The sequence below is a fragment of the Haloferax sp. S2CR25 genome (genome assembly GCF_031624535.1).
GTDB lineage: Archaea > Halobacteriota > Halobacteria > Halobacteriales > Haloferacaceae > Haloferax > Haloferax massiliensis.
In genome coordinates this window covers 1-57,671 of the sequence record NZ_JAMQOO010000016.1, presented here as the reverse complement: position 1 = coordinate 57,671, position 57,671 = coordinate 1, and the positions used below count along the sequence as shown (strand labels likewise).

Here is a 57,671-nt window from a genome sequence, read left to right as displayed (position 1 = left end):
GAAGTTCTGTATTCAAGGTTTTATACGCGTTCGTCACCCTCGACCGCTCAACACGCGCTAATCCCGCAACGTCGGGTAGCGTTCGAAGTACGGCATTACATCGGCAGGCCCCATAGACACAACCTGCTGCAATTGCCTCGATTGACCGACCACGAAGTAGGTCCTCACTTTGAGCACTCCGGAAGAGTCGACAAGCCTGATCACGAGTCGATTCAGACAACTCAAGAGCGCCTGCAATCCGACGTACTTCACCCAATCCGTGAGCGAGATTCGCTTCAGCTTTCGATTGGAATCGTCCACGGGACTGCTCACGACGCATCCGGGCAACCTGCTGCTGTTTCTTCCCGGAAAGAGTCCGCCCTGTGGCATCTCGTTTATAGCCAATTTCTGATGAGAGGCCACGGTCATGGCGTGTTGGAGTCAGGGGAGCACCCGTTCTCTTTTGAGCCTCGTCGTCCGCTGAGAAGAGCCGCCACTCTGGCCCATGGTCTATCTGGTATTCTGAAAGAACCAACCCACAATCGTCACAAACCGTCTCAGCTGTGTTCGTTCTCACGTAGCCGCCACAATCTGGGCAGGCGTTGTTCGTGTTAGCCGGTACATCCTCATCGAAGCCACTCTCGTAGATATCTCTCGTTGCCATTGGTCATCTGCAAGGCACTCTTTGTGCGCCCCGCACCCCTTAGGGGCAAAAACAACTCAGAGAGATCTGTTGAACCCCCAGTCACTGATAGTTTGTTGAGAGCGTGCTGAATACAGAGCGCGTATGTTGTATTTCTCCTGCATCTATCAACAGCGGTTGAATCAAACAGAACTGATTTGTTTTCTTCATGAATTGCTTCCTATATGAGTAAAGACGAACCAAACTTGAAAGCCCTATTTGCGGGGACTCAGATGACGCTGGTCGCGATTTTCCTCACAGTTCTCGGGACGGTTGAAGCATTAGACTTTCTGCTAGGATTTGGAATCCTTCTTGCACTAGCTGGAACTGTGGTGGTGGGATTTGGAATCAAGCGGTGAAAGATACATCCTCTGTCTGTGTCACGCCACTTCTGTCAGACTTTGACAATTTCAACAGAGTCACTCAAGCAGGTCCAGACCCAGACAGGGAATTTCGACAGGCACCTCAGCAACGCGAACGGCGCGTATATTGACACCAACCGAATGGATAGGATTGTCGACGTCTAGGCTCTATGCCCGTAGGATTGTCTGTCTGGTCCTGCGGTGCCCCCCTACTCCCAACAGACAGAAACCAGCCAATCGCGTGCCATCAACAGCCCCAATCCCCTGCCCCCGGGGCTGTTGACGTGATCGGCGAACCCATAACTATCCCCCTTTCCACAGATCCGTACAGAGAGTCTACCAAAGCAGAGCAAGGAAACCACTCCTCTGTTCCTTAATCGATACGGACGGGCTGGGCTCGAAACAAGAATAGCAAGTCAACACGAGATGTTGACCGAGCCAGTGGTGTGCCTCTGACAACTGCAAGTGTCAGTAGTATCTATTTAATAAAAGGATTCTCATCAATTGACACAGGTTGACTCTAAGCCCGCTTAGTTCGGGAGTTCGCGCCTGCCACTATCTACACACGCCCAGCAAGGAAAGTCATCATCCAACATCTCGCAGTCGCAGTCTTCAGATTTTGAGTCATCTTCAGCCTCAGCTTCCGGTTGTTCGTTGCTCACTACACCTCCGTCTGCGACCATCTGCATTTGCTCGACGGCATCGAGGATCGGACGTCGAATTGCGACGGCGACCCGGTGTTTGCATGGTCCATTGTACTTTTCGTCCGCTGGGCACTCACACGCTTCCGGTACGCCGTCGACGATTCGTACGTTGTATTCGTGGTTCTCGGGGTCGGCATGGCTCGCATTGCGGACAAGCACATCGCCACCGAATAACGAGAATTCGAATGCCTCGTACTGGGCTCGTTTCAGGACACGCTTCGTTGGGTCGAGTCTTGCAAGTAGGGATTCAGACATGGTACTTTGAAGCGCCCAGGTGAGAGCGCCTCGCCCATCGAGGCGCTAAGAAAGTGAGGTCACTAGGTGCTCTGCCGAGTTAGCGTTTATCGAGGCTGCTGAAAATCCACAGTTTCTGTCAGAAGCCGGCGTGACACGGACAGAGGATGAGTACAGCATAGGTTCACTAGTTCGGGTTAGTGAAATGTCCAACAACTATCATATAGAACAGAAGAGTTCCAATTACACCGATTGCAGCACAGATAAATGGTATTGCTCGGATGACCACTCGATTTTCAAGACGGCCAACCACGTATAAATCCGCTAAAGTACCGAGTGAAATAACTGCCATAACCACTGCGAGGGGCATCGTATACCAGATGAGCCGATCGGGGTTCATATTAACCAACAAACATTAAGCACGGATAATGCTATAGCTCTGTCCTCTCAAACTCCGATTCTTGGAAGTCCTGATATCTCGTACGAATCGCTACGGAAGGTGAACCAGTTGCGGAATATACGCTCTTCAGCACGGCCGCAGAACCTCTCCGAGTGGTGTCAGAAGGTGCGTGCAACACTCAGAGGGTGTATTGGGCAAACCACTGTTTAACATTACCGAGACATTTTACAGTCTAATCATTAATAGAAGCACAATGAAACGGCGGACGTTGTTGGCTTCACTCGGTGTAGGTGGTGCCACACTTGCTGGGGTTGGCGCAATGAAAGTGACCAGCAAACCTCGACCCAAGTATCTAAAAAACGAACGTGTGGTCTACGAGCGTGATGACCTATATCTCGAAGTTCTACAAGACACCAATATCTCGAAGTTCTACAAGACACCATCAAACTTGGTGATGAAGTAGTGTTTCAGGTGACCAATACAGGCGATTCGAGGACAGTCCTCGGATGCAACAATCCGTGGGCCTTACAGAAACGCTCAGAGGGAGAGTGGCAAGAGGTCGCGTGGACTGGCGAAAGGTACTACCAAGCGTGCGCCACAGAACTTTCTCCCGGTAGCACTCTCGAAGAGAGCGTTGAACTCTCAAAAACGGGCCTCGAAAAGCAAGCAGGGAAGATTCACTCTGAGCTACGCCCCGGTACGTATCGGTTCTTGATTATCGGGTCATCGCCTGTCTTAGCTATCGACTTTGATGTGCTTGCTTCAGAATAGTTCAAATGGTGGGTTGACCGACTCGCGCTCTCTATTCAGCACGGCCACAGAAGCCTATCAACTACTGGGGGCTTCAACAGAGCCAGTATTACGAGTCAATGAGGTCGTGGCTGCGCGCACAGCGTCGCCGGCGCGAGCACGGAGCGGTGGGTGGGGAGGAGGGGTCGGGAGAGTGGAGTCACAAAAAGAAAACAGCCGCCTACGACGCCTACTCAGCCCACCACGCCTCGCGCTCTGGGAAACTTAGCTCGGACCATCCCGTCACAGCCACCGAGACGCGTCCACCGTACCAACTCTTCGCGACGTTCCGCATCGTCACACGCTCGCCTTCTCTCACAACCGGTTTTCTCGACTTGGACCAGACAGTGAACTTTGTTCTCCCAGTCTCGTCCTCGATGAGTCCCACCTGCTGAATCGCCGAATTCGACGACACCCACAACTGTGTCACAGTTCCAGAGATAGACACCTCACGACGACTCACCTCACTGACCGCCGCAATCGGAATCACCCGTCCCGGTGCCTGCTGCAACTCTTCGAAAGCACCCACCACCGTGCTCATCATCGACTTCCCATCTGCGACCTTCTCGGCCAACCGCCGACTAATCGCCGCTCTCGACCATCCTTCGAGCTTCGCTTGCATTCGAGCTGCCTCTCGGTTCACTTCGCCCAATTCTTCTCTCGAAAGTTGCTCACGCGGGTCTGCCTCATCGGGGTCGGCCCACCGATTCACACACCCGGCACGCTTCTTGAACTCTCTCGTTGCTTCGATGCTCATCTGTTCTGCCACAGTCGCCGTCCGCTTTTCACGATTCGACGTCTGTCTCCGGTCCCACCGGGTTTTCGTCTGCTCAATCTCCCACTCACACGCTTCCATCCGCTCTTCCTCTGCGAGGGTCAGTCCCCGTCCAACCGCTTCCGGATTGTTCAGGTCAACTTTAGCTTGAATTTCGAGTTCAACTGTGGGTCGGAACTCAGGCGTCTCACCAACTACGTCGTCGACGACTGCTCGGGGGTGTTCGGAGTGGGAAACTTCATTACCGATTTGCTTCTTAGTACTCATTGTAGTTCGGAGGCGCCTACTCAGCGTCTTCTTCCGATACCACGACTCTCCAGCCGTGGCTCTCTCACAACAGACCAACTCTTTCTGCGCACGCCTTTCGCGCCTTCACCGCGCCCTGCGGGCGCGGAAGGCGTGCGCTCGACGATGGGACAACAGCCAGCACCGCGCGCCTTGGCCTGCCCGGAGCGAGCGGCCAGCACACAAGCCGGTTTCGCGTCCGACGACCGAGTCTACGAGGGCGTCGTGACCGACAGCGCGCTTGGTGCTGGCGCACCGGGAAGGTGCGAGTGAAGCGAGACGCGACTAACAGGAGCGGCTCGTCGCGAACAGCGAGCAACGCGAGTCGTGAGCACGGAGGGTACAGGGCGGCGAGCGGGGCGTGCCGTTCGTACCACACCGGACTACCGACGTGCATTGTTGACTCCACAACAGACCACGGGTGGGATCGAAAGGGGCCGGACGCTCGGCGTGCCCCGACGACGCAAGCACCGCAGGGACGAGACGCGCAGCGAGTCGCGATCGTCGAGCGTCCGGGGGCTTTCAAAGAGTAACTATCTAACTCACTCCACCACTCCCGGAGCTTTGACTGCCCTCTTCTGTGCGACACAAAGCTTTTCCAGCATCTCTGACAGGTCTTGAGTATGCGCCGACGCGCCCTCCTCGCGGCCACCGCTTCGTCTCTCCCCGCAATAGTCGCTGGCTGTACCAGTCCCGGTGGGTTCAGTGGTAGCAACGCCGTCGCGGAAGCCCCAACAGCACGACTCAAACTGACAACGATCGCAGACGCGAAACTCCCGACGAAAGTACTCTATACAGTCCGTCCAGCGGAAGGCAACGACGCAACGGCCCAACTGTTCGACCGCATCCTCGATGGCGGCACGAAAACGAAGGCAACCCGGCCGCCACTCCCCAAGCAGCAACATATTGCCTACCAAGAGGGGGTATACGAGCTATCGTACGAAGTGGTCGAGGAAACGCTAGCCACCAGATATTCCGTGAAAGTGGATATCGTCACAGACTCAGTGATCGAGGCAGAAGCCATTCAGTTCGCAGATCTCCCCAAGGTTGATCAACAAGAATTTGCTGAACATGGGCTCGCTAATGGTGACCCGGTCGGTATCGGAACGACGTTCCTCTATACGGACACCGAGCGCGAGCAGTCTGTCCTCGTTCCCGAGTCCGAGTACTCGTACATAACCTGGGACGATGGGACTGAAGCCGAATGGGTCGTCGACGACGCCTACGACACGACGCTGAACACCTATCAATACACTGCTGAACAAGTAGCGACGGCCGCCGACTACGGCCAACAGATGCGCGAGCGGTTTACATTCGAACTTTCAAGGCTTCCAGAGGCCCAGCGAGAGATCGTCGAAAAGGCAATTGCAGACGGACAGTACACTGTCGGCCCCGACGAGACGCCGTCTGATGCACTTGTAGCACTCGCCGACCGGTTCCGAGGGCACGAACAGGCTCATGGACTCGACCAGGACGGCGAAGGTGACCTGAGCGGGTCATACCTTACACAATATCAAGACAATGTGTACTGGACCACGTTTGTCGTCCAGAGTGACGCGCTCCAAACGGCGAACTCAAACTGAACTAACTAATTAGAAACCCCGTTCTATGAACCGGTAGAACACTCGAAACGGGCACTCTCTGTTCTGAGTAGATGTCGATACCGGAACAGCAAGAGTGCCATCTCATGTGTTGGCAAGCAGTACTAGCTGTCGTGATGCTCAATAACTCGCTCTTCGAGCCAATCCAGAACGGCAAACAGAACCGATAGGTGGTGTTCTTCTTCAATCGGTGATGGCTCAACAATTTCAGTTGCATCCGGAGGAGGATGGAAGTGAGCAGTTGGAGCGTGTGGCTTTGGATGTCGGTCCCATCGACATTGCCACGTTTCACTCGACGTAGTCTCCAGATAGTGGAACGAATACGCTCCACCCTCGAACCATCGGATATCGAGTCGAACATCACTAATCGACTCTGGATACTGAGTGGGGTCAATTCGAAGTTCGAGGACACGTGGACTGAGCGAGTCTGGCCGAAACTGCCACTCGGTGATGAGTGGGTGCGTCGCTGCCCGCTGTGCCACCACATTGAGCGTCGGAATGTCGAGTGGGCCGCTTGGGCCTTCTGTCCGTTCCGTCACGGGTCAGACTCGCGCTCGGTCATCACGCATTGACTCTGCCCGGTGGACTGCTTGCTGAATGACCTGAATGTCACGACGGATGGTCCGCCACTCAGAGAGGTCCTCCCACTGCTGGTGAAGAACCTCGTGGTCATCTACCACATTTTCAGTCGTGACCACAGCGTCCGGCTCTGGAACGCCGTACTCTGCTTGGAAGCTCTGATCCTCTTCGATGAGTTCCTCAACCCGTGCACGAAGGTCACTCGGGCTGTGTCCACGGGCGAGCTGTTCGACTCGCTTCCATCGGAGGTACGAAGTGTTGCGTTTGTAGGTGGCAGGCCGTGTGTCGGTTTTTTCTGCAATGCCCATCTCGGTCAGTTGTTGGAGTGCTTGGCGGGCACCGTTCTCGGAGCAGTCTGCCCACTCTGCAAGCTGCTGTGCAGACGCCGGGTTATCCGTCCCAACGAGGATATCGTAGACACGTTGGAAGGTCGTTCGGTCCGTACGCCATTGCTCAGACGCGTCGAACGTCGGCGGACCATCGTCAGTCATACTCGTCCGTTCGCGGTCTTGGCACATATATCTTGTCTATAGCACACATTTGTGATTTTTCCCGGCCACTGGAGGAACGAAGCAGGTTGAGTGCTTCGCGGCGAATAATTGCGAAACAGCAAGTGCCCACACAGATGCCTATTCGGTTTCGGCGCTTGCACGTTGCTGGCAGGCGCGTTCATATCGCTCGCGCTCTTTGCGAGCAGTCGCCCAGTCACCAAGGTCACTGTACACGTCGTCGATGGTCCGGTCGCCGCTCTCTTCGGAAGCCCTAATGGCGTCGACAGGCGCTGGTGTAGCAGCATCGTACGTGTCTTCGTATTCGGCGATACGAGTGATCAGCTCTTTGACGCACTGCTGGAGTTCTTTGGAGGAGTGTTCAGCGGCAAGTTCGTTGATTCGACGCCACTCGAAGTAGGCGTCATTGCGCTCGTACGTCTCCGGGTGGCCGTCACGGCGCGTCACGATGCCGAGGTTGTTGAACCAGCCCAGGTACTTCCGAGCGGTTTTCGGATCACAGTCGGAGAGTTTGGCAATCGTACTCGTTGTTGTCGGCTCACGTGTCTGGTGGACCGTCCCGTAGACGCGCTGTTCGACGTCGTCACCGCGAAATGCATCCTCGAAGGGTGGTGGGTCGTCTGGTGACTCGCTGTTAGACATACCTGTTCTTGCGTGGATGAGGATACAACTCTTACTTCGAGGAATAGGTACTCAGAATAGCAGTCACGCGTCGTCGACGTCCTCGTCAACACCTTCGATATCCGCCAGTGACGCACCCGACACTTCGACGTCGAAATGTTCGAGGACCACGGGTCGGAGTGCCTGAAGGACGATTTCGGCCGCAAGTGGCGAGATGTCGAGATCACGGGCCATCAGGCGGTGCGTCACCTCCCCACGCTCACGGGCGACAGCGTAAGAGAGTGCCGTCGCGAGGCCAGCCACCCCGTGACGGTGGATGTACGTGTCGATGTCGCTGTTGGTCTCACGGCGGCCGACCGCATCGATCAGCGCCGGCGTAATCGTATACTCACGGTCACCATCAGCGGTCACGGTCAGATTAATCGGACGGGCAGCGTACATCCGGGGTTGCTCATCACGGACAACCTCGACAACACCAGCGTCAACGAGCCGATTGACGTAGGTGTAGGCTGTCCCCTGTGCGAGACCGAGGGCGTCCATCACGTCTTTGACTGGGGTCTCCTCATTGCGAGCGAGATATGCATATAACTGAGCCAGCTGTGGCTCTTCGAGGAGGTTCGCGACCGAGAGGAAGTCACGGACGATGTCACCTGTGTTCTGCTTTGAGGTACGTGACATGGGTTCTCTGTGTTGATTACAGTTTACAGCGAATCAGTAAAGAGTGTTTGGGGTAACAGTTGTTTGGCTTAACATGAGACTGTTAAAGAAGAACACGATGAGAACACGAGTCAATGCAGTCGTCATGTACTGTTCGTCCCTGAAAAACCGGGTTTTGGGCTCTGTTGAAGCCCCCAGTCGCTGATAGTTTGTCGAGACCGTGCTGAATACAGCGCGCAAGTCGGTCACTGGCCTATCGCAGTCTGGTGAGCAGGCAGAATGACAGATACAGACTATGCAAGTATCGCTTTGATTCGAGAGCCACCATAGATTCCGACAAGGATGGTAACTCGACTCAGCAGATATACAACCGCATAGATGAGACTCGTTGCGGGATGGTAGAAAAAGAGACCAACGTACGTCCCAAGCATGAGCAAAGTCCCGACTAATCTGGCCGGAAATGAATCATTTAGCCGATTAAAGTACTCACGACGCTGAACGAGATAGGGAAAACCTGCCCCGAATACTACCGCTGGAACAGCACCGAGTAGTATCGAGAGAATGGCTGACTCAGGAGCCGGGTCGAGAGTGGCAATTCGAGTCGCAGCCACGAGGAAGAAAATCAAGCCAAATAGAATAGCAGTCAAGACAGCTTGTACAGAGGCAAGAATGAACATCCTCGTTTCAGTTAAATCAACAGAGTCAACGGAAAACATCTGGAGGGTCATACTGGACAACATGGATAATGCAAGTAAAATTGTTAGGTTCGCACTCCCTTTCTAACGGATGAGTCAGGAGAAAGCAGGTGAAATGAACAAACTCGTCGTGCTGAACTCATCCTCTGTCTGTGTCACACAGTTCGTGTCACAGTATAGATGTTTTCGACAGAAGACAGTAGTACGGCTGTCTTAACCAACAGTTTCGGGGAGTCGTTACCTCCTGTTGGTTAAGATCGCCGATTGTAGAGTTGCCGCACCGGCCTCACACTGAACACGTCGCTCGCCTCAACAGGAACGCTGTGACTACGGTCGGTCGCAAGCGAATCCGTCTGCGAAAGCCGATTGACCAACTCGTTGCGCACGGACTCCCGGCTGACTGTCGTCTCATGCCACCCGAGACGCTCGTCGTAATGGCGCTTGCAGAACATCTCTGCAACGTCATCAGCTGCGATGAACTGCGTTCGCTTTGTTCCCCACACGTTCGATGAGATGTACTCTGCACCGACATCCTCGTGAGTGAGTTCGACGAGAACACACTCGACGAACGCGACAATCGAAGTGTGGTGGCGGTCGTTTGGGACAGTCAGCTTGAGGTTTGACCACGGGGAGTTGGATTGGTTCGAACTACTCAGTGGCCTCTCGTTGCTACGTGGGTGTTGCTGTTGCTCGGAATGCATGCGTTGTCTCCAGGGCACACAAGTTGCCCCGTCACCCCTGACGGGGCTATAAAACGGAGACAGCTATCTGATGCTACTCAGAGTTCCCGCTTAACAAGCGTCTCGTTCGTCCGAGTAGCGACGTCTTGTCTGATTTGTCTTCGGTGCCACCGGTTCGTTGTCCTTGTCCACGACCATCCTCGTCGCTCTGGCCCGAAGGCTCTGCACTGAGGTCCTCGACTTGCCTTTCGAGTGCTTCGATACGCTCGTTCTTCTGTTCAATCGTCACCTCAAGTTCGCTGACACGGGTAGACAACAATTGGTTCTTCTCGAGGAGATAGGCGTTCTGACGGTTGGGTTCGTCTGTATCCACGTCGGTGGTTTCTAGCTTCGACTGCGTCGATTCGTTTCTTGGACTGGGGTCGTAGTAATCTGACGTCGCCTCGGTCGCCCGCTCAATGGTCTTCTCGCCGTACGTCGACCCATCGGCATAGTGCACCTCGTCCCATTTCGCTCGAAGAAGTCCCGACTGTCGAAACAACGTGTCCATCTGTGCCGTGTCTCCCCCAGTCCAGAAGGCCAGCAGACAACACAGCGCCATGTCTGCCTCCGAGTTGCTGTCGTAGCCAGCGGTGTTCCCGTTCCACAGGCGTTCGAACTTCGCGCCGTTCGAGGCGTTCTTTGCTTTCTTCAGTAACTCGTCGTCTTCGAGGTCGACTTGGGGTGTGGTTTTGGCGTCGTCCCTGACGCTCGTATGTTCGTCACGTTCGGGGTCTTTGTTCTCTGAGTGTAGTTGGACGTATTCACGGTGAATCGCTTCGAGCGCGTCCTGTCGGCGTTTGACGTGTCCGGACGTGTCGTCGACGCGGTCGCCAGTGACGGTGAAGAAGCGAGCGGTGTCGTACAGCTCGATGTTCCCACGTCGGTTCCGTCCGTCGGGGAGGTCTCCTTTGATGAGCACGTGGTATCCTGTTCCTGATGGTGAGATTTCCGTGTAAGAGTCGAGTCGGTCGATGATGTCCTGCGCGTCCTCGTCAGTGTCGCCCGTCTCTGGGTCTCGGCAATCGTCCAAGTCGACGCCGACGATTGGGTCCTCGGCGGTGAACACAAAGCCGATTCCATCTGCCCGATTCGCTTCGACAAACGAACGTGCAGTTTCGAAATCTGACCATGTGTCTGGGTCCGTCGACGATGCGAATGAGCCATCTCCAGGGAACACCGGGATCTTCGTTTTCTTTCCGTCTCGTTTCTCACTTCGCCAACATACCCACTGGTCTCGCTCGACGAGTTCTGGTGGGGGTGTTTCCTGTGTCACAAATGTGGTAGTTTCTTTCGTCATTGGTTTACTTCCATGGTGGCCGCGCCCAGTTTGGCGCCAGAAAAAATCTCCCTGCGTTCGCTTCGCTCACTTGCACCGGCATACCCCCCATCTATACTAGTTGCTTTTTGCCGTAACAGAACCACTAAATGAGCAATAGAGGTTCTGAGATGCGGTCGTACGCCATGTACGGCATTTTCTTGAATAGGGGCCAGTGTTACGGCATTCTTGGCTTTGCCGTAACGCCACGCTGTCTTGCGTTTTTGCGGATTCTCGCGAATCGCAACTGCCAGTTGGCGTAACGCCATCTCGAAATGCGATAGAGTGGCGTTTGAAGGCGTAAACTCCCCGATTTCAGAATTCATTGTCGACACTCCGATTTGCGAGTGAAATCCCCTTGTAGCACCGAATCGCCTCCCCGTCATGGCGCTCAGTTGCCCGTTCAAATGCTATCTGATTACTGAGACGTCGACTGAACCAACTCGGTGAATCAGGAGAGATTTCGTGTTGCTTGGCCCACGTCTCATACGTCGAGTAGACGTCTGCAGCTGGGACCGAACTGCCCTCCTCTTCGACTAACCAATTGGAAACAAACTGCTGAACAACAGCATCGGAATCATCTTTCCAGTCTGCATTCTGAATCTCTTCAGAGGCTACATCTGACTGCTCGGTACTCGCAAGGAGCGTCTCGAGTGGCTTCGTTGAACCCTCATCATAGACGACCGGCTCATCATTCTCACTGAGAATGACGACTGCGTAGCTGTCCGTGTCGTACGTCGGGTTCAGTAACTCCTCTGCTGGGATGAACGGCTTATTTATTTTCACCCACTTTGCCTCAAACGCGTCCTTTGACTCATAGGCGTGAATCTCCCCACGCTCATAGACGAGATACTCTTCAACTGGACGATTGTAGCTGTAGGTTGCTGGCACGCGATCTTTCGTCACTTCGTCCCACGTAGAGACACGGAGATGCTCTGTCCCAGTTCCATCTCGGAAAACAATCTGGTCTCTCTCTTTCACCCATACAGAGCGCTTCGAGTCGTCACTCCCGGTTACTGGGCGAACAGCGGTTACGCCACCAAGTTCGGTTGCTCCCCCGTTGAACGTGAGTGGGACATCGTGGGTGTAGAATCGGGTCTCCCCGTTTGCAAGTTCACGAATCGGAGACGAGAGGACTCGGTCGAGCCGCTCGGCCCAGTAGGTCTCTGTCTCACCCGGTCGAACCACAAAGAGCGGAACTGCGTTCTCTTCTTGGGCCTTCTGGAGGTTCGTGAGTACCTTCGCTGGGTTCTTTGGGGTTGTCGTCTCGGCCTCAATTGCGAGCGGAGCTTCGAGGTCTGGATGCGTCGCTCTCGCGTCCGGTTTCTCACTCCCATCTTGGGTGAGAATCGAGACGGTGAATCCCAGCGGCGACAACGCCTGTTCGATTTCGAGGAGTGCATCGTCGTGGTCCTGTCCACCAGCAGATCGCACCTCGCCTGTATCTGGTTCTGCCTCTGTTTCACCCGCCTCTGTGAGTCGGACGATGAGTTCGTCCGCGTCGATATCGACTGTGGTGTCAAGCAGTCGCGACCGCTTGCGAATTTCGGTGAGTTCCTCGTAGGCGGGTGGCTCTGCGTCGACTCGCTCGTACAACTCTCGAAGTGTCTTGTCGACCGTCTCGACGCCGACCCACTCATTGTCATCGCGAACGCCATGGCGGAGTTGCACACTTCGGACGGTTTTCGCGATAGCGACGTCCAGATCATCGGTATGGACATCAAGGAGTTCACCAAGCTCGTCTGGTGTCCTCGCCGTTGGCTTGGGTGTCCCTCGCGGAACGCCGAACTCTTGTTGCGTCCGCTCGTGCACCCGAGAGAGCGCATCTTGTAATCGCTGTTCTTCGACGCCTGTGAGTGGTGACTCACTCTCGGGATGCCCCGCTGGAATCGGGAGTGGTTCGATGTTGAACGGATACGGACCCGTCTTGCCGAACGTCGGGCTTGGCAGCTGGGCAATCCACTCACCACGTGGGAGCGACCCAATCCGATTGGCGAATTCCTCGGGGGATAACTCCTCGAAGGCCATCGCACTCGCCAACTCGCGATCGACCTTGATCTTCCCGACGAGCAAGGTCCCGATGTTGTTGAGCAAGTTCAGATAGAGACGTCGGCCACCCTCGGCTCGCATCTGTTCGGGGAACTGCATCGCCAGTCCAACCGACAGCCGGAAGCTGCGGCCTTTCTCGAGGAGATTGTTGAGGACCGGAGAAGCGGCCACAGAGGCTGCTTCGTCGATCATGAGGTTGATTACGTAGTCGTCGGGGCGTTGGGTCAGGTCGTCCTCGTGGGTCCGCAGCGCGTCTTCTAACATCGTAAGGATGAGTCCGGTCAGGATTTTCGCCGACTCGTCGCTTAGCCCCCCAAGGTCGAACAGAATGACCTGGTTACTATCGAGGATATCTCTGAAGTCGAATTGCTGAGCGGTATTATCAAAAATCCGCCGAAGGTTGGGGTTCAGCGTGACGTACCCAAGACGATTGGTCAGCCCATCAAGGACGTTCGAGAATGTGGTCTGATCCATCGAGACTCTCCGACGGAGCTCACGCCGAGCGGCAACGTCGGTCGTCTTTGGGAGCGCGTCCTCGTTCGGATGTGGTGGGCCGGCCGCTCTGAGTTGGTCCGAGACATGTTCGAGTTGTTCGTGACCGAAGTAATCTGTATGTTCTCGGTACGTGCCATTCTCACGGCCGTATTCCTCGTCAAACAGTGCAGTGATGAGTGACTGGATGAGGATTGGAGTGGTAGTTGCACTCCGAACAACGTCTTTCCCCACGACGAGTTCGAGGATTTGCTGGTACTGGTCGGCCTTGCGCTTGACCGCGTCTATCCGTCGTACGCCACGCGAGAGCGCCGGTCGGAGGTCGAAAAACGAAAACCCAGGCAAGATCTCGGGGACTGGGAAATACAGCACGTTCTCCTCGAGATCGTCCATCCCGAAGCGCCTCCCATGGGCTCGCATGTAGTTTGCTGCCAACCCGTCGCCCTTGTGGTCGAGGACGATGACTGGGCCATCGGTGTTAGAATACGCCGAAAGGATGTCGTTGAGCAGGGCTTTTGATTTCCCGCCACCAGTGGTTGCGGCTCGAAGATAGTGTGTGACCAGCGAAGAGGGTGGAATGCACACTGGGTTGTCTTCGGGCGTGCCGTTTTCGTCGACGGGGTACCCAATCGTCATCCCCTCGCGCAACCTCGACATGTGGTCGTGGTGTGGCAAAGGCAGCGAACTCTGACTCTCCTGTTCAGAGCGCGTTCGTCGTGCGCCTTCTACGCTCAGCTCGTTTCCAGACGGGATGGTGATGAACTGCGCGAGTTCGTGGCCATTACAAATGAAATGTGGTGTGGTTTGCCCTCGACTCGTCTCAAGATCTCGATTGAGCAGTCGGTCGAACGTGTTGCGTGCGTGTTTCCGTTTCGTGCTTTCACGACGGCCATTATCTCGAAGGCGTTCACGCTCCACCTCGTAGAACTCCCCACCAATCGAGTCGAAAACCGTTTTCAGGTCATCGAGTTGGGCATCAACCACCGATTCATCTGTGTCGGTCGGCGGAACGGCGACTGCCCGGAGATTGACAGTGAATGTACGACGTGGGTTCTTGCCACCGAGTTCTTCGAGCCGTTGGGTTGTGGCATCGCTCAGGTGCTGTTGTTTCTCAGCCAACGTTCGCGTGTCGGTAAAGACGGTGCTGACGGCTTTGTCTATCCAGGTATCCGTCTGGTTCTGGAGGTTGAGCTTCCGATTCTCGGCTTTGGGTGACCAATCAGGCTTGCGCTGAAAGAGAACCTGGAAGGCGATTGGGGCTTCGACGTCTGCGAGTTCGTCGACGAGGGAAACGAGTGGGAGTGGTAGGGTATCGTCTACGAGCGGTGACTCGGAATCGTTCCGAGTGAGCAGCATCATCCAGTCATCCTTCCGCATGCTCGACCCCTTCCACCGCACACCACGTGGCGAAAGGTCATCACGAGTCAGCTCATCCGAGACGAGTTTCGACTCAACGTCGAAAGACTCCCGCGAGAGATCGAACGATGACGGGTAAATCCGCGTAAGTCGTTCTTCGAGTGTATCGAGATGAGTGTCGGCACCATAGTAGAACTCAACCGGCTCATCGGTCCCTTCGCTCAAAACGAGGAACTCAAACGTCGGTAGCGGACTCGAATGCAGCGGGTTTAGCCGCTGTGTAAACGAGGGCTGCTCGGCTGTGAGCTTGTGCAGACTCTCAAGCGCGGGGGGAATCCTGTTGGTCTGGAGTGTCTCAGAGGTTGGAGTGATTCGAATGTACTCACGGGTCATTCGAGGACACCTCTCTGAGTGGTGCCTGCGGCGGTGTGACTGTCTGGGCGGTACGGCTGGCTGACTGGATTAGTTGTCGTCATTGTCGCGAATACGAAAGATCTCAAGCAGGCGGTCCTGTGCGTCGATACATTTGTCTCGAAATACCCGGTCGTGGGGTAACCGTGCGATAATGTAGGCGGTACTCACGGTCGGTGTGAGTGCTGTGAGGAGTGATGTCGTGAGCGTCGGTAGTGAGGCTGGGGGACCGACGGCAACAGCTGTGAGTGCGAGGACGAATCCATAGCGAGCTGGGAACTCCCACAACTCACGTCGGGGTTCCCAGACCATCCGCACGAGGTCTAGTCTGAGTGCGTCTTTGATCTGGTAGGCGATGCCCAGCGACCCAACGAACCAGAGGATTCGTGCCCCGAATTGTCGCCCAGTAGGTGCGTCTTCGACCGCGACGAGGATGAGCACAACTGCACCGTACAGGCCGATAGCAGTGTAGACGGCGAGGGCGTACCACTTCGGTGGGTTCCACTCGCCAGCCCAGCCCGTGGGGTCGTTGCGCTCACGCTCAGCAATATGGGTGAAGTAGACTATTCCGAAGAGGCCGGTGAACGCCCACGCGAGTGTGGGTATGGACGTGTAGCGTACTGCAGTGATCGTTGTAATCGACTGGTCGAACCACTGCATACCCGTATCTGGGGAAACGAACAGAGTACCGATGACTGCAGCAATCAGGGGGATGAGGAGAAGTATCCCGACGAGAAGGAGTGCGAGAACCCCGAAGCGACGGGCGAAGAGGAAGCGTGCTGTTGGATCGGTGAGGTAGTCTTGGAGAATGTGGGGCAGGTTTTGGGCCTTGCCGCGAAGTGATGTGGGTGGCTGTGGTTGCTCTTCTGCACGCTTCTTTCGGACGGCTTCCTTCCAATCATCACGCTCTTCGCAGTCACGGCAGAGGACTACGTGATTCTCAACGGTGAAGACGTTACCATCCAATAGAAGGATGTTAAAATCTCCAATGTCGTTGCCATCGACAACCCTCCCGCAGGCTTCACAGTGAGAACTCTCTCTCCCCAGAGCCTGCTGAAATGATTCGAGCATTTCGTAGTCTGGCGGGGGATTATCGTCCGGCATAGCTACACCCCGTGACCGTCGTTTTGAGTGTGGTCGGGAGTCTCGATGAGTTGTGCCTCTTCCTCTAGAGCGGTTACTTTGACCGGGAACGTCCCCTCATCCTCAACCGAAACAAGTGCGTGGCTATACCCACGGTCTCGGTCGCCGGGTTTTGCGTTACGGATGAACTCTGCCTCACGAGACGTCAACCCGAGCTTCGCACGGTTCTCTTCGGACAGGCCGGGAAGCCGATAGAGAATCTTCATCGAACAGTTGTTGGCGATGGTCTCCGCTCGTGGGTGGACGAAGAAGTCCTTGAGTTCCTGGGTGATGAGGTGGATGCTCAAGTCATAGTGACGAGAGTGTCGCGTAGCACGGTCGAGCCACTGCAGACTCCCCTCGTGTTCCATGAGATAATGCGCCTCGTCGACGGCGAGGATGACGCGCTTGTCTGTCTCCTTAGCTCGCTGGTAGACGTTGTCGAAGAGCAACTGCATCATCAACGCAATTTCACGGTCCGCCTCACCTTGCTGGAGGTCAAGGTAGACAACCTTCTCACCGGAAATGTTGACCTCGGTCTCTCCGGCTAGGTTCGAGAACTCGCCATTGCCCATGAATGGGCGCATCGCCATTCGAAGGTCAGCGGCGCGTTCCTGCCACTTCTCGACTTCCAATTGGGTTGGGTCAGCCGCGTCTGTATCGACCGAGTCGAGGAACGCTGCTGCGTCCTCTGCAATCTCGGCGAGAATCGAAATCACATCGCGAATCGTCGGACTCGTATTGCCGTGTGTCGAGGGGTCTGACGTGATTCCATTGCGACGGTAGGCTTCTCGAACAGTAGTCCCGAGGACAGCGCGTTCTTTCTTGTCGAGGCCGTTGCCGACGTGAGCGAAGAACGTATCGAAGAACCCCATGACACTGCTGAAACGCTGGCTGAATGGGTCGATGTCGGGGACGTCACGCAGGACATGTGCTGGTGTCTTCCTGATTTCGAGTGGGTTCAATCCTCGGGACCCACCAACCACGATGTGTTCACCATCGAGGGCATCAGAGAGACTACGGAAGCCCTCCAGTGGGTCGATCATGATGAGAATTGTGTCGGGGTCCTTTGCGAGTTGGCGCAGGTTCAGGAGCTTCGTCCCGAACGATTTCCCCGACCCAATCTTCGCTGCAGTGAGGATATTGTAGCCGTTCTGCCTGTCGAATCGGTCCATGACGACCGGGGCGTCGGTCGTGGCGTGATAGCCGACGAGGACACCACTTTCTTCGATGAGGGTACTCGCAGAGAAGGGGAACAACGCACCAGCAGCTTTGCCTAACATCGGTGTCGTCTGTTGGAGCGTGTCCTTCGCAATCGGACTGTTACTCACAAGGCCCTCGTCCTGAGTGTAATCGACGGACTTCGTGACCAGACGCTTCTTCATCAACTCTGACTGAAGACGATTGGTCGTCTCTTTGACCTCTTTGTCCGTATCCCCACGAATAGTGAGGTAGACCGCGACCTCGAAAACCCGCTGTGAGCCATCGGTGAGTTGGGCAAGGACCTCTTTGTGCTCTTGGAGTCGGCGTTGGGTCGCCCCCAGTGAGGCACCGCCACGCTGCTCTTTCTCTCGCCTTGTTGCATCGAGATCCGTGATTGCTCGCTCGAATTGCCTGATTGCCTGCTCCGACTCACGAGGGCTGGCGTGAATGGAGATATCGATGTCAGCACTCGGGTGCGTCGTGAGCATATCGAGTAACCCGGGCGTTGCCGCTGCCGGGAAGTCCGCGAAGAACAGCGTCTTCGCCCAGCGTTCGCCCGTCTGTGTGATATCGGATTCGAGTTTGATACTAGAGGGCGCAACGTTTCGGGCGTGCACTCGAATCTGGTCGGCCTCGGTATCGTTGGCTTCGAGACTGGTGAACCGCTCGATAAGGGTTTTGAGCATCGTCAAAACCTCCCCGAATCGTCGCCAGTCACGACGGGAATCGAACGAACCCGTTCATTTCGTTGGCCTGCACTCGGTCCGTAGTGGGTGCGTTCGCCACTCCAGTACTCTTCGAGTAGTGCCGAGAGTTCGTCGGCTGAGACACGTTCAGCGTCACAGCCTTCGAGGTCACGGATACCGCTCTCGAGCGTACGGAGGCGTCGTCCCAGTTCTTCTTTCTGTCGCTCGTGGATTTCCTCGTGTGTGAGCTGAGTGCTTTCGGCTCCAAACACCCGAATGAAGCCACCAATTACGGGGACTTCACACAGTTTCGCCAGTGCACCACGATCAGCGAGTTGTACTTCACGGATGCTGACGGGGATGAGGATGTGATACTCCCGGACACAGGTACCACGGCTCTCGAACTCGGCCGGGAACCTTTCTCGGTAGACACGGATTATGTCTCCAAGAGCTGGGTTGGCAACGACGTCCGAATCGTCTAGCCGTTCACGATAGCCAGCAGTGATTCGGTCAGGTTCAACGGGTCGGGCAGTCGAATGAATCTGGAAATCAAAATCGAGTGCGTTCAGCACACTTCCAAAGGAGTTGGCCATCGCCTCCCACTCTCTATCAGTAGCGAGTGAGAGATTGGCTGGACTCACGCGAAGTGCGGCGACGAGATGACCATCAGTGCGCTCGACCAGATTCGAGATTGGCAGAAATCGCTTGACTTGCGTAAGCGAGTCGGTCTGTTTGGCGGGCGTTTCAGCGACTGCCGTTTTAGTGTGCTCTGCTCGTGAAAACATAATCATATCCGCCAACCACTGCTGTGGCGACTTGTGAGACGGCGTCACGAAGATGAACCCAACGGTCAACAGCAGGATTCCAATCGTCGCGAGGAGACCGCCGATGTTCAGCCATTGGGGAGTTGCAAGCAGAATGAATCCACAGACAACCCCTGCCGGGAAGAATAACTTCAGGTCGTTGAGACTGTAGTCGATTTCGATGCCGAAAATCTCGTCACTCGTCCCGAATTCGTCGAGGATTCGTCGAGGTGTGTCGCGGTGGCTCATTCGTTCTGCCCCCGCGTGTTGAAGACCGTTTCTCGACTCTCAGTAGTCTGTTGGGTGTACGAGTACGGGCCACCGTAGCGTTCACTTTCTACGGCTTCACGTACATCATAGAATTGTTCGTCCTCTGCACCCTGAAGAAGAATTGTCTTGTCCGAGTATGCTTTGTCGAACCGTTGGTAACCTTTGTCCAGAGTCCAATCACGGTTCGAACTCGTACCACCCACTCCTTTGAAATCGCCGTTGGGGAGGAAGTACCCCGCACGGTACTCCTGTTCATTATCTAACTCAGATCGTGTTGCGACCTTATTGAGAGATATACTGGAGGGGATACGCGAGTCCCTGAAGGAGTCTCTCGAAGCACCCATACTCGCCGTCACAGAACCACTCCGAGTAAGCCCACCTGAAGGGGTGCCCAGCGCACCGACTGCACTGGTTCCAGTCGAACTCGTGTTGTCGCTGGAAAACGGCGAGCCCACTATTGGATCTACACGCGGGCTAGAGGCAGCTGAACTCGCAGCACTCGTTGCTGCACTACTTGCTTTGCCGACCTTACTCGACGCACTCGCCAGAGTTGTCGCCGACACAGCACCGAGAACGCCAGCGGCCATCGACGAAAACGGACGCATCGAACGCATACCGACGAACAACATAATCGGCGATAAGAGTGCAATCACCCACAGACAGAGCGTCAACAGCGCATAGACACCGAGGCCGGGGACAATCGACGCGGGGCCAGGCATGGCACTCCGAGCGGCGTTGATGATGGGATACCCAAAGCCCAACACGAGTGCTGTCGGGAACGGCAAGAACGCGACGGTGACGAACAGATCACGCCCAATCTGGCCAACCCTCGAGACGATACTCAGTGGGCCGAAGTCGACCAATGAGAGGGCAATGAAGATGGGGAGTGCCGGGGCGAAAATGAACACCGACACCCACGAGAGGCCGAACACGAGCGCTATCAGGAGGAACAACACACCCGACGACAACCACACGAGGATGATGCCAAGGCCTGCGGCGGCATTGTTCCCGCCAATCGACCCGAGGTCGGCTACGAGGTCAGCACCATCTGGGGCAACAGCGAGGATCATGCCCTGCGAGAGATGCAAGACGACGGCGGCCCAGATCCACGAGGCGAGGATGAAGAACAGTCCAAACCAGCCCTTTTGTCGAAGTGTTTTGCTCCGGTGGGCTGCAGCCGACCCACCTGGGAGGATCGTCGTGAGACGCAAAAGGACCATCCCAAAGCCCCACAGGGCAAGACCGATAGGCAGCCCTTTTTCGAACCACATGTCGTAGGCAGTCCCCATCGGGGCGTTCGTGGGTCGGTCGACGAGTTCCATCTCACCATTTTGGAGGGGGACCGGCCGAGAGACGAGGAACTCAATCGACCACTCAGCGACGTCGCGAGCGAATTCAAGGTAGGCCTGTGCGATAGCTCGAATTGCATCAATGAAGCCGTTGCAGACCTGTCCACTGACGGGGTTGATGCCGCTACAGTAGTCTGCATCGTCGGCATCATCGCTGTTCTCATCACCGGACAATTGGTGGGGAGTGGTTCCGAGTTGCGCATGACTTGTAGAGGCGACGGCGAGAATGGGAACGGTCCCAGCGCTCACGATGAGCGTCAATACAACCAACACTGAGAGACGTACGTTGTGTGTCATAGAAGGGAGACTCCGTGCGAGGTCCCTCAGAAGAAGGGAACGATACTGACACACTCAGCCGTCGACGTCCCGGTGAAGCCGATGAACATCTCGATGACGACGGCAAACAGTGGCGTTGTCACCGCACTCATACCGGCTCTGTTGCGCCAATTTTTGAACGTCTGAACTGACTGCGGGTCCTTCGGGAAGGCCGCAGCAGTGTGGAGAATGTACGAGAGGATTGCGGCCCCAATCATGAGCGTGCCCACGACCAGTGGGGCTGCTTGGTTAATCGTCTCGGCGAGGGGGGTTCCACAGATGCCACTGCCGACGCCCTCCTGGGCAGCGACAGTCGTACTCATCGTGACGATGATTAATCCAGCAGTGAGCAGAGTGTGGCTGCCATATTTCAATATATGTGACATGGACGATTTAACAGCCGGTGGATATGTGTTCAATATTTCAAATCCGTACGTTTCAGTCAATCTAATAGCCATTTTCCTAGACATTATGTCAGTTTCTATCTAAGCGGTCGGTACTATATTATTAGTAGATTTTGGCCAATTTTCAAACGGTTGATGGGTTGGATGACCCAATACTTTTGTATTGGTTGTGGACAGTCTTAGAACGCTACATGACACGTCCAAATGCGGATATTCCGGAGGGGGTTCACGGGAGTATGAAAGAGCTCGGAAAGATGTACGGAATCTCGACTGAAGAGGCCTATATTTTGGCTGCGAAAGTGCTGCTGAATCTCGAGTCGGGGATCGAGTACAATCCGGATGGGGAGCTCGTTGAGACGTTCCTCGAGAAGCACGCTAAGAAATGAGTAGAGAGACGGAGAGTCAACTTACTGAATTTAGATTAGTGCAGGGAAGGGGCCGAGCCGTCCAAGGACGCGAATTCACTCGGTTTCGAGAGCTGCATAGATATCTGCATGGCGGCGTCTGTCAAGCCGCGCCATTTCAAGCGCAATTTCGTGGCGTTCCTCGTCAGTCTCTGCCGAATGGTATCGTTCGTAGAGTTCGCGGACTTCGTCTTCGGTAGAACGTGAGGAATCAGTGCTGGACGTCATCTCCTACTGTTGTGTAGTTTCTGATGTCGTTTGGCTGTTCCGTCGTGTACAGGCGTGAAAATACACGACTGCGTGTCGGGTAATCTGTAGAATCCTGCCTTTGATCTTTGAGATACTCGGCTCTGTTGAACTCATCAAACCTTGACAGGATGTGCGTGGCACATACAGAGGATGTGTCGGTCACCATAAGCACAGATAGCAGCCTCATGTTCCCACGTGAAGTAAAACTGCAATCGTGATTAGATTGCTCAAAGTTGAGGGCTGCCCAACAGGGGAAAATAAATGACACCGAGGAACGTAACCAAGTATATGAGCAACGAGACCGCGAACGGAGTCACGTCGGCCAATGCCCACGCCGTCGCAGCGGACGCGTTCGTCAATCAAGCGCGGTCCGAACATGGCGATGAAATCGCCGAACTGTACGTCTTCGGTTCCACAGTCCGCGGCGAAACTCGTGGACTTGCCAGCGACGTTGATGTCCTCATCGTCCTCAACGAAGACGCTAATCAGGATGTCGCCGCTGATTCTCTCCGTGACCTCGCCTACGATGTGATGCTCGAATACGGACCTGTCGTCGAACTCCACATTCTTTCAGAGACCGCGTTCGAACGCCACCAACACGAGGGAACCCCCTTCATTAGAAACGTTGTCACTGAAGGACGCTCCTATGCCTGAGGATGAAGAGCCCGGCGATGCTGCGGGTGAACTACCCCGCCCTACGCACTTCGTGCGTTGAGGACGGGGCTTCCTGTTTCTACGACGAGGCTTGCAGACACCACCGTAGCGTCCACAGCGGCCCCAGTCTCCGCAGGCGTTGATTCGGGCATTCCCTGCCCTACTTCAGAAAAAGCACGCTGAAGGATGTTGTATGCCGCATTCAGGTCACGGTCACACTCGAACTCACACGACGGACACGAATGTTCACGAACCCACAACGGCTTCTCGGACGATACACCACACTGACTGCACTCCTTGGTCGTGCCACGAGGATTTACCTTCACGAAGTGCGTACCGGCACTCTCAGCCTTGTACGCTAACATGTCGATGAAGGTTCTCCAAGCGGCGTGAGCCACGTTCCGACTATTCCGTGGTTTCTCCAACAAGCCAGTGGTGTTGAGGTCTTCGACGGCGATGAAGTCGTGATTCTTCACGTACCACGACGACAGTTTGTGCAGGAAGTCTCGGCGCTGGTTGACGAGTTGAGTATGCGCCTTTGCAACTACGACTCGCTGTTTCTCATAGTTGTTCGACCCCTTTTGTCTCCGAGATAACTTGCGCTGTTCTCGGGCGAGTCGGTCGCACGCCTCAGCGAAGTCAGGGAACCCAACCGAGAGGTTGTTGGAATCGTGTGTATACTTGCAGATTCCCACGTCGATTCCAACAGGGTTCTCTATCTCATCAAGCGGCGTGGGCTCAGGAGCCTCTTGTTCAGTCTCTATGCCGAAGATTGCCCACCACGTTCCTGTGGAGTCTCGTTTGAGTTTGATTTGCTTTATGACCGCTTCTTCGGGGAGTTCTCTGTGATATCGAATTGGAATGTCACCAATCTTCGAGAGTCGGAGTCGGTCGTTCCGAGTCCCGGTCTTGATGAGTTTGAACCCGGACTGGTTGTACGTGAACGTCTTGTACCAGCTTTCTCCTTTGTAGCGGAGTCTCCCTACCTTACGACCGTTCTTCTTTGCTCCTGAGAGCGATGAAAGGTTGTCGTAGAGGCGTTTGACGACCATCTGTAATACCTTCGAGTGGACGTTCTTCAGTTCAGGCCACTCATTGCGTTTGAGATCAGGGAGTGTTCCTTGCAAGTCATACCGACTCGGAATCTCGTTTGCCTCGTTGAGTTGGTTGAGGAAGTGATTGTACACGTGTCTACAGGTATCGAGCGTCCACGCTAACTGGTCCTCCTGCGAAGGCGTGGGGTAGAGGCGATACTTGTAGTTGTAGTTCATTCGTTCTCGATTCGCTGATTCTCAACATACTGTTGCAGCACGTCAAGTGAGACTTGACCAGTGCTGATGAGGCAGTACGATTGACTCCAGAAGGAGTCACCCCAGAGTTTGTCACTGAGTTGGTCGCCGTACTCGTTTCGGATTCGCCGGGAGGTCGAACCCTTGAGTGTGTTGACGAACTTGGCGAGGTCTGTCGTGGGGGTTGCTGAGAACAGCAGGTGGATGTGGTCGTCTGCGGCTTCGAGGTTGAGGATTTCGACTCCGTAGTTGTCTGCGAAACCGTCGATGCATGTCCGAAGGAAGGCCTCGATTTCCTCGGTGAATACGTCCCGTCGGTATTTGGTGACGAGTATGAGGTGGTAGTGGAGCGCGTATTTTGAGTGCGCGCCTGATTCGAGGTCGTACTTCATTCGGTTACTGTGATAATACGGTAACCAAATATATGAAGATGGTGATGTGTTGCGTTTTATCGTGGTTAGCCTATATTTTGTACGGCTGTATCCCCGCCCTACCCGCTCACTTCGTTCGCTCCTTGAGGACGGGGACTTAGCCTGCAACAGTTAAAGACCAACTCCGACAGGCTCGCCGAGCACTGGCGGACGCTGAGGGTGCGCAAGACGCACAACTTTCTGATGTCGTTATCATCAATCGGCTGTACTATGCCTGTTTCCACGCTGCACAAGCTGTCCTCTATCACCGTGAACACGACCCGACTAGCCACAGAGGTGTTCTCACCCTCTTCGGGTCCGAAGTCGTTGTCGCCGGTGACGCATCACGTCAAGATGGCCGGTTTCTCAATGACCTCTCTGAACTCCGCAACCGAGCAGACTATGGCTATGGAGAACTCGACGAGAACGTCGATGCACTTCTGACACGGACACAACAATTCGTCTCCCAGATGGAGGCACTCTGTTCTGCGTCTAACTAGCTAATCCACACCACGTTCACGTGAACGGCTGAGCCACTATATGTGAGAATTCAACCGTCGTGGTCGGGAAGTGTTTCAGTGACCGACTTGCACCCTGTATTCAGAGAGTGCGACGCTTGTTGACTGACTACCGTCACTTCGCGACCCGAAATACACAAGCACGACCTCTGAGTGCAGAACTACCAATGGAGACCAAGCAGATACAGACGTCTCGCCCGTATGGAGAAACCCGGCTGGTCACCGCATCCCAATGGGCTGTCACAGCTGCACTCTTTTTCCCCACTGCCGGGAGTGGACTTATTCTCCTCGTGAGTGCTGTGACCAGCTGGACACCAGCCGAACTCCTCCTCTGGAGTCCGCAGCTCCTTCAGCTGCTATTCGTGTTCGCAGTCTTGATCGGCTTCGTCAGTGGTGCCTACTGGCCGGTATTCAATGGACAAACCAAAGCGCGCGAGGTAGCGTTGTACACTCCTCGACGAAAGAGTGCCAAGATGTTGTCTGGCGGTCTCGCGCTATACTGGGTCATTTCACTCTGGGAAGTCATTACGGTCACGGACTTACTGCAGAATATGTTCGTGGCCGGCTCTGCAATCCTCATCTGTATCTATATGTATGCGTACGATGTTGGCGGCGAGGGAGGTTGGCTTTCAGAATGATACTCTTCGCCTGTCCGTTGTCCAGTCTGTACGGTGCCTGACGCCCGTCGAGAAGTACCTCTGCCATTAGTTCGCCTACACGTCTTACTGGACATATCGTGTCTGTCGAGCAGCCGCGGTGTCTGTGAACTCTTCAGTAACCTGAGCAACTGCACGCTCGATATCACTGTCCATCAGCGAAACGATGGCCCACGGCGAAACAAACGACTCTCGGTCTAATGTTCCAGTCTTGTATGCGCCATCAAGTGGAAGACTGGCCGAGTACTCCTTCGTCGTAATGCCGAGTGCGATATACTGGTTGCCAGCAAATGGATGACTTGAGTCGCTGAGGATGAGATACGGACGTCGAGGAGTATGCCCGAATGGGTCTGCTGCGACAACGATTACGCCACGCTCATACATCAGATCTACTCCGCACCCGAGTCTGACTGTTCATACTCATCGAGGTCAGGGAGATTTGCATCCCAGTCCGGATTCTCGTCGTAGTAGTCGCCCTCAAACTGCTCGCTCACGGCAGCCAACCCAATCAAACTCGCTGTGTGTGCATCGTACGCATCAGGATTGATTGCCCAATACTCGCCCTTATGACGCACAAACCCCTGGTCGTGGAGTCTGCTCAGTGTCGTCCCAACACTCCCTCGCGGGATGTCGAGCGCCTCAGCGATCTCCCCTGCTCGATACCCTGTCTCTGGGGTCGCTGCGAGGAATCGAAGAATTGTCCGTCCGTTCGTATTCGCTCCAGGAAGATCGGACGGTTGGTAGTTTTCGAAGTCGACGGGCATACGTAACAGTATGTAATAGAGCGTAATAGACTTAGTGGAGCATTCGTCCCAAAGTACTCTTTTGAACGCTGGAAGGTCTCAATTGACGCATTCTCCAATAGAAGTGCGATGAATCTGAGGTCGTTGGTGTGTACTAGTTTTACTGGCAATAGTGGTGTGTCTGACAGAGTATCCGCAGAGTGGCGAGTGTATCTAGCGAGGACACTGTTGAAAGCCAGAGACGACGCAGTATCCGCATCGATGGGCGTTGTCAGGTGGAAAAGCCTACATCTTGGCCTAGGAATTCTCTGCTAAATTGTCGGGGAGGTTCAAGATGCAGCGGAACTCAATTTCACAGAACTATGGGAACCCGAACTGATTCTGGCGGGGGCAATAACAACGACCTCGCAGAGGCTATTGGGCTGTTCATTCTCGGAGAGATATCCCTTGGAAAAGCTGCCGAGCACGCCAGTGTTTCCCGCTGGGAGATGGAATCAATCTTGAAGAAAGCCGGTGTGGACGGTCGGTACGGTCCTCGTTCTCGGAACGAGCTTGACGACGAAGTCAAGACAGCGCTAGATCTCGCATGAGGATGACTCTGTAGCCCCTGTTTTCGATGTGAGTTGTCTTGCCGTGCATCGGAGACCGAGAGCTTGACCGGGGTGCTGCATTATGACTACTGCTGTTCTGGACGGGGCGCGTTCTCGTACTTGACCATTTTCTCGGGCTTGTCGGAGATGGTCTCGTAGATCTGCTGGAGCGTCTCCTCAGCGGCGAGCAGATTGTGTTCCTCAAGGAATGCTCGACCGTCCTCGGTTAGGCCGTAGAACTTCCAGGGATAGCCCTGTCTGCGCTGGTCGTCGTCGAGTGCGACTTCCTTGACGATGCCGGCGTCGATCAACTTCTGGATGTGCTTGTAGACGGTGGCATCGCTGACACTGGGGTTGAGCTCCTCGAGTTCGTACATCGAAGGTAGCTGCTTGGGGTGCTGGAGGATGTTATTGACGAGAGCGAACCGCGTCTGCTGGGTGACGAAATGGATGAGTTCACGGGATCTCTCTCCGCCAGCGGTTCCCTGATCGGTACTCATACATCACAGTTCACAATCTGACGCAAAGTAGTTTACTCTTGAGTAAATTACTCTCGAGTAAAATTGAGGCAATAAACAATCGACGGTAGTCGAAGTTCCCGAGACGAATGGCCGTGTCGTCTTTTGGGAACCATGCGTACCAGGAAATCACGACACCCCCTCCCCGGATTTCAGATGAATTCAGCTCCAAGAGAAGTGGGGGGTCTGTCCGTGAACGCTTGCAACTACAGAGTCAGAGATGGTCGATTTGCTGTTAACAGAGCGTCTCCCGTGTGAATACTCGATGTTACAGTTCTCATGGAAAACGGGTGTGTCTGCATGTTATAATATAATTAACTGTATCGGTAAAGTAGTAGTAGTAGTAAGTGGCTTAGAGTCCCAATTTCAGCCAATACAACAAATATCTACAAAAGAGATCTTGGGTTCCTAATTACCATTATATACTAACCGCGAGTTTGTAAGTGGATACCAACGTGAATGTCCCATGTAGTCTCGCTTGGCCAAACTGAACACCACATTTCAGATGATTTCTCACCTACAACGTCTCTAACTGGTGTTTCTTAGGACTTCGAGAAAGAGACCAATACCTCGGAACTGCTCGAATTCCCCTCTGTGACCGTGTGAATTCATCTGAAATATGGTGTGGGTGTGTCCAAGTCACTAATTCGTGTTACAGGATCTCAAGAATTCATCTGAAATATGGTGTGAGTGTGTTCTGCATCTCGTGAACAAGCCACACTATGACGAGAATTCATTTGAAATGCGGTGTGGGACCTCGAGCACTCTACCTGTCTACGGATTCATCTGAAATCTGGTGTTAATTCATTTGCTTCCAATTCAGACTTTCTAAGAGACAAGTACGTTAGAATTCACTGGATAGAATCGTTTCGCTAATCAGATTCTACGTTTGAGGGTGTAGTAAGGAGAAGAATTAAGGCAATTTCATCTGAAATGTGGTGCATGCCTTCAAGCACGGAGCAGACGAGAACGCTTGGCGATTACGCTGCTGAGCACGGTGCTGTCGCTCACTCTCGCTCCGGATCTCGAGATGACCCCCTCTCAGTCCTTGATGAGGTGGACCCAATCTTCGCCAATGAGAACCTCCTCCGCATTGATCATATCCCAGAGCAGGACAAGATTGTTGGGCGGAATAGTCAAATCGAGACTGTTGCTCGTCGATTGAAGCCGACAATTACTGGAGGGTCGGGTAAGGGAACACTTCTTCTCGGGAAATCTGGGTCAGGTAAGACACTCGTGACCCGATACGTCAGTCGTGAGGTTGAAGAACGAGGGATGAACAACGATGTCCGCATCGGTCGCGCCATCATTGACTGCGCACAACGGCGCTCAGAGGTTCAAACAGTCATTCATCTCGCGAAGAAGCTGAACCAACCTGAGAAGACTGGTGTCAAGATTCCTCACTCCGGCATTGCGACTGGGGCGTATTACGACCGACTGTGGACGGTCATTGACGAGCTCTACGATGCGGTCATCGTTGTTCTTGACGAGATTGATCGTCTTGCACCACCTGACGACGCGAGAAGCGTCCCTCCTGAAGAAGCTGAGGACAGCAAGCTCCTCATGCAACTGTCTCGGGCAGGGGAAGAGAACGATGTCGAGGCTAGCATCACGGTCGTCGGTATCAGTAACGACCTCAAGTATGGTGATCGGTTAGACACTCGTGTTGAGAGTTCATTTGCGCCTGATGAGATTGTGTTCCCCGCATACGACGCAAACCAACTCGGAGATATTCTTGAACGACGTCGCGACGCCTACCGACCAGGCGTTCTCTCAGACGACGTCATCCCACTCTGCTCGGCGTTTTCTGCTCAAGAACATGGGGACGCACGTCGCGCACTCGACCTCTTTCGACTTGCTGGCGAAGTCGCTCGTGACGATGATGCCGAGCAAGTTCGTGGTGAACATGTCCGAACCGCCAACGACGACGCTGAAGTGACCCGTATTCAGGACCTGATCCGTGGCTGTCCAACTCAGGCCAAGATTGCGATTGCTGCACTTGCCGCGATGGACGAATTCACAAACCATTCACATTTCAAAGCGGCAGCAATGTATCAGGTGTATCGTATGTTTGCTGAAGCGATCGGCATGAAAGTGCTTGGACAGAAGCGTATCACTGACCAACTCCGTGAGTATGAGACGTTGAAGATCATCGATATGACTCGGACGAGTGACGGATACCGAGAGGGGACATATCTCCAACTCTCGTTACTGGATGAGGCAAGTCTCCTGTTACAATCGGTTGGCCTTGACGATCGTTGTTCAAAGATTCCTATTGATTCCCGGATACGCCAGCAGATAGTCGGTATTACTAGGGGATAAATCGCCTCGGCCAAGCCGAGACATCCGCACTGTTTTGAAACACCCCGCCTAAGGCTACCATCGCGGTCAAAGAGATCAACGACAGCCACTATTACTGGCAGTGGAAAAGAGCTGACCAAGCCAAATCCAAAGGTCCTGTTGACGACAACGAAGTAGGGTGTGAATATTTGTTGGTGGATTCTCGTGGCTGTATTGTCTCTTTTGAGACTATAGTTATATAGTATAGCTATGGTTGTTAGTTTCGCCTCATCGTGCAGGGGCGTGGTTTTGGTATAGGTGTTAAGTATAGCTATAAGATATAGTTCTCATTGTGTGGTGTGCTATTCGTCTAAGTACAGCACAAACACGAGTCGGTATAGTTGAAGAGTATAGTTAGACAATATCGCTCGGCGTTATCGGTGGTGTGTATGTCTGTATGCCTAATACTGGATCTTATCGCTTATAACGCCAAATAACGCCGATGGATGCGACGAGGTATCGCTGTGATTTATCGCTGGCTTGTGTTGGTTTTCACTATGGTCATACACTATAGTCCTGCACTATAGCTATACATTATAGTTGGATGATGTCGCTATAATTTTTGACCTAGATTTATATTCATGTCTTCTGAATACTCTTGATATGCTCACCTATGCTCCCGTCTCGGAGGCTGGCGGCGTCGGAAAAACGACAACTGCCGCAACACTAGCGGCAAGTCACGCACGCGCAGGACATGATGTCCTCGTAATCGACATGGACACACAAAACGGGAGCCTCACGTACTTTTTCGGCCCTGACTATGACCGTGGGGATCCGGAGGTCGATAACCTCGTTCGACACTTGGTCGGGCGTCCGAAAGGTGATCTCCACGACCTCGCCATCGAAGTTGAAAGTGGGATCGACCTAATTCCCTCGCACAACATGCTCGAGGACCTCCACGAGTTCCTCCTCAACGAGAAACAACAGGCCGAGAACTTTGGTGAATCCTACAGTATGTACCACCAACTGCACCGTGTCCTTCGTGAAGCAGATGTCCGAGATGAGTACGATGTAATCATCGTAGACTCTGCTGGCAAGGCAGGGCCCATCCTGTACAACGCTCTTGTTGCCGTCAGGAACGTCGTCATACCGTTTGAAGCGACTGCAAAAGGACAGGAGTCGATTGAAGGGCTCGACGACCTCGTCGACGGTCTGGAACAAAGCATCGACGTTGACGTGGGTGTTCTGTCAGTCCTCCCCATTGGGTACAAAGACACACGCGATCAGCGAGAGATTCTCGAAGAACTTCGTGAAAGCGGATTCCCTGTCCCAGTCGTAATCGGCGAACGCGGCTCTTTGATGGAAGGGTGCTGGAAACAGCAGTGCAGCCCATACAAATACGTCGAAGAGCACCGCGACCGAAAGCGTGACTACGAACTCGAGACGCTCGCCCAATTCGATGAACTCGCCCGCCATCTTGAGAAACAAGCTGGGCTTGAGGCCCCCGAGGTGACTGTGTGATGGGACTCAAGTCTGGCTCACGAGATGCTGGTCTCGACGATAGTGAAGACGATGTGGAGCAAGAACAAGGGGTCAGCGAAGCAGAAGCTGAGCCTGCTCCCGAACCTTTGTCAACCGATACAGAGGATACTGACACGGAGCCCAAGTCTGCATCCGAGAGTGAACCCAAATCGGAACCTCAGCGACCAACAATGGCTTCGATTCCGTACAAGCTCCGTCGTGACAAGGTGAACGAAGGTCGCGAGCAAGTACCATATTTCCTTCGTGAGGAGATAATCGACGGCGAGACAGAACTTCAGGACACGCTCGAAGAATTACTGGATGAGAAGGTGTACAAATCGGATTACCGAGAGGCTGCGATGGTCGTCGCCCAGCGACACCCTGAGCTTATCGCAGAGGTACTTCGTGAGTGGGGATACGATCTCAAGTGACTCGTTGAGTGCGCCGTAGACGGCGGGAATCTCTCCTTGAGTCAGGTAGTAAAGAGCCCGCTGATGTCACAGAGGAGACAAGGCGAGTGCCTCGGGGCTTGACCCCGAGGCGGTTCCCTCTTTCCAACCTATGACCTGAGGGGTTCTCCCGAAACGAATAAGTCATTATCACAGTAATCATTATCTAGAGTATGACCTTCTATAACCGGGTAGACGAGTTGGACGCGCTTGCTTCTGCGTTCGAGTCTTCTGGATCTGATTTCGCCGTTGTCTATGGTCGACGTCGTGTAGGGAAAACTGCGTTATTGAAAGAGTTCTGTGCTGGCCGACCACACATCTACTTCCTTGCGGCCCAAGAAGCCGAGCATCGGCAGCGTGAGAAATTCGTTGAGAAGCTCGCAGACTATTTCGACGAGCGGGTCCCACGGATCGACGACTGGGACGAGGCCTTCGAGTACCTTGGAGAGAAACTTCAGAACGAAGATCTGGTGATTGTCATCGACGAGTTCCCGTATCTCGTTGAAGAGAACGACTCTGTTCCCTCCTACTTGCAGGGGTTCGTCGATGAGCAACTCCAAGAGACAGATTCGATGCTGGTGCTTTGCGGGTCAAGTGTGAGCACGATGGAGTCAGAGGTCCTCGGACACGAGAGCCCGTTGTATGGACGGCGTACAGCGCAACTCGATGTACAGCCATTCTCCTTCAAACAGGCACGTGAGGTCATCAACTACGATACTGCAGACGCGATTCGTTCGTACGCGATTACCGGTGGAACACCAATGTACCTCACACTGTTCGACTACGGGTGCTCTCTCTCGGAGAATGTGCAGTCCCAGATTCTGTCGCCGACGGCGGTGTTGTACAACGAGCCAGAGTTCTTGCTTCGGACGGAGCTCCGGAATCCAGCCCGGTACATGAGCATCCTCGAAGCAGTGGCACTGGGGCACACGACGCCTAACGAGATTTCCGGTGCGACGGGAATCGATTCGGGTCCACTATCGAAGTACCTGCAGACACTTCGACGCCTTCGACTGATCGACCGGGAAGTCCCTGTTACCGCGTCAGGTAAGAAGTCGAAGCGGTCGCGGTACCACGTTGCGGATGAGTTTCTTCGATTCTGGTTTCGGTACGTCGAGCCGAATCGCTCCAGTATCGAAGAGGCACCGGAGGTCGTATACGACGGGACTATTGAGCCTGACCTGCCGACTCACGTCGCCACTACTTTTGAAGACGTATGCCAGGAAGCCGTCTGGGAAGGTATTCGGCGGGGTACCTTCGACCCATACTCGGCGGTCGGTCGCTGGTGGTACGGCGAAGATGAGATCGATATTGTCGGTCTCGCGCCGAACGACGACCGACTCCTACTCGCAGAGTGTAAATGGACGTCAGAACCTGTCGGCGAAGCACTCGTTGAAAGCCTCCGGGCGAAGGCAGCGAACGTTCGGTGGGGACCGGGGGATCGAGAGGAGCGATTCGCTCTCTTCTCGAAGAGTGGATTCGTCGATGGCCTCGAAGACGGGCTTTCCGAGAAGTGGTCACTGTTTGACCTCGAGGAGATTGACAAACTGCTAACCCCTGAACAGGGCTGACAGTATGACCTGCGTCTACGACCAAAGCTGGCGCTATAGTGACCATTTCTCAGCCAAACATCTTTGCTGTGGCATCGTGTGGACACTAGTGGAGACAGACTGTGTCACATGCGTCTCCACAATCCCCCATGACGAGTGATTCGACGGCGCTTGGCCGATGTCCTGATTGCGGCGAAGAGATCGAAGCCTATCAGTCGATTATTGAGTTCGAGGATGGCGATGGGACAACTGGCGTGTTCGCAGAGTGCTATTCATGCGATGAAGTCGTCCGCCCAGAGTGACGAACTGGTGCTACGTGCCCACGAGGAGGCCTGTGCTTGCATCCGAACATTGGCCGATTCATCGAAGTGCGTTGTAACGTAGCGCGAAATTTGGTTATAAAGAAGCTTCGAGTAGCGTTACAAACACGGGAGAGTGGGAAGTTAGCACCATCAGTTTAACCAACAAAATTTTTGATTAGCGTCCCGTGTTGGTTAACACGAGCCAACAGCCGATGTCCTACGAACCACCAACGCCGCCGCCGAACCTCCCCACAGAAGTCGTCAACGCCCTCAACGAGTTGGGGCAGAACCGTCTTCGGGACGTTGGCCGCTATGCCGAAGAGCTGGCCGAACACAAGGAGCGGGAGGCTCGTCTCGAGGACGAGTCACCGGAAGGCGAGATCGAAGAACGTCGTGACGACCTTCCAGACGATGTCCCCACAAAGGCGACGCTTACCACCAAAGAGATCAACAACAACCGAGACTACTACTGGCAGTGGCGAGAGGGAGACAAAATCAAGTCGAAGTATAAAGGCCCAGTCAATCCGGACGGGTGAACGAGAGAAACGCGCACGTACGGTTCAGCACCCCGTGTGCAAGATGAAAAATTGAGGAAGAGAAGGCTGGTCATGAAGGGCTCTCGCGTAGGGATAGTGCACATTTAGATTTTGCACACTGGGGTTGAGTTCCCAGCCTAGACGAGTCAGGACTTACACTCGTGACTGGGGGTGTGCGTTCGGGTAACCCCTCCAATCATGCAAACGGAATAATCCGTGCTAGCTAAATTGATTCCTGCTCCTCACGAGGTATGTGTATGGAAGAACCACGCTCTGAACTACAAGCTGATGTCGAGGAGCGAACTAAAGCGCCAGATTTCGACGCTCTGACCTCGCCAGAGGAGCTTGTCCGTGGGGAGCGGACACGAGACGACTTTTTTGACGCTGTGCTTGGACTCGGCAATCCAGCGACCGCCAGCGAAGTGGCTGATCTCGCAGGCCACGGCGTCGACGCTGCGAGAGAGTATCTTGGGTGGTTCGAGAAAATGGGTATTGTGAGACTGGTCACAGAGTCGCCGGCCACGTACGAGCGGAACCAGTCATACTTGAACTGGCGGCGGGTCCAGACGCTTCAAGACGAATATTCGACAGCGGAGCTGCTTGAGTTCTTGAAAACTGAGACAGCGCGGGCAGAGGAGTTGGCCGAGGAGTTCGATGTCACCTCGCCGGAAGCGGTCTCTATCTCAAAGCACGCATCGGCTACTGACCGACCGATAGAGGATGTTTGGGAGGCTGTTTCTGCATGGAAAACGGCTCGCCGTCGGGTTGACTTTCTCGAACGAGCATTAGCAACCAAGTAGAGTGGAGTAGTTGACTTCGACTACAAAACCTTGTTCACCGTGATGGGCTAGCGAGGAACCGCTTGGCAGCCGCCCTCAGCGGGTAGAACGAGAGCCCACGCTGAATGCCATGCCCTTAAGAAGTGGTAGCTTACTTCGAATATGGTGTGTACCCTTACGATTGTCCTGATACCCTCGCTTAGGTGGAAAAGTGCGGGTGCGTATTTTGAGGACTAATTCGAAGCAATTCTACAGGCACAGAGGCTATCTCTCAGGCTGGTATTATCATCATACTTCCGACTCTCGCACCTGACGCTCAGTTCGCGATTCGACACCGATCACCACGCAGAGGTCGGCGTACGTCGTGTTGATGTCGGCTTCGTCCGCGCCTCGATGTTACCGAGGTGTTCGACGAATGACGACGACGCCCGCCGCGCCGACCGCGATGTACCCGAGGCTGACGTTGCTACCGAGCAGGTCGGCCATGTAGTTGGTTCCGAGTAGTTCCGTCGCACCGTAGTTGATGGAGCCGACGGCCGCGCCGATCGTGGCGGCCATTTCGGCGTCGAGGTCGAGGTCCACCATTACAGAATCCACCCCGAGACGAACTGTCCGGCCAGACTAATGCCGACGTAGAGGACACCCCAGAGATCCTGTGACTGCACGAAGCTACTCACGTCGGGGATGAAAATCCAGCCGACGAGGAGCGCGATAGAGCCAATGACGGACACGTAGTACCACTGATCGAGCTTCTCGGCGTCTTCCTTCAGCGTCGAGAACGATGTGTTGTCGTTCGTTGCGACCGTGAAGATGAACGCGGCCGCGGTGAGGAGCGTCGCGAGGGTGACACCGCTTCCACCGAGGTTGAAAGCCACATCGGAGAGTATGACGTCGAAAAGCGACTACGATGCGATTCCAGCCATTGCCGATGCCCGATGAACGTCGCCATCGTCGCGGCGGCGTCTTCGGGGTCGAAAGCCATCTTTGACATGTTACGAAGACGGCGGCCACCCGTTCTACAATAACATTCAGGAAATCCGGAGTGTTGAGCAACTCACTCCTATTGAGATTCTCACCCCGTCCGAAGGATTAAGTACAGACGGGTGGCCGACCGCCGTGAAGATGTTCAGAAAGCTTCGAAACCACGACGGAACTCCACTGATTGCGTTGGACAAGGACGAATTAGAGATGGACGGTGTCCTCGAGGACGGGGTGGCTCCGGACGGGAAGCAAATGCACGTGCAACGGCTCGGGGAGGGTGTGTACGTGGTTCGTGATGTGATGGATGGCGGGATTGCAGAATTCCCCGAAATCTACCACAAGCAGGACTGTCTGTAGAAATCTCCTTTTCAGCAACAAAGAACGATATTCGGCTAATTCAGTACGCTGTTGTCCGTGTTAGGTGGATTGGGGTATCGACTTCGTCACGCATCATGAAGAGCTTGTAATCCAAGTGGGGACCGTAGACCGGCTCATCTCGTTGTGGGATGAGCTTTTTCATCAGTTCGTCAGCAGCGTATACCGTAGCAGCACGGATTTCAACCTCTTCTCGACTGCCTTCTTCGATAATTGCTCGAGAGTTGACTAAGTCACTGAGCGGCTCACGGTACTCAAGCACACCTAACCCACGGAGTACATTCGGGAGGTTGTAATCGACAAAAATATTGAACGCATCTGGATCTGTGATCTCGAACGCTTCTCTGCCGTTGAACCGTCCGTAGGCCATTCCTGCAGCGAGTTGGGCACGTTTCCAGAACGGTAACTCCAGTGGACGTCCATCATCCAGAGTAACTACATTAGCATCTTGGAACGAGGGGAAATCAGAGACAAGACGGTCGACAATGCCGTCGCCGTCGGCGTAGAGTCTTGGAGATGCTTTCTTAACAAGATTTGAAAATCGGCCGTCATACTGATCTACAAGTCGTTCTCCGACTTGTGTGAGAATCTCGTGTCGTTCTTCAAGCATTGGGATGTGGATTCCATTCGAAGACTCGAATATTCTCTCCACGTCGGATATTGATAGCTCAGCAAGTGTGTCACCGCGGAGAATCGCCGGATTATTATCGTACTCTTGTTTCAAGCTTGCCCACATTCCAAATGCCCCTGCCCATTCGGTTCCCTGATAAGATGAGGTGAACTTCTCACCCGTCTTGTAATCACGAAATTGGAAATTGATTGAATTACCAAGAAACAAGAAGTCAATGACTTCGGCCGGGTTTGTTCCCTCAGTTTCGGTATTGGGGAATACCGGTGCACGCCACTCTGGAAGTGGAAAGTCTTCAGGGGCTAACTCCTCAGCAAGTGCGTCAATAGATTCTTCATTAACATCGACGAACTTGAGTTCGGGTACCAACTCCTTCACACCTTGTCGGACCGGTGTTGTTGGGAGAGTTTGCTGACTAGGTGTACTCATTATTGATTGTTATTTGTGGGTGCTGATGGTGTTTAATGTATACAAACAGACACGAATCACCGCTCATAGATCGCTAGGACGTCCATGTCTGGTTCTGATTTTACTGTCCCGACTAACATAAGCCCATGCTTGTATCCACGTTTAATGAGGTTATAGGCGAACGTGCCAGTGTTGTACTCCTCGCGAGGTTGGGCGTGCAAATGAAGCGTGAAACCGGTCTCGTTTAGTGGAAGTCGGAAGTCAATCCACCGGATGTCCCCGTGTTCGGCGCAGGCCTCTTCTACAATGATGGTGGCCTCTTTTCCGTTGAATTTACCTCCAAACCATTTCCAATAGTAGTCTCGAGCAATACCGACATTGTCCCCTATCTTTTCGCCTGCTGGGCGATCCAGTTCTCCAAGCGGGTGGTTCTCAATATGTTCGTAGTATGGCCCCATACTTCCCCATTTTTTATCTCTTTCAGGATACCGAGGGGGCTTTTCATAGTGATTCTCGAACTCTTGATAGAGTTGGACAACTGTACCATCTTCAAACTCGGCAGCGGTTGGGACTAATTTTGTGGGAATACGACGGTTATCGTCCTCAATGTCGTTAAGACCGGGAAGTTCGAGTACCACTAAGTCTCGGGGGTCAGAAGGCGACGAACTTTTTAACCACTCTGCCGACTCCTCATCTTCTTCTCTGTAATCTGGAGTTCCGTCTGCTGGGTTTTCTATGTAGTGGTAGTTATGCTGTTCTGAGTCACCACCTTCCCCAACATCGGATAAGTAATATTGAATCGAAATTTGAGCTAACTGCCGTTGCGGCGTCTGCGTGAGTCGATACCTAGTCGAATTCTCTTCTTCTCCGGTCTTCGTATGTTCTCCTTCGATCCAACCTTTGAGTTTCCCCCCCGCAATCATACTTAGCATCCCACCACCTTCGATCCCCGCCTCAACACCTCCTGCAACGCGGTCCGACTCTCCTTCGAGTTCTCGTTTGCTTTCTTCGACCGGAGTTCGCTGAAATTCGTTAAAAATTGGTTCTATGGTGAGGTCATAAAGCTGAGAAACCCTTTCCTTGTCTACGAACAGTGGAATGTCCACTAACCAACCTAACTCCTTTTGAAGCTCTTCTTCATTTAGTGCTGACTCTTTGCTGGTCATAGATTCGTATATCCTGTTGAATACTCGTGAGGATAATGAAGCTATTCGCTGTCTAAACATAATCACTGTCGCCCACTGTTTGAATTCTGGTTATAGATATATTCAGATATTAATTAGCTCGGTTGCAATATTGTTCGGGTGTGCGGATTATACCTTTGTTCTGGGCTTGAGTGGAGTTAGCTTCGTAGAGAGGTGTCTGAAACACCAAAAGCCACATTGCTTATCGGGTGGCCTGTCTCCTCGATGTGTCGAACCAACCAATCTTCGACCAGTATTTGACGAAGTCTACTGAAACATTCACAGTATTACCGGTGTGGGACATTCCAGTACCATTTGATTCCTGCCCAGACGCAGCCAACTGCGAGTACGGTGATGAACCCATCTGCAGTGAATGGTGGGAGGTACTTTGTGGTGGCGTACGCGGTGATGCCATCGAGTGGCCGGCCGTGCGCAAGATCATTGAATAAGTACACGATAGCGAGTGTTGCCCCGCCAAAGACGAGCATCGGGTACGTGTTCGTGAATGCGCTTTTAACGATATATTTGAATGCGCCTGTGATGTACCCCATATTAGAACCAGCCCGTTCGTGGGTCCTGAGTGTTCCAGGGTGGCGTGTTGCCGTGTTTGTTCTCGTAGCTATCGAATTCGGTCTCCTCCATTGATTTCGGGCTTTGGAGGAACCCTGCTTTCTTGAAACGGAATCGATTCGGGTTCTTCTCGTCTAGGTGCTCCAATAAACGTCGCTGGAGATTGTCGGTCCTTCCAATGTACAGCGCACGCTCCTCACCGAAACTCGTGAGTTCGTACACGCCACCATCGGTTGGAGCAGTCCGCTTGATTTGGGAACGATTCATTCGACTCCACTTCTTCCGAATTGGCATTACCGGGAAGAAAGATAGCTGCCCGGTTAAAAATTATCTCGTCAGAAATGTTACTAACGTTGCAACCGTTACAAAAGTGATTTTTGTTAGAGTGTCATTCCAAGTAACAATGGGAATTCATGTTCCTGACCGGGTCCACATTTCGCCCCTCGGATATGAGTTCGACCGGGTTTTGGAACCAGCAGTTGATTACAAAGCAGATAGCGTGTACCTGCTGGAACACGAGGAACCAGATGGTGAAAAACCGGAGTACCACGCGACGTTGAAAGCGGATTTGCGGGACGCCGGAATTACTGTGCATTCCGTTCAGTGTGACATCTTTGATTTGTACACAGTACTAGGTGAGATTGCGCAGATCATCAAGAGGCACGCGAAAGATGAGGTGTACGTCAACCTTTCAACGGGAAGTAAAATTTCGGCGATCGGTGGGATGATCGCATGCATGGTAACCCGAGGGTCAGCGAACGTGACACCGTACTATGTTCGAGCTGAAGGCTATGCGTCAGACGACGACGTTGACGAGGGAGCCCCAGTGAGTTTTGGAATGGCTGCCATTACCGAACTCCCAGCTTACCCGATTCAGGGTCCATCGAAAGAAGAAATCGTGATCCTACAGTTCATCGCCGAGGAGCAACCAATCACGAAGAAACAGTTGATCCGTCAAGCAAGACAGGTTGTAGACCGATTCAAGCAGAACGCCGAAGACAAAGAAATCCAAATCGACAGTGATCCGTACATGGGAGAGTACCGGTTACTGGACACACACATCCTCGAACCACTACAAAAACGAGAGTGCGTCAAGATTACTGAAGTCGGACGGTCAAAAGAAATCGAAATCACCGAAGAAGGCCAGAATACACTCAAAGCATTCGAGTATTTATTGAACGGCTGACCGACTAATCAACCACCTCTGTACAGACCTTCTCACTTGTTTACCCATTACCAAACGCCGCTTCCAACTTCTCGTACATCCTTCTCCGCCGAGCTTTGCGCTCTTGCTCTCTCGACAGATAGTTCCGAAGCACGACCTCCGTCGACGAACTCCCCTGGTCTTCAGCAACTCCCTCTAACCCCTCAAGCACCTCTCCAACAGCTTCCTGATATGCGGAGTACCAGAACCGCCGTCCCATCTTTGGTGTGAGCGTATCTCCATCAACAACCACTCCAGCGCGGTCAGCAAGCTGCTTGAACCGACGACGAACCGTACTCACAGACACGTGACCCGTCGACGAAGACCGAGAGGGGAACAGATACCCGTTCCACGTCTCACGGTCAGAAAGCGCGTCAATCCGTTCAGCGACGACGTCCACACCATACAACAGCGTCACCTCACCAGGGCCGTTCTTCCGCTCTCCATCACCGAACGACAGATGCGGGTCCTCTGCATCCAAGACCACCTGGTCGAGGTGCAACGCGGCAACCTCTGAGGGACGTAACCCCCACCCAGCGAGCGCAACGACGAGCAACTCTACTTCGGGCGAATCCACCTCACTGTAGATTCGACGCACCTGCGACGCCGACAACGCTTGTGGGTCCGGTTCGCTGGCTTCCCAGCCGAACTCCTCACCGGCCTCCGAGAGTGGATTGTACTTCGCATACTTCCGACGCTTCACGAAGGCGTACCACGCTCTGGCGACGTGCAGGTACTCCAGTTTCGACCGGTCCGTCGATAGCTCCTCGTCGAACACGTCGAGGACGGCGAGACAGCGTTCTATCTCCCGCGACTGCTGGTCTAACTCAGACAGTGGCTCGAGAAGCGCATCTGTCTCGTGGAGCTCTCGATAGGTTCTAACCCACTTGGCCAACCTCGTCCGGTGGGTCTTGACCGTACTCTTTGCTCGTCCACCACGGGTTTCTATCGACGTGAGGTACGCTTCGAGTGCGTTCACGGTGGCGTCGTGGTCGACGTTCCACTCCCGCTCGTCCGACTCCGCACTTTCGAGGCCGACGACGTCGACGAAGAACTGCTTGGGCGTCAAATCGTAATGCTCGCGTAGCGCGTACGCGATACCACTGTATCCGTGTTCTGTGAGCCAATTGTAGGTCGGCACGTCGCGGTCCTCGTCGAATCCATCCTGATATCGCTTCGGTGCAATGTCTTGCCAGTAGACGTTGACGAGTTCGTCGAGGTCCATACGCGACCAGTTGTAGCGACGACTGCGCGTCTCTGAGTCCGTGGATTTGTCGTCTGATTGCTGGCTGGCAGACTGCTTTTTCATGCTGATTTACTGTCCGAAAGACCGTTTACCGTATTTCGGGACAATTCTGAGCCGCTGAATTCCATTGGTCTCTGCTGTTTTTCACAGCAAAATAATACTTTGGCTTGTGCGGGAGTGGTCTAACCAATATACAGCGTCCGTAGACAAAGGTAGAACACTCGAAATTACCTCTCCCTGTGAGGAGGCCGTTTGAGTTAGCTGAATAAACGGACTAGTTGAGACCACCATACCTTGACAGGGTCGGCGTGCAACACTTAGAGGGTGAATCTCGCAGAGTGACTCTCAAAAACTATTTGTGAACCACACATCTCTACAGATTAAAGGGCGGTATGGAAAATGAATCCCCAAATTTCGATATCGAGAGTTCTTAAACAACACTGGAGAGTATCGTTAGCAGCTTTCATTTTTCTTTTCGGGTTGGCAATCGCGCTTGGATTTCTATTTTTGGATTATATCGCACTACCACTCACCCTTGTTGGTATCTTACCCCCATCTGTATATTACTTTTATACAGAGGCATTAGATAGACCGCTTGTTACCAGATCAGATCTGGAACAGTCTATCTCTATCGCCCCGATGTATGCGAATATTGAGGGCGGTCCTTCTGATTTCATAAGGCCTGCAATCTTTTATCGAATTGAGGTCGAGAATAAAGGGAAATCAACAGCAGAGAGAGCACGCGTTCAGGTCCGACTGACAGGAGATACACTGAATAGAGAATTTTATGCAAGATGGTCTGGGCCGTCAAGCTCAGATGAGTATGACATATTGCCTGGACAGAAGAAAAATGTAATGATACTCAAGATGTTTCTAACAAAAGATTTCTATGAACGATTAGATGGATTGAAGAAAATGGTTGAGGATGAGTACGAAACCGATCTTGATAATCTGGTAATTTCGCCCTCAGGTAACCCACCCGGACGAATTAAAAAGCAAGATAATTTGGAATCGTTTTCTTTCAAACCGGTTGGGTACACACCACGTGAACAACGGCCAGAACGGATAGATCGATCTATCCAAGGAGGATGGGAAGGACAAGAAATACCTATTACTGAAGCGAATATCCAAGACGAATTATCTATTAAAACTCGGGTAATCGCTGACAATTACCGAACTGATTGGGTTGATGATTTTGAACCTTTTTCATTTATCTCATTGATTCAAATAGCTACTGAGGACCAATATTGGCAACAGCAATGGCAGAACCAGGGGTTGAGTGAGATTAAGAATCGGATTCGAATCAAAATGAAGGACTGGTTAGAGAATCATTCAGAATTTGTTGATTAACCTGCCTCTCCCTTCTAACTAAAAGACAGTATTTGAGTTCTGTGCACCATTGATGACTATGCGCTCTGTATTCAGCACGACCGCGGGGAAGTATCATCACAATAGAATTTAAACAGACCAAACGGACTCTAAATACTCACCTTGCGACTTGCAAACTCCTCATGAGCAACCTCAACCGTAGCCCAAGAGAACCTTTATCTATCAGCCAGCCACAACGAACGATAATAACTGACCGTGACACATCATAAGAGGGGAACGCGGGTATGGAGATAGAGCAGGGTAGCTACACGCTTGAGCAACTCTGTCAGGAGGTCATAGACCACACTGAGAGCGCGTTTGAGCAGTACCACGTCAAGCATCTCAAGTTCTACTTCTACATCGCGGACGAGGACTGGACTGCGAACTTCCCAGACAGGTACGAAACACAGGATTACGGGGAGATGACGAAGGTTTCTGCCGAGTATACAAATCGGTTCGGAGCGGAAGATCGCGCGGACTTCTTCATCGGTCCATACGGCGACGAGAGCGAGATTATCACAATCTTGACTGCGGAGACGCAGGAGGCAATCGATCAAGTTCTCCTCCCCATGTTAGGCCGGAGGGACGACATCTCTCTCATGCCAATCATGCTGGAAGACTTCCAGCGCATGAACGAACTCGTTCTGGAGCACAACGAAGTTCGAATTACCGAATTCAAATCCGAGCGAGTCCCCGACCTGGCGGAGGCTGATATCCGACCTAGCGTACAGCGCTCTATTGAGTACAAAGGCCGGGACGGGAAAGAAGCGATCGAGGAACTCCGAAGCGGGTACGGTGTCGTACCCGTCCGAATCCAGTACGAGCATCAGAACCTCTCCCTGAAAATCGACTCCCGCGGGAAGTTCACGCTGAAGAAGATGAACTCGGAGAACTTCGATCTCCTCTTCGAACTTGTCGAGGAAGTCATCGAGAACGTTCTGGAACTGAAAGACATCACTCAAGAGATCCGTTTTACCGAGGAGGAGGTGGAGTCGGGAAATTTGTCGATTACGGTGCCCAAAGTTGAAGCGGGTGAAGTCACTTTCGACCGTGAATTCACTCGCGTACTAGCAGAGGATTTTGTTGAGGGCACCAGAAATCGCGACCGGGTCGACTTCAGTTTCACAGATGTGACGATGCAGGCCGGTTCACTCGACTTCTCCGCTCAGGTAGTCGACGAGAATCGGAACTCGTTCTTCAATATCAGCGCCACTGCGGACGAGATGCGGATCGTCCCCGAGACGAACTGCTCGTTTCCTTCCCTGATCGAGTTCTACTTCTGTGTGTTGCAGCTCGTCGACGGGAGCGCCGAGCTGAACCTGCACGAATCTCAGACTGCTTCATAGATGGTCAGTATCGATCCCCCCTCCGACCTACCTGACCATCACACGAGTGAATTCAGAAGTGCATATCGAGAGTGCATAATTCCCAAGAACAGGGATTTCGACCGCGAAGGCTACAAGGAAGACCTTGAGAACTTCATCGACCAGGAGCGAGAGCACCGGAGACTGATCAATTTCTGTGTTTTCCCCTTCGTGCAGTCTGCACCGGAGGGATACCAGTTCGTCCGTGCGGATCCGCTAGAGGAGTGTGGAGTCAAGAATTTCGACTTCCTCCTTCACGATCTAGAGGGTAAGGTCATCTTTGGAGAAGCAAAGGCCAGCCTCCCAACGAACGTTGGCAGCGAGATTAACGATATCCTTGAGCAGCGAGAGACGGTCGAGGAGTGGCAGGACTATATCGAAGAGAACTACCTCGGACGAGAGATGGTGTTCGCGGAGTATGTGCTAGCGACGTACGATAATTACGCGAATACCGCATCTCGGAAAGTGCTGGCGAGAGGCGAGGATGTGAAGGTCTGGGGCGTGAACAGAACGGAGAAAGAACTCAATCTCAAGAAGAGTCTGCCAGACGAAACCCCCGATAATCTCCCGGGTGACGACCCCATCGCCGAACTCTCTATGTTAGCCAAACACTCCATTGGTCCGCTCAACTCTGCACTAGAGAATTGTGGGACCGCGACAGGAGCAGTTAGCGTTCTACCCGAATCGGCAGACATTGACCAACTTCGGGTGGTCACTCGCGCCTATTCCTCAAGAGGGCGAGACACCTTCATCGACCGCTCAGACATCAGGCATGAGATTAAGACGGGTGCACGGAACTACGGATCTGAGCGGATTGATGAGATCACCGATGAATTGATCGAACTGGGTCAGGAGATCGGCCTACTCAGGGACTGGGAAGACGGTCCTGCGGATTACCGAGTTGTCTCTCAGTACACTTCCAGAAAGGGGATCGAGAAGACGCTGAAGAAGAAGTGGAAAGAACACAAAGTCAAAGAGAAGTACAGCAAGATGCAGGAAGCATGTCGAGAGTACGCTCGGGAAGAGGCGATTAAGCAGACGCAACTGAGTGAGTTCTGAGACTCCACAAGCACTCCACCTTCCTGCTCTCCCTCGCCTGTGTTTTCTCGACACCTCGCCGCGGTAGTGGTTTAGGGACGTATCGAACTCTTGGTCTTCGTCGACACCAACGAACTCGTTGAGACTCATCATTGACCACTTGTACTGACGCTCTCTCGTCTCGTTCTCTGAAGCCTCCTCTTCGACCTCCAAACCCTGGGAGTCAGACTGCTGATTCACGGCTTCTCACCGGGGAGTAACCCGCTCGCCCCGTGTTGTGGTGATTCTGAGTGTGGGATTTTCATTACTCACTGACTTTCTCGCAGTGAGTTAATACTTTGGCTTATACAGGAGTGGACCATACACAACGAAAATTAGTAAAGCTGGGGCTGTTTTGCCACCATCCAGCATATATTGTATATCGCTATACACAATCGAATAAAAATCCGACTCACAGTTTCAGAGGATAGCCAGTTTCACAGTGGCTTCGCCAAGATACATCGGGAGAAGTTGTCCCTATGCAGCACAGGCTGTGCTTGCCGGAATATTCTCTGCTCTTCACTCGACACAACAACTCATCGTGGACACATCACGCCTGAACGCCTGGCAAGCGTGCTTGAACGCCTCCGAGAACGTTGGGAAGGGGTGGATGGTATCGATGATGTCGTCGACGGTCAGGCCGAATTTCACGGCTAGCGTCGCCTCGGGTATCATGTCTGCTGCTCGTGGGCCGACCATGTGGACGCCGACGATTTCGTCGGTCTCGTGGTGTTTGACAACCTGTACGAGGCCACGGGTGTCCTTCACGGCTTTTGCTTTCGGCACGTCTGCCATCTCCACCGTTCGACACGAGCAGGTGCCGTGTTCGTCCATGTACTCCAATTCGGTCGTTCCGACCGCTGCAACCTCCGGACTGGTGAACACCACTTTTGGAACCGCGTTGTAATCGATTGCCACCCTCTCGTCTCCAAAGGCGTTCTTTACTGCGTGGTTCCCCTCCTTCGCGGCGACGGTCTCGAGCATCGGTTCTCCAATGCAGTCGCCTGCGGCGTACACATCTGGGTTGGTTGTCCGGAACTTGTCGTCCACGATAACCGATCCAGTGTCGTCGGTCTCGACACTTATCTTGTTCAGTCCGATATCCTCTGTATTCGGTTGAACGCCGGTAGCGACGAACAGATCGCTGGCTGTGAACGTACGGGCATCGCCTTCGACGGTCGCTTCGACGCCGATGGAAGACACACCATCGGTCACGGTTGTCTCTTTCACGCGATCGACCGCGACATTGGTCACGACAGAGATTCCTTCCTCCTCGAAACACCGCTGAAGTTCACGACCAAGCTGTCCTTCCATCCCAGAAAGAACGTGGTCCGAACGCTGGAGAATCGTCACGTCGGTCCCCATGTGATGTAAGATCTGCCCCCACTCCAGTGCAACGTAGCCACCACCGACTATTACGACGCTCTCGGGGAGGTTGCGTCGGTCGAGAATCGTCTCGCTGGTCTCGAAGGCGACGTCCTCGATACCCTCGATTGGAGCGATGTATGGTGAGCTGCCGGTTGCGACGAGTGCCTTCTCTCCAGTAATCACAGAACCAGCATCTTCACCGTCAACGATCTCTATCGTCACGTCGTCGCCGGATGTAGGCTGGTTGCTCGTCGAGCGTTGCTCCACGCCGTCGACGAACCGACCGTATCCCTCGTAGATGTCTGTCTCGAAGTGCTCGGCCACGTTCACGTAATTCTGTTCACGGAGCGACGAGACGATGCCGTCTTTCTCGTCGATGGCTGCAGCCCAGTCTATCGTCGGTTGGCCGTCTTCGTAGCACACCGCAATGAACGGATTCCGTGGTGGCTCGAAGGCGGTCTTCCCCACTTCGAGGAGATGCTTACTTGGGACACACCCGACGTTGACGCACGTTCCGCCGAGAGGTAGCCCGGTGTTCACTATCGCTGTCGAGAGTCCACGGCGGTCAGCCTCTGTAATGGCGGCGAATGCTGCTGCACCGCCACCAAGGACCACGAGGTCGTACGAACCAGAGGAAGTCATGTATACCGTTACTTTACGACGCGAAGTTATTATACTGTGGAGTCCAAAGCAACGAAGTAAGTTGGAGGCCTCAAAGTAATGGCAGACGCCACTTCTCCCCCGGAACCGACGTGTGATGTAGGCGGGACGTGTTACTGTCCGTTGACTGGCGTGATCAATACACTCAGTCGTAAGTACGCGATGCAACTGGTCAGTATCATCGGTGCCCACGAATCGCTCCGATTCGCTGAAATCGAAGCCCACCTTACGAGTGCCAGCACATCGACCATCTCGAAGCGACTAGATGAGTTCGAGGAGGCAGAGTTGGTTTCTCGTACACAGTACAACGAGATACCGCCTCGTGTGGAGTATGCACTAACAGCTGATGGTCACGAGGTTCGCAAGCGTCTCGAACCACTTCTTGAGTGGGCATCAAGGTGATAAGTCGTCTACAGGGGTGAGTCGATCACCTTGCTCAGTGCAACGTTCCTTTGCATCTTGTCGCTCTATTCCATGTGAACCTCATATTTCAGTTGGCAAGATACCTCCCCACAGAACCGACATTGTGACACGATGGCGTCGGAGTTCGATGGTGGATAATTCGTAGTCTCAATTCCTTCGCTGGAGAATGACCACTGAGCATCAAGTGATTGGCCAACGAAGCTTTTGTATGGACCTTGGAATCATCTTGGAGACGAACGACCCTGAACGCGTTTGGAACGCCTTCCGTCTCGCAAACACAGCGCTTGATGCAGACCACACGGTTGAGGTATTCCTCCTCGGCGATGGTGTCGAGGCACCGGACCTCGAACACGAGAAATTCAACCCCCACGGTGTAATGGTGAAATACACTCGAAACGGGGGAAAACACCTCGCCTGCGGAACGTGTCTGGACTCCCGTGACCTCGAAGCGGACGACCTCAGGCCACGGGCGACGATGCAAGACTGCCTCGGAGTCGTCGAGGGTGCTGATAAGGTACTCACAATCGGCTAACTGAAACCTCGACCGGCGTGAAGACGTTCAGCTAGTCGGCAGCCCGTTCAGCTTGACGAGTCTTTTCGACCTCTAATGGATCTGCCGTAGACGTCGCCGTAACCAGTCGCAAGAACTGACCCGCGCTCGTGAGGATTTTGTTCTCCGCCTTCCGGAGATGTTCTTCGTACGTCGAACGAGCGACGGCCGTCTGGTCAGCAAGTTCCCTGAGTGATGTCTTCCGGGGCTGTTCATAGTAGCCACTCTCCAATGCCAACCGAAGCGCCGCCATCTGTCGTTCGGTCACGTCCTCGAACAACTGGTCGACCGGGGCCAACATACTGTGTGGAATCCGCTGTGCTGTAATCGCCGTCTTCGAGAGGACGTCGATGTCGCGGTCTGCCTCCAACTCGTGAAGCAGGTCCCTGACATCACTCTCGTCGAAGGCAATCACGGAGTAGTGTTCCCACCCTTGACGATGAATCGTCGGTGGCTGATACAGGCAATTGTGCGCTTCGAATCGCTCGATGATGGAGTCTTCCAGTGAGCACAGGCACGATTGCGTGACGACGTGGAGTCCAGTATCGTCGACTGACTTGTGAAGAACTGTCCCTAAGCGATCGACCTCGTCGAGGAGGTCGTCAGTTGGAGACCCCGGTGCAGTTATTTCGATCACCTGGCAGTCATCCAGATACCACTCACGAATCGTGAGTTCCGGATGTCGCTCCGAAATCTCTCGATACGGACACTCGTGTTTGACGCGAAACGATGCTTCGTAGAGACTCATACTGGCACATTCGTCTATGAGGGATTAACAATACCGGTCATGTCCGGCAGTAGCTATATTCTATCACTCTCCATACGGAAGAACACTGATGTCGGATATTTCCCCCGAGGAACTTGGAGAACAATTGCAGACTGACGAAAGCGGTCTGCTCGTAGTCGACATTCGCCACAAAGAAGAGTTCGACGAATGGCACGTACCGGGTAGCGTCAACGTCGACATCTACGACGAGTTAGCTGATGACCCTGACAAAGCCAAAGACGCTCTTTCGGACCTCCCTAAAGAGAAGGAGATCGTAACTGTCTGTGGTGCAGGCATCGCTGCGGAGACGGCAGCGGACGTCATTCAAGAGATGGACTACAACGCGGCTACACTCGAAGATGGGATGAACGGGTGGAGTCGCGTTCACCGCCACGCGCCAGTTCAGGCTGACATCGACGGCACACTCGTTCAGGTCGCACGGCCGGGAAAAGGCTGTCTCTCGCATGTACTCATCTCCGATGGTGAAGCCGCTGTCTTCGACCCATCACACTACCTCGAAGAGTACGACGCGATTCTCGACGAGTACGACGCCGAACTTGTCGGTGTCTTCGACACGCACGCCCACGCCGACCACGTTTCAGGTGGTGCAGAACTGGCTGACCGTCACGGAGTTCCCTACTACCTCCACCCAAAGGATGCGCTGGCAGTCGATGCAACGGCCGTGGAGGATGAACAGACTGTATCGGTCGGCAGCCTTGATCTCGAGGTCATCCACACGCCGGGACACAGCGAAGGAAGCGTCTCTTTCGATATCGACGGCGCGGCATTAATCACGGGCGACACGCTCTTCCACGAGAGTGTGGGCCGCGTCGAACTCGGCGTCGAAGCAGGAATCGGGGACTCCAACGTCGAGCAGAATGCCGCGACACTCTACGAAAGCCTCCAGCGACTCCAGGACCGGCCAGACGCCGCACTCGTCCTCCCAGCCCACGATCCCGGTTCGCCGGAACCACCAGTGACCGCTACGCTGGGCGAGGTCCGAGAGCGGAACGAAGACCTAGGCCGCGACCGCGAGGAATTCATCCAAGAACTCGCATCGGACATTCCGGACCATCCCCCGAACTTCGAGCGCGTAAAGCGGACGAACGTGGGGCAGGAATCGGTCCCCTCATACTGGCACAGAACCTTCGAACAATCGATTTCCCGGTGGTTGAGTCACTAGTTCAGCAGGGAATGATCCGGCACCCACTAGCCATCAGTTAGTTCTGTCCGACTGAGATCGTCGGAGGGCTCTCCACCAATTGGTTCAAAAGATATAATTTTGTATACCATATAGTTTTATTAGACATGACTAATTCTAGCGTAGGCAGATGAACTATCGATCCGGATTAGAGACGAAGGTGTCCGAAGGGGCTCAGATATGGAACCGTCGGGGTGAGAGTGGTGCTTGAAGAACTGATCGTCAACCTAGTCGGAAGAGATCCAGTGCTCCTAGGACTTGTCGGCGGTATCTTCATTGCCTCTCTGAATCTTCTGGGCGCGTTGCTCGTGCTCGTCTGGCGAAATCCGACAGAGAAGTCCTTAGATACGATGCTCGGTTTCGCTGCTGGCGTGATGCTATCGGCGAGCTTTACCAGCCTCCTCCTTCCAGGTATCGAATTCGCTTCTGAAGCTACATATCGTGGCGTGAGCGTTGCTGGGTTCGAAATTGCCGGGATCGTCCCGGTGCTGATCGGATTCTTCCTCGGAGTCGCTGTCCTTGATCAGGGAGAGCGCTGGGTCCACCAAGTCGGTCCGATCATCAGCAATCGCCTCGTGGATGACGCCCAGACCGACGGTGGCACCGTCACCTCAGACGCACAGAAGAGCGACTCAAAAAACACTGATTCTGGACCAGTGACGCCCGCGCGTTTGACGTCGATCCTGCTCTTCACTGTTGCCATTACGCTTCACAACATGCCCGAAGGGCTTGCCGTCGGGGTCGGCTTCGGATCGGGAAACATCGAGAATGCGGTGTCGTTGATGCTCGCAATCGGCATCCAGAACATCCCCGAGGGATTCGCCGTATCGGTCGCCGCGCTCAACGCAGGGCTCGGGCGACGCTGGTACGCGGCGGTCGCGGGTGTCCGGGCCGGAGTAGTCGAAATCCCCCTCGCGCTATTCGGTGCGTGGGCTGTCGTCGTCGCTGCTCCTATCCTCCCGTACGCCATGGGATTCGCTGCGGGCGGGATGCTGTACGTGATCGGGGACGAAATTATTCCCGAGACGCACTCCCACGGGTACGAACGAGTTGCCACGCTCGGCTTCTTGGTTGGGGCGGCAGTGATGCTCACCCTCGACGTGGTCCTCGCGTAACAGTTCCCGTACTACTTGTTTTCTACGTTCCTCAGCGCCAGCTACCCCGAACTGCAACCTGCTTCAGAAGAGCTTAGAGACGAGTATGCCACGCTCTTGACGGTCAGCGGACGCGTCGAAGTCGACTTCGTACCCGGAGAGTACCAGCTGTCGTACCTTGAAGATGAGGACTACGAGAACCCGATGGGAACGCTCCACTACCTCCCTAACACTGATGCGTTCTACTTCCACTTCGTCATCCAGAAAGAGGTAGACAAGCGAGACGGCGACCGAGTTCTCGGCGTAGATGTGAACCTGAAGAACGTCGCCGTGACCAGCACGGGACGGTTCTTCGACGGCGGTGAACTCCTGTGGGACCAGGACCACTACTTCCGCTGAGACGAAGTCTTCAGAACAGAGACAGGATTAAGGTCTTTAACCCGTTTTTGGGGTTCTGACTGTACTCTGCTGTACAGAACGTAGTTAATTAAGTGCTTGTGTTGGCTTCACCTCGGAGTCAAGCCCCGAGGGACTCGCCTTACTTATCTGTAGAGATCACCCATTGTTTGATAAGCTCGTTCACATTGTAGAAGAGGATTCCAACTGACACGAGGGTTGTGACAAAAATAAATAATCAATCCTGGTGGGCCACCAATCGATGTGCCAATTGCACCTCCCCCGAACCCAACAACGGTAAGCTCAATCCACGTTACAACGATACGAGACAGCAATCGGGGCTCCGAACTGGACTGTGTTGATGTCATCGTCTCAGGTCACCATCATCACGAACCGATGTTGATCTTCTATTTTGACCTGTCCACTCAAACTAGCGACACGCTGTTTTCTGATTATCTGTCTCATCCGTAGGTCTCCTCAGTATTGACTGGACCACTGAACGCGGAATAGAGCACGACGAAGTACCCAATCACAATCGGGAGCAGCACGCTCGCCATAATCGACATGAGATTGAGCGGAAGCGTCGAGATGACCGCATCTCGGATAGTGAGTCCTGCGGTCTGGTCGACGAAGGGGAACAGAAGAATAGCGACGACCCCTACGAGTCCGAAGACGAGTGCGGCTGTCGCCGCGAACGCGGCGTAGTACCGGTTTCTACGAAGCGCGACGACATAGATTCCTGTCAAGGTTGCAGTAAGGATCACAAGTGCGACGATGAGAGGAGATCGGAACGAGGAGCGCAGCCCTGGCTCGGTCACGTATATTGCTCCGAGAGTGATGATCGCTCCACCAAGATAGCCCACGGCAGCTCTGACGCCGTAGTTCCGCATCTCGTCTCGTAGCGCGCCGCGGGTTTTCAGCCCGAGGAACGCCGCCCCGTCGACGATCGTGAGGGCGAGGACTGTGACACCACCGAGGACCCCCACTGGGGTGATGAGACCAGTCGCTCCGACCAGCCAGTTTATCACGAACAGCCCCAGCAGAAACGGCGTCACGGTACTCCCGATGACGAACGAGTAGCCCCAGAATGTCCGCCAGCGGTCGTCTTCACGCTCTTCGTACATTTCTGGGGCGAGTCCTCGGAGACCGAGTGCGGCGAGAATCGCGAACATCAACAGATAGTATCGACTGAAGAGATTCGCGTAGACGGACGGAAACGCCGCGAATAGTGCCCCTCCGAAGACGACGAGCCAGACCTCGTTCCCGTCCCAGAACGGACCGACAGCCGCCAACAGCTGTTCTTTCTCGTGGTCGTTGTCACGGGTCGCAAACAGGACGCCCACGCCGAAGTCGAAGCCGTCGAGAAAGAGGAACATCCCGAAGATGAAAAACAACAGCGCGAACCAGAGCTCGGCGAGCGGCAATCCGAGTAACGGCTTCGTAGCCAGCGATCCGATGTTAGTCACCAGACGTCACCTCTGACTCTGGGACACGGGTAACGTCACTCAGCGTAAGTTCGTCTTTCGATGGTGGCCCCGTTCGGATGATACGACCGACAACGTATGTGAAGAGGCCCAGTAACAGGATGTATCCGGTAACGAATCCGACGAGTGTGAACGTCGCTTCTGCGCCTGTGAGATTAGGCGAGACGCTGGCACTCGTCTTCATTACTCCCTGAATGACCCACGGTTGTCGTCCGACCTCGGTGACGATCCAGCCGACCTCCACGGCGACGAATCCCAGGAGCGAAGACGCCATCAACGCCTTGTGTAACAAGTCGTCCTCGAAGAGTTCGCCGCGCCACCATCGATAGGCACCCCAGACGGCCAGCAGAATGAACCAGAAACCGAGGGCGACCATGATTCGGAACGCCCAGAAGACGATCGCCACAGGTGGGGCTTTCGTCGAGAAGGATTCGAGGCCGCGTATCGTTGCCTGTGGATTTCCGCCGCTCGCGAGCCAGGATGCGCCACCCGGGATGCCGATGCCGAATAGATCTTTCGTCCGTGGATTCAGCAGGTCGTTGACGTCCGTGGGGAACGCGACGATATACTCGGGGACGTAGGAGTCGGTTTCCCACACGGCTTCCATTGCGGCGAACTTCTGAGGTTGGGTTTCGGAGACGTGGCGAGCATACTCATCTCCTTGGATCACTTGCAGTGGGGCTGTGATGAGGAGTACGACGAGCGCGATTTTGAGCGACTTCTCCCAGACGTCGATGTGTTCAATCGGGTAGCCCCAGACGTGGTGTCGGAACACGTAGTAGGCGGCAACCCCGGCCATAAAGAGTGCGACCGACTCGACAGCCGCGTTCTGCATATGAATGAACATATACGAGAATCTTGGAGTGAGGTACGCCGCGACGGGGTCGGTGAGCTTCACAATCCGCTGACCGTTCTCCACGACGATTTCGAACCCACGCGGAGTCTGCATCCACGAGTTCGCGATGAGAATCCAGACGGCCGAGAGCCATGTACCGAGTCCGACGGCAAGACTCGACAGGAAGTACAGACGGTCCGAAACACGATCGCGGCCGAAGACGAAGATACCGAGAAACGTCGCTTCGAGCATGAACGCCATCATCCCCTCCAAGGCGAGTGGGCCGCCGAACAGCTCCCCCGCGGTCGTCGAGAACGCGGCAAAATTCGTTCCAAATTCGAACTCGAGGACGAGGCCGGTCACCGTTCCAACGACGAAGCTGACCGCAAAGATGCGGGTCCAGAATCGACGGAGCTGTTCGTACACTGGCTGTTTGGTTCGAATCTCTTTCCATGTGAAATAGATGAGAAACGGTGCAAGTCCCATACTCATCACTGGGAAGATGATGTGAACGATGGTGGTGAGCGCAAACTGGAGTCGGCTCGCAAGAACGGGATCAACCACCGGTCTCACCTCGGCAGATGTCGCTAGTGGTCTGAACGATGATTCGCAGATTGGGTGAAAAATGGACCGTCCTCGGATAGAATGCCATCACTCCGACTTTGCGACTGCGGTACGTCAAACGAAGGCGGTGTCCTATGTATTGGGAATCCGCCCTCGGCCCTTATACCGGGGGGTTTGATATGTGGGCATGGAACGTCGACAAGTTCTCAAGACAGCCGGAGTTCTCGCAACAGGCGGCGTGACCAGTCTCGCAGGATGTAGTAGTTCAGGAAACGGTGATGGTGGCGGTGAGCCGACTACGACCGAGACAGAGGGGACAACTGGCGATTCGAGAGAGGAGACAACCGGCGGCTCAGGGGGGTCGAATACGGTCATGATGGTCACCGAGGGTAGCGAGTATTATTTCGACCCGATTGGTCTTTTCGTCGAATCTGGTGATACCGTCACGTTTGAAATCCAGAGTGGGAGTCACTCGGCGACCGCCTACAAAGAAGGAACGAGCACAGCCTCGGTAAATCGGATTCCCGAGGGAGCAGAACCGTTCAATAGCGAAATTCTAAGCGAACAAGGCGCGAGCTACGAACACACGTTCGAAACCACGGGGACGTACGATTACTTCTGTATCCCGCACAAGTCCCTGGGGATGGTCGGTCGGATCGTCGTCGGCGAACCCGGCGGTCCCGCGGAGGGGAGTATGCCGCCGGACGGAGACGTTCCTGAAAGCCAGACCATCGTCGATAAAGGCAACGTCTCGTACAGTGAGTTCACGGAATAATGCTGCCTCGAATTCTTAGCATCCGTATAACCAATTAGAATCTGTTCAGAGATTCTACCGTGACAACCAAGGCCTATCTCCGTGTGTTTTTCGTCATCGTCATCGGATTATCCAGTATTGGCCTAGCCTACGGATACACAGTTGGGGCAACCAACGATACCTTCGAGAGCCACCTCACGAATCAAGGGGTTGCGAACCCACAGCAACAGGCCGCCGAACCCCGCGGCAACATCACGGTCATCGCGACTGATTCGAATTCGTGGCGAGGTGAGGCGAGTAGCGGGCCTCGTGCCCGAGCGGAGCTCGTCGGCTTCAACCCGGACGGAAGCATCCTCTACTACAACGACTCACACACGCGGTACTGGGACGTCGATCCGGTACCTGAAACGAGAACCACCGTTGAGTATATGTTTGCGGACCACCTCGAGCCGTCGGCATGTCCGGACACCAGTAACTTCGCCCAGCGCCGAGTTGACGAGGGGGTCTGGAACGAATACGAGGCTGCTCGCTCGACCAACGCCTGTACGCGCAACGGATATGAGCGAGTCAACTTGACGACCGGCGAGGTGACGCGCGTCTGGAGCGAAACCACTCCTAGGAAAGAAGCAACACGCTACCACGATGCCGACCGGCTCAACGAGACACACTTGGCTGTCGCGGATATCTACCTCGACCGGGTATTCGTCGTGAACACCACCTCCGGCCAGACCGAGTGGACGTGGAACGCCAGCAACGGGTTCACCCGGGATACGGGTGGTCCGTACCCCGAGGACTGGACGCACATCAACGACATCGAGGTGCTCGAGGATGGTCGACTCATGGTGAGCGCCCGTAACCAAGACCGGGTCGTGTTCCTCAACCGGAGTGGACTCATCGACGAGTGGACGCTCGGTGCGGAGGACGACTACAGTATCCTCTACGAACAGCACAACCCGGACTACATCCCCGAGGCCAACGGCGGCCCCGCGGTCCTGGTCGGGGATTCAGAAAACAACCGCGTCGTCGAGTACCAACGGATGGAAGACAGGTGGGAACAGTCGTGGGTGTGGCGAGACGCGCGGATGCAGTGGCCACGGGACGCCGACCGACTCCCAAATGGCCACACCTTGGTAACAGATTCGAATGGGAATCGTGTATTCGAAGTTGACAAACAAGGAGAGGTTGTCTGGAGCGTCAATATCGCCTTCCCATACGAGGCCGAACGTCTCGGGACTGGAGACGAGAGTGCAGGTGGCCCAAGTGCGACGCAAGCAAATCTTGACTCACGGACGGGCAGTTTGAGTGACCGTGTCCTGACTTTCGGTAAACAACTCATCCCCGGGAAGTACTTGAATGGCCTTATGTACATCACACCGGTCTGGATGGGGTTCGTAGAAGTGTTTGAACTCGTGATGCTCCTCGGTACTGGCCTCCTCTGGGGTGGAGTTGAGGTAGTCTGGAGACGCCAGGGTTGATACTCAGATGTCTCCCTCGGTCACAGTGAGAAGGCGAACGTTCATGTCCTCAACGAGAAACTGAGCGAAGTAAAGGAAGCACACGGCCTGACGTGGTGGGGACTCGTCATTCAGGGTGCGAAAGCACTGGACACCGAAGGGCCACTGTAGGTTGAGGGGTACTGTGTACGAACGCGATTCCTCCCTGTCCTAAAGGACGGGGTTTCTTCGCTACCGCAAGATGAGGAATTCCGAGTGGTGGCTACGCGGAGTAGCCGGCGTACTCCATGAGCTGGTTGAAGATGTCCGTATCCATGACGGACCGATAGACCACGCCGGTGAGCATCCCACCAGGATAGAACGTGTCGTTCAGGACGTGGTTGACTTTATGACAGTGCATCAAGTAGACGCCTGGGTCTGCATCGGCAGTGAATTCGATCGTGTGTCGTTCAGCGGGAGCGACGTTCGTGACGTCCATATCGTGGCGGGCAGCCTCCGGAATCGTTCCACCGTCCTTTTCGATGCGCTGGAAGCGGTGGTTGTGGATGTGCATCGGGTGCGACATATACCCGCCGTTGACGAGGTGGATGCGAACTGAGTCGCCCTCTTCAACGATGATCGGTGACCCTTCTTCAGGGTGTAGCGTTCGGGGTGCGCTCTTCCCGTTGACGGTAAACACGTCCGGGTTTCGACTGGCTGAATTGTACGTGAAGTCTACCTCACCGGCCCACTTCCGCGGGATTCGTGAGTCCCAGTCCTTGATTGTCATGAAGTACGCTCTTCTGTAGGAGATTGTTGATAGAGTTCAGCTGTCGCTCTGGAATCGAAGAGGGCAAGGACACCGCGCTAGCGGTGTCCGACACGAATGATTCCGCTCGATGTGTTTGGCTCGGAATCGCT

56 protein-coding genes and 2 pseudogenes (1 of these 58 running past the window's edge) are annotated in these 57,671 nt (G+C 54.1%); 26 read left to right on the top strand and 32 right to left on the bottom strand.

Features of this window, described 5'->3' with window-relative positions; all coding sequences use genetic code 11:
- On the bottom strand, positions 1-643 hold the 5' portion of the coding sequence (locus NDI65_RS20970; protein ID WP_310894291.1) for a transcription initiation factor IIB family protein. The gene continues 335 nt to the left of window position 1, outside the view; only the first 643 of its 978 coding nucleotides appear in the window; its start codon is at positions 641-643; its stop codon lies beyond the left edge, outside the window.
- A gap of 203 nt (positions 644-846) precedes the next feature.
- Between NDI65_RS20970 and NDI65_RS20965 the strand changes: the two genes are divergently transcribed.
- Entirely contained in the window at positions 847-1,020 is a 174-nt protein-coding gene (locus tag NDI65_RS20965; RefSeq protein ID WP_310894290.1) for a hypothetical protein, read from the top strand.
- 533 nt (positions 1,021-1,553) lie between these two features.
- Here NDI65_RS20965 and NDI65_RS20960 read toward each other — a convergent pair.
- A complete protein-coding gene (locus tag NDI65_RS20960; protein WP_310894289.1) occupies positions 1,554-1,982 on the bottom strand; it encodes an SWIM zinc finger family protein in 429 nt (142 codons plus the stop codon).
- A gap of 166 nt (positions 1,983-2,148) precedes the next feature.
- Entirely contained in the window at positions 2,149-2,361 is a 213-nt protein-coding gene (locus NDI65_RS20955) for a hypothetical protein (RefSeq protein WP_310894288.1), read from the bottom strand.
- 462 nt (positions 2,362-2,823) lie between these two features.
- Between NDI65_RS20955 and NDI65_RS20950 the strand changes: the two genes are divergently transcribed.
- A complete protein-coding gene (locus NDI65_RS20950; protein WP_310894287.1) occupies positions 2,824-3,132 on the top strand; it encodes an immunoglobulin-like domain-containing protein in 309 nt (102 codons plus the stop codon).
- Between the two features lie 208 nt (positions 3,133-3,340).
- Here NDI65_RS20950 and NDI65_RS20945 read toward each other — a convergent pair whose 3' ends face one another.
- Positions 3,341-4,192 carry a DNA-binding protein gene (locus NDI65_RS20945; protein ID WP_310894286.1) on the bottom strand — a complete coding sequence of 284 codons (852 nt, stop codon included), beginning with the start codon at positions 4,190-4,192 and terminating at the stop codon, positions 3,341-3,343.
- Positions 4,193-4,833: 641 nt separating this feature from the next.
- Between NDI65_RS20945 and NDI65_RS20940 the strand changes: the two genes are divergently transcribed.
- A complete protein-coding gene (locus tag NDI65_RS20940) occupies positions 4,834-5,793 on the top strand; it encodes a hypothetical protein (protein ID WP_310894285.1) in 960 nt (319 codons plus the stop codon).
- 560 nt (positions 5,794-6,353) lie between these two features.
- Here NDI65_RS20940 and NDI65_RS20935 read toward each other — a convergent pair.
- The 12 genes from NDI65_RS20935 to NDI65_RS20880 form a co-directional block, all read right to left on the bottom strand.
- Complete coding sequence (locus NDI65_RS20935) at positions 6,354-6,881, bottom strand: hypothetical protein (RefSeq protein ID WP_310894284.1); 528 nt, start codon at positions 6,879-6,881, stop codon at positions 6,354-6,356.
- A gap of 138 nt (positions 6,882-7,019) precedes the next feature.
- Positions 7,020-7,541, bottom strand: coding sequence for a sugar-specific transcriptional regulator TrmB (locus tag NDI65_RS20930; protein ID WP_310894283.1), 522 nt, complete (start codon positions 7,539-7,541; stop codon positions 7,020-7,022).
- Between the two features lie 63 nt (positions 7,542-7,604).
- On the bottom strand, positions 7,605-8,198 hold the full coding sequence (locus NDI65_RS20925) for a helix-turn-helix domain-containing protein (protein WP_310894282.1): 594 nt from the start codon (positions 8,196-8,198) through the stop codon (positions 7,605-7,607).
- Positions 8,199-8,470: 272 nt separating this feature from the next.
- The gene (locus tag NDI65_RS20920) at positions 8,471-8,905 is read right to left on the bottom strand and encodes a hypothetical protein (RefSeq protein ID WP_310894281.1); all 435 of its coding nucleotides are present in this window, start codon (positions 8,903-8,905) and stop codon (positions 8,471-8,473) included.
- Between the two features lie 741 nt (positions 8,906-9,646).
- A complete protein-coding gene (locus tag NDI65_RS20915; protein WP_310894280.1) occupies positions 9,647-10,891 on the bottom strand; it encodes a hypothetical protein in 1,245 nt (414 codons plus the stop codon).
- On the bottom strand, positions 10,888-11,235 hold the full coding sequence (locus NDI65_RS20910) for a hypothetical protein (protein ID WP_310894279.1): 348 nt from the start codon (positions 11,233-11,235) through the stop codon (positions 10,888-10,890). The genes NDI65_RS20915 and NDI65_RS20910 overlap by 4 nt, the downstream gene beginning before the upstream one ends.
- Positions 11,225-15,199, bottom strand: a complete 3,975-nt coding sequence (locus NDI65_RS20905) for a conjugal transfer protein (RefSeq protein WP_310894278.1) — start codon at positions 15,197-15,199, stop codon at positions 11,225-11,227. Before NDI65_RS20905 ends, NDI65_RS20910 begins: the two co-directional genes overlap by 11 nt.
- A 69-nt stretch (positions 15,200-15,268) precedes the next feature.
- Positions 15,269-16,321: a hypothetical protein gene (locus NDI65_RS20900; RefSeq protein ID WP_310894277.1), complete on the bottom strand. Its 1,053-nt coding sequence runs from the start codon at positions 16,319-16,321 to the stop codon at positions 15,269-15,271.
- 2 nt (positions 16,322-16,323) lie between these two features.
- Positions 16,324-18,228, bottom strand: coding sequence for a transfer complex protein (locus NDI65_RS20895; protein WP_310894276.1), 1,905 nt, complete (start codon positions 18,226-18,228; stop codon positions 16,324-16,326).
- Positions 18,229-18,230: 2 nt separating this feature from the next.
- Positions 18,231-19,280 (bottom strand): hypothetical protein, encoded by a 1,050-nt coding sequence (locus NDI65_RS20890; RefSeq protein WP_310894275.1) that lies wholly within the window; start codon positions 19,278-19,280, stop codon positions 18,231-18,233.
- Positions 19,277-20,947 (bottom strand): hypothetical protein, encoded by a 1,671-nt coding sequence (locus NDI65_RS20885; RefSeq protein WP_310894274.1) that lies wholly within the window; start codon positions 20,945-20,947, stop codon positions 19,277-19,279. Before NDI65_RS20885 ends, NDI65_RS20890 begins: the two co-directional genes overlap by 4 nt.
- Positions 20,948-20,973: 26 nt before the next feature.
- The gene (locus tag NDI65_RS20880; protein ID WP_310894273.1) at positions 20,974-21,411 is read right to left on the bottom strand and encodes a hypothetical protein; all 438 of its coding nucleotides are present in this window, start codon (positions 21,409-21,411) and stop codon (positions 20,974-20,976) included.
- A 149-nt stretch (positions 21,412-21,560) separates the two neighbouring features.
- On the opposite strand from NDI65_RS20880, the gene NDI65_RS20875 reads away from it, so the two are divergent.
- Complete coding sequence (locus NDI65_RS20875) at positions 21,561-21,755, top strand: hypothetical protein (protein ID WP_310894272.1); 195 nt, start codon at positions 21,561-21,563, stop codon at positions 21,753-21,755.
- A gap of 555 nt (positions 21,756-22,310) precedes the next feature.
- A complete protein-coding gene (locus tag NDI65_RS20870; RefSeq protein WP_049913530.1) occupies positions 22,311-22,676 on the top strand; it encodes a nucleotidyltransferase domain-containing protein in 366 nt (121 codons plus the stop codon).
- A gap of 41 nt (positions 22,677-22,717) precedes the next feature.
- Here the strand turns inward: NDI65_RS20870 and NDI65_RS20865 are convergent, their stop codons facing one another.
- Positions 22,718-23,947 (bottom strand): transposase, encoded by a 1,230-nt coding sequence (locus tag NDI65_RS20865; RefSeq protein ID WP_310894271.1) that lies wholly within the window; start codon positions 23,945-23,947, stop codon positions 22,718-22,720.
- On the bottom strand, positions 23,944-24,357 hold the full coding sequence (gene tnpA / locus NDI65_RS20860; protein ID WP_310894270.1) for an IS200/IS605 family transposase: 414 nt from the start codon (positions 24,355-24,357) through the stop codon (positions 23,944-23,946). Before tnpA ends, NDI65_RS20865 begins: the two co-directional genes overlap by 4 nt.
- Positions 24,358-24,521: 164 nt before the next feature.
- On the opposite strand from tnpA, the pseudogene NDI65_RS22240 reads away from it, so the two are divergent.
- Positions 24,522-24,875: pseudogene (locus NDI65_RS22240) on the top strand (HEPN domain-containing protein); the annotation flags it as partial.
- Between the two features lie 185 nt (positions 24,876-25,060).
- A complete protein-coding gene (locus tag NDI65_RS20855) occupies positions 25,061-25,531 on the top strand; it encodes a hypothetical protein (RefSeq protein WP_310894269.1) in 471 nt (156 codons plus the stop codon).
- Between the two features lie 84 nt (positions 25,532-25,615).
- Here NDI65_RS20855 and NDI65_RS20850 read toward each other — a convergent pair whose 3' ends face one another.
- Both NDI65_RS20850 and NDI65_RS20845 read right to left on the bottom strand, forming a co-directional pair.
- A complete protein-coding gene (locus NDI65_RS20850; RefSeq protein WP_310894268.1) occupies positions 25,616-25,933 on the bottom strand; it encodes a hypothetical protein in 318 nt (105 codons plus the stop codon).
- Between the two features lie 5 nt (positions 25,934-25,938).
- A complete protein-coding gene (locus tag NDI65_RS20845) occupies positions 25,939-26,313 on the bottom strand; it encodes a helix-turn-helix domain-containing protein (protein ID WP_310894267.1) in 375 nt (124 codons plus the stop codon).
- 341 nt (positions 26,314-26,654) lie between these two features.
- On the opposite strand from NDI65_RS20845, the gene NDI65_RS20840 reads away from it, so the two are divergent.
- The gene (locus NDI65_RS20840) at positions 26,655-26,882 is read left to right on the top strand and encodes a UPF0175 family protein (protein ID WP_310894266.1); all 228 of its coding nucleotides are present in this window, start codon (positions 26,655-26,657) and stop codon (positions 26,880-26,882) included.
- 86 nt (positions 26,883-26,968) lie between these two features.
- On the opposite strand, the gene NDI65_RS20835 is transcribed toward NDI65_RS20840, so the two are convergent.
- Positions 26,969-27,382 carry a MarR family transcriptional regulator gene (locus NDI65_RS20835; RefSeq protein WP_310894265.1) on the bottom strand — a complete coding sequence of 138 codons (414 nt, stop codon included), beginning with the start codon at positions 27,380-27,382 and terminating at the stop codon, positions 26,969-26,971.
- 960 nt (positions 27,383-28,342) lie between these two features.
- On the opposite strand from NDI65_RS20835, the gene NDI65_RS20830 reads away from it, so the two are divergent.
- The 6 genes from NDI65_RS20830 (at position 28,343) to NDI65_RS20805 (ending at position 34,838) form a co-directional block, all read left to right on the top strand.
- Positions 28,343-29,722, top strand: coding sequence for an AAA family ATPase (locus NDI65_RS20830; protein WP_050460485.1), 1,380 nt, complete (start codon positions 28,343-28,345; stop codon positions 29,720-29,722).
- A gap of 621 nt (positions 29,723-30,343) precedes the next feature.
- A complete protein-coding gene (locus tag NDI65_RS20825; protein WP_310894264.1) occupies positions 30,344-31,201 on the top strand; it encodes a ParA family protein in 858 nt (285 codons plus the stop codon).
- Positions 31,201-31,632 carry a hypothetical protein gene (locus NDI65_RS20820; RefSeq protein ID WP_310894263.1) on the top strand — a complete coding sequence of 144 codons (432 nt, stop codon included), beginning with the start codon at positions 31,201-31,203 and terminating at the stop codon, positions 31,630-31,632. The genes NDI65_RS20825 and NDI65_RS20820 overlap by 1 nt, the downstream gene beginning before the upstream one ends.
- A gap of 191 nt (positions 31,633-31,823) precedes the next feature.
- Entirely contained in the window at positions 31,824-33,221 is a 1,398-nt protein-coding gene (locus NDI65_RS20815; RefSeq protein ID WP_310894262.1) for an ATP-binding protein, read from the top strand.
- 493 nt (positions 33,222-33,714) lie between these two features.
- Positions 33,715-34,038, top strand: a complete 324-nt coding sequence (locus tag NDI65_RS20810; protein WP_310894261.1) for a hypothetical protein — start codon at positions 33,715-33,717, stop codon at positions 34,036-34,038.
- A 257-nt stretch (positions 34,039-34,295) separates the two neighbouring features.
- Positions 34,296-34,838, top strand: a complete 543-nt coding sequence (locus tag NDI65_RS20805; RefSeq protein WP_310894260.1) for a hypothetical protein — start codon at positions 34,296-34,298, stop codon at positions 34,836-34,838.
- Positions 34,839-35,213: 375 nt separating this feature from the next.
- On the opposite strand, the gene NDI65_RS20800 is transcribed toward NDI65_RS20805, so the two are convergent.
- Entirely contained in the window at positions 35,214-35,402 is a 189-nt protein-coding gene (locus tag NDI65_RS20800) for a hypothetical protein (RefSeq protein ID WP_310894259.1), read from the bottom strand.
- Positions 35,402-35,692: a hypothetical protein gene (locus NDI65_RS20795; RefSeq protein ID WP_310894258.1), complete on the bottom strand. Its 291-nt coding sequence runs from the start codon at positions 35,690-35,692 to the stop codon at positions 35,402-35,404. The genes NDI65_RS20800 and NDI65_RS20795 overlap by 1 nt, the downstream gene beginning before the upstream one ends.
- A 109-nt stretch (positions 35,693-35,801) precedes the next feature.
- Here NDI65_RS20795 and NDI65_RS20790 point away from each other — a divergent pair, with 109 nt between their 5' ends.
- Positions 35,802-36,155: a hypothetical protein gene (locus NDI65_RS20790; protein ID WP_310894257.1), complete on the top strand. Its 354-nt coding sequence runs from the start codon at positions 35,802-35,804 to the stop codon at positions 36,153-36,155.
- 40 nt (positions 36,156-36,195) lie between these two features.
- Here NDI65_RS20790 and NDI65_RS20785 read toward each other — a convergent pair whose 3' ends face one another.
- From NDI65_RS20785 to NDI65_RS20775, 3 genes are all read right to left on the bottom strand, one after another.
- The gene (locus NDI65_RS20785; protein WP_310894256.1) at positions 36,196-37,179 is read right to left on the bottom strand and encodes a queuosine salvage family protein; all 984 of its coding nucleotides are present in this window, start codon (positions 37,177-37,179) and stop codon (positions 36,196-36,198) included.
- 107 nt (positions 37,180-37,286) lie between these two features.
- Complete coding sequence (locus NDI65_RS20780; protein WP_310894255.1) at positions 37,287-38,375, bottom strand: hypothetical protein; 1,089 nt, start codon at positions 38,373-38,375, stop codon at positions 37,287-37,289.
- A 305-nt stretch (positions 38,376-38,680) separates the two neighbouring features.
- Positions 38,681-38,944: a hypothetical protein gene (locus tag NDI65_RS20775; RefSeq protein WP_310894254.1), complete on the bottom strand. Its 264-nt coding sequence runs from the start codon at positions 38,942-38,944 to the stop codon at positions 38,681-38,683.
- A gap of 422 nt (positions 38,945-39,366) precedes the next feature.
- On the opposite strand from NDI65_RS20775, the gene NDI65_RS20770 reads away from it, so the two are divergent.
- Positions 39,367-40,149 (top strand): DUF6293 family protein, encoded by a 783-nt coding sequence (locus NDI65_RS20770; protein WP_310894253.1) that lies wholly within the window; start codon positions 39,367-39,369, stop codon positions 40,147-40,149.
- Between the two features lie 40 nt (positions 40,150-40,189).
- Here the strand turns inward: NDI65_RS20770 and NDI65_RS20765 are convergent, their stop codons facing one another.
- A complete protein-coding gene (locus tag NDI65_RS20765; RefSeq protein ID WP_310894252.1) occupies positions 40,190-41,392 on the bottom strand; it encodes a site-specific integrase in 1,203 nt (400 codons plus the stop codon).
- Between the two features lie 420 nt (positions 41,393-41,812).
- On the opposite strand from NDI65_RS20765, the gene NDI65_RS20760 reads away from it, so the two are divergent.
- The 3 genes from NDI65_RS20760 to NDI65_RS20750 all read left to right on the top strand — a co-directional run bounded on the left by NDI65_RS20760 (position 41,813) and on the right by NDI65_RS20750 (position 45,204).
- Positions 41,813-42,763 carry a hypothetical protein gene (locus tag NDI65_RS20760; protein WP_310894251.1) on the top strand — a complete coding sequence of 317 codons (951 nt, stop codon included), beginning with the start codon at positions 41,813-41,815 and terminating at the stop codon, positions 42,761-42,763.
- A 263-nt stretch (positions 42,764-43,026) separates the two neighbouring features.
- Entirely contained in the window at positions 43,027-44,127 is a 1,101-nt protein-coding gene (locus NDI65_RS20755; protein ID WP_310894250.1) for a hypothetical protein, read from the top strand.
- A complete protein-coding gene (locus NDI65_RS20750) occupies positions 44,128-45,204 on the top strand; it encodes a hypothetical protein (RefSeq protein WP_310894249.1) in 1,077 nt (358 codons plus the stop codon).
- Between the two features lie 537 nt (positions 45,205-45,741).
- Here NDI65_RS20750 and merA read toward each other — a convergent pair.
- Complete coding sequence (gene merA / locus NDI65_RS20745) at positions 45,742-47,232, bottom strand: mercury(II) reductase (RefSeq protein ID WP_310894248.1); 1,491 nt, start codon at positions 47,230-47,232, stop codon at positions 45,742-45,744.
- 78 nt (positions 47,233-47,310) lie between these two features.
- Between merA and NDI65_RS20740 the strand changes: the two genes are divergently transcribed.
- Together NDI65_RS20740 and NDI65_RS20735 are read left to right on the top strand one after the other, a co-directional pair.
- Positions 47,311-47,652, top strand: coding sequence for a helix-turn-helix domain-containing protein (locus NDI65_RS20740; RefSeq protein ID WP_310894247.1), 342 nt, complete (start codon positions 47,311-47,313; stop codon positions 47,650-47,652).
- A 229-nt stretch (positions 47,653-47,881) separates the two neighbouring features.
- A complete protein-coding gene (locus NDI65_RS20735) occupies positions 47,882-48,205 on the top strand; it encodes a DsrE family protein (RefSeq protein WP_310894246.1) in 324 nt (107 codons plus the stop codon).
- A gap of 31 nt (positions 48,206-48,236) precedes the next feature.
- Here the strand turns inward: NDI65_RS20735 and NDI65_RS20730 are convergent, their stop codons facing one another.
- The gene (locus NDI65_RS20730) at positions 48,237-48,971 is read right to left on the bottom strand and encodes a helix-turn-helix domain-containing protein (RefSeq protein ID WP_310894245.1); all 735 of its coding nucleotides are present in this window, start codon (positions 48,969-48,971) and stop codon (positions 48,237-48,239) included.
- An 88-nt stretch (positions 48,972-49,059) separates the two neighbouring features.
- On the opposite strand from NDI65_RS20730, the gene NDI65_RS20725 reads away from it, so the two are divergent.
- The 3 genes from NDI65_RS20725 to NDI65_RS20715 all read left to right on the top strand — a co-directional run bounded on the left by NDI65_RS20725 (position 49,060) and on the right by NDI65_RS20715 (position 51,683).
- Positions 49,060-50,172 (top strand): rhodanese-like domain-containing protein, encoded by a 1,113-nt coding sequence (locus NDI65_RS20725; protein ID WP_310894244.1) that lies wholly within the window; start codon positions 49,060-49,062, stop codon positions 50,170-50,172.
- A 221-nt stretch (positions 50,173-50,393) separates the two neighbouring features.
- Complete coding sequence (locus NDI65_RS20720; RefSeq protein ID WP_115820173.1) at positions 50,394-51,305, top strand: ZIP family metal transporter; 912 nt, start codon at positions 50,394-50,396, stop codon at positions 51,303-51,305.
- Between the two features lie 96 nt (positions 51,306-51,401).
- Positions 51,402-51,683: a hypothetical protein gene (locus tag NDI65_RS20715; RefSeq protein ID WP_310894243.1), complete on the top strand. Its 282-nt coding sequence runs from the start codon at positions 51,402-51,404 to the stop codon at positions 51,681-51,683.
- Between the two features lie 458 nt (positions 51,684-52,141).
- Here the strand turns inward: NDI65_RS20715 and cydB are convergent, their stop codons facing one another.
- Positions 52,142-53,146, bottom strand: a complete 1,005-nt coding sequence (gene cydB, locus NDI65_RS20710; protein WP_310894242.1) for a cytochrome d ubiquinol oxidase subunit II — start codon at positions 53,144-53,146, stop codon at positions 52,142-52,144.
- Positions 53,139-54,563, bottom strand: coding sequence for a cytochrome ubiquinol oxidase subunit I (locus NDI65_RS20705; RefSeq protein WP_310894241.1), 1,425 nt, complete (start codon positions 54,561-54,563; stop codon positions 53,139-53,141). Before NDI65_RS20705 ends, cydB begins: the two co-directional genes overlap by 8 nt.
- Before the next feature lie 187 nt (positions 54,564-54,750).
- On the opposite strand from NDI65_RS20705, the gene NDI65_RS20700 reads away from it, so the two are divergent.
- A complete protein-coding gene (locus NDI65_RS20700; RefSeq protein WP_115820177.1) occupies positions 54,751-55,338 on the top strand; it encodes a plastocyanin/azurin family copper-binding protein in 588 nt (195 codons plus the stop codon).
- A 59-nt stretch (positions 55,339-55,397) separates the two neighbouring features.
- On the top strand, positions 55,398-56,792 hold the full coding sequence (locus NDI65_RS20695; protein WP_310894240.1) for an arylsulfotransferase family protein: 1,395 nt from the start codon (positions 55,398-55,400) through the stop codon (positions 56,790-56,792).
- Positions 56,793-57,033: 241 nt separating this feature from the next.
- On the opposite strand, the pseudogene NDI65_RS20690 reads toward NDI65_RS20695, so the two are convergent.
- Positions 57,034-57,552 (bottom strand): annotated as a pseudogene (locus tag NDI65_RS20690) (multicopper oxidase domain-containing protein); the annotation flags it as partial.
- Positions 57,553-57,671 lie beyond the last annotated feature (119 nt).

Excerpts from the sequence above, each read along its gene's own strand:
- NDI65_RS20965 (WP_310894290.1), top strand. The coding sequence starts at position 847 with ATGAGTAAAGACGAACCAAACTTGAAAGCCCTATTTGCGGGGACTCAG.
- NDI65_RS20960 (WP_310894289.1), bottom strand. The coding sequence starts at position 1,982 with ATGTCTGAATCCCTACTTGCAAGACTCGACCCAACGAAGCGTGTCCTG.
- NDI65_RS20955 (WP_310894288.1), bottom strand. The coding sequence starts at position 2,361 with ATGAACCCCGATCGGCTCATCTGGTATACGATGCCCCTCGCAGTGGTT.
- NDI65_RS20945 (WP_310894286.1), bottom strand. The coding sequence starts at position 4,192 with ATGAGTACTAAGAAGCAAATCGGTAATGAAGTTTCCCACTCCGAACAC.
- NDI65_RS20940 (WP_310894285.1), top strand. The coding sequence starts at position 4,834 with ATGCGCCGACGCGCCCTCCTCGCGGCCACCGCTTCGTCTCTCCCCGCA.
- NDI65_RS20935 (WP_310894284.1), bottom strand. The coding sequence starts at position 6,881 with ATGACTGACGATGGTCCGCCGACGTTCGACGCGTCTGAGCAATGGCGT.
- NDI65_RS20930 (WP_310894283.1), bottom strand. The coding sequence starts at position 7,541 with ATGTCTAACAGCGAGTCACCAGACGACCCACCACCCTTCGAGGATGCA.
- NDI65_RS20925 (WP_310894282.1), bottom strand. The coding sequence starts at position 8,198 with ATGTCACGTACCTCAAAGCAGAACACAGGTGACATCGTCCGTGACTTC.
- NDI65_RS20920 (WP_310894281.1), bottom strand. The coding sequence starts at position 8,905 with ATGACCCTCCAGATGTTTTCCGTTGACTCTGTTGATTTAACTGAAACG.
- NDI65_RS20915 (WP_310894280.1), bottom strand. The coding sequence starts at position 10,891 with ATGACGAAAGAAACTACCACATTTGTGACACAGGAAACACCCCCACCA.
- NDI65_RS20910 (WP_310894279.1), bottom strand. The coding sequence starts at position 11,235 with ATGAATTCTGAAATCGGGGAGTTTACGCCTTCAAACGCCACTCTATCG.
- NDI65_RS20905 (WP_310894278.1), bottom strand. The coding sequence starts at position 15,199 with ATGACCCGTGAGTACATTCGAATCACTCCAACCTCTGAGACACTCCAG.
- NDI65_RS20900 (WP_310894277.1), bottom strand. The coding sequence starts at position 16,321 with ATGCCGGACGATAATCCCCCGCCAGACTACGAAATGCTCGAATCATTT.
- NDI65_RS20895 (WP_310894276.1), bottom strand. The coding sequence starts at position 18,228 with ATGCTCAAAACCCTTATCGAGCGGTTCACCAGTCTCGAAGCCAACGAT.
- NDI65_RS20890 (WP_310894275.1), bottom strand. The coding sequence starts at position 19,280 with ATGAGCCACCGCGACACACCTCGACGAATCCTCGACGAATTCGGGACG.
- NDI65_RS20885 (WP_310894274.1), bottom strand. The coding sequence starts at position 20,947 with ATGACACACAACGTACGTCTCTCAGTGTTGGTTGTATTGACGCTCATC.
- NDI65_RS20875 (WP_310894272.1), top strand. The coding sequence starts at position 21,561 with ATGACACGTCCAAATGCGGATATTCCGGAGGGGGTTCACGGGAGTATG.
- NDI65_RS20870 (WP_049913530.1), top strand. The coding sequence starts at position 22,311 with ATGAGCAACGAGACCGCGAACGGAGTCACGTCGGCCAATGCCCACGCC.
- NDI65_RS20865 (WP_310894271.1), bottom strand. The coding sequence starts at position 23,947 with ATGAACTACAACTACAAGTATCGCCTCTACCCCACGCCTTCGCAGGAG.
- tnpA (WP_310894270.1), bottom strand. The coding sequence starts at position 24,357 with ATGAAGTACGACCTCGAATCAGGCGCGCACTCAAAATACGCGCTCCAC.
- NDI65_RS20855 (WP_310894269.1), top strand. The coding sequence starts at position 25,061 with ATGGAGACCAAGCAGATACAGACGTCTCGCCCGTATGGAGAAACCCGG.
- NDI65_RS20850 (WP_310894268.1), bottom strand. The coding sequence starts at position 25,933 with ATGTATGAGCGTGGCGTAATCGTTGTCGCAGCAGACCCATTCGGGCAT.
- NDI65_RS20845 (WP_310894267.1), bottom strand. The coding sequence starts at position 26,313 with ATGCCCGTCGACTTCGAAAACTACCAACCGTCCGATCTTCCTGGAGCG.
- NDI65_RS20840 (WP_310894266.1), top strand. The coding sequence starts at position 26,655 with ATGGGAACCCGAACTGATTCTGGCGGGGGCAATAACAACGACCTCGCA.
- NDI65_RS20835 (WP_310894265.1), bottom strand. The coding sequence starts at position 27,382 with ATGAGTACCGATCAGGGAACCGCTGGCGGAGAGAGATCCCGTGAACTC.
- NDI65_RS20830 (WP_050460485.1), top strand. The coding sequence starts at position 28,343 with ATGCCTTCAAGCACGGAGCAGACGAGAACGCTTGGCGATTACGCTGCT.
- NDI65_RS20825 (WP_310894264.1), top strand. The coding sequence starts at position 30,344 with ATGCTCACCTATGCTCCCGTCTCGGAGGCTGGCGGCGTCGGAAAAACG.
- NDI65_RS20820 (WP_310894263.1), top strand. The coding sequence starts at position 31,201 with ATGGGACTCAAGTCTGGCTCACGAGATGCTGGTCTCGACGATAGTGAA.
- NDI65_RS20815 (WP_310894262.1), top strand. The coding sequence starts at position 31,824 with ATGACCTTCTATAACCGGGTAGACGAGTTGGACGCGCTTGCTTCTGCG.
- NDI65_RS20810 (WP_310894261.1), top strand. The coding sequence starts at position 33,715 with ATGTCCTACGAACCACCAACGCCGCCGCCGAACCTCCCCACAGAAGTC.
- NDI65_RS20805 (WP_310894260.1), top strand. The coding sequence starts at position 34,296 with ATGGAAGAACCACGCTCTGAACTACAAGCTGATGTCGAGGAGCGAACT.
- NDI65_RS20800 (WP_310894259.1), bottom strand. The coding sequence starts at position 35,402 with ATGGTGGACCTCGACCTCGACGCCGAAATGGCCGCCACGATCGGCGCG.
- NDI65_RS20780 (WP_310894255.1), bottom strand. The coding sequence starts at position 38,375 with ATGACCAGCAAAGAGTCAGCACTAAATGAAGAAGAGCTTCAAAAGGAG.
- NDI65_RS20775 (WP_310894254.1), bottom strand. The coding sequence starts at position 38,944 with ATGGGGTACATCACAGGCGCATTCAAATATATCGTTAAAAGCGCATTC.
- NDI65_RS20770 (WP_310894253.1), top strand. The coding sequence starts at position 39,367 with ATGGGAATTCATGTTCCTGACCGGGTCCACATTTCGCCCCTCGGATAT.
- NDI65_RS20765 (WP_310894252.1), bottom strand. The coding sequence starts at position 41,392 with ATGGACCTCGACGAACTCGTCAACGTCTACTGGCAAGACATTGCACCG.
- NDI65_RS20760 (WP_310894251.1), top strand. The coding sequence starts at position 41,813 with ATGAATCCCCAAATTTCGATATCGAGAGTTCTTAAACAACACTGGAGA.
- NDI65_RS20755 (WP_310894250.1), top strand. The coding sequence starts at position 43,027 with ATGGAGATAGAGCAGGGTAGCTACACGCTTGAGCAACTCTGTCAGGAG.
- NDI65_RS20750 (WP_310894249.1), top strand. The coding sequence starts at position 44,128 with ATGGTCAGTATCGATCCCCCCTCCGACCTACCTGACCATCACACGAGT.
- merA (WP_310894248.1), bottom strand. The coding sequence starts at position 47,232 with ATGACTTCCTCTGGTTCGTACGACCTCGTGGTCCTTGGTGGCGGTGCA.
- NDI65_RS20740 (WP_310894247.1), top strand. The coding sequence starts at position 47,311 with ATGGCAGACGCCACTTCTCCCCCGGAACCGACGTGTGATGTAGGCGGG.
- NDI65_RS20735 (WP_310894246.1), top strand. The coding sequence starts at position 47,882 with ATGGACCTTGGAATCATCTTGGAGACGAACGACCCTGAACGCGTTTGG.
- NDI65_RS20730 (WP_310894245.1), bottom strand. The coding sequence starts at position 48,971 with ATGAGTCTCTACGAAGCATCGTTTCGCGTCAAACACGAGTGTCCGTAT.
- NDI65_RS20725 (WP_310894244.1), top strand. The coding sequence starts at position 49,060 with ATGTCGGATATTTCCCCCGAGGAACTTGGAGAACAATTGCAGACTGAC.
- NDI65_RS20700 (WP_115820177.1), top strand. The coding sequence starts at position 54,751 with ATGGAACGTCGACAAGTTCTCAAGACAGCCGGAGTTCTCGCAACAGGC.